We start from the raw sequence: 57671 nt of genomic DNA on the forward strand, positions 1-57671 counted from the left end.
ATCTGGAGCGCACTGCGAAGTACATTTGCAGTGGAGTTTACCGCTCCGGCAACCATACCGTCTGCCATCCCCGTCTTTACCAGCATACAGCCAAAATACAATGTATTCAAAATGGTTTCTGCCGCTTTTTCCGGAGTCATTCCTTTCGCTTTACGAAGTTCATAAAGCTTATTGGCAAAATCTTCAGTCAGCTCGCTTGTAGCAGGATCAATAATCCGGGCGCCGGAAATGTCCAGATCTTTGGAAATTTCTTTGATTTTTGCTTCATTTCCCAACAGGATAATATCAGCAAAACCCTGCTTTAACACAGCGTCGGCAGCCTGTACCGTCCTGCGCTCCTCTCCTTCCGCCAGGACAATGGTCTTCTTGTCAGCGGCAGCAAGCGCCTTGATTTTGTCCATAAATGTTGACATTTTAATTACCTCATTTCGTTATAGTAAATTTACAATTATTTTCATACGTCTGACTAAAATATTATACACCTTTGTTTTTTATAACACAAGGGAATTTTTGAATTTTTTCTTGAGAAAAAGAAATTTTGTGCTATACTAATAGAAGAAAAGAAGAATTTTGACTGGTTTCCGACAAAAGTGAGGGATTTTGTATGAAAATTGCAGCGGTAGTTTGTGAATATAACCCATTTCATATGGGACATCAGTATCAGCTGGATACCATCCACCAGCTTCTTGCGCCAGATGCCATTGTAGGTATCATGAGCGGGAATTTTGTACAGCGGGGCGAACCCGCTGTTTTTTCCAAACAATGCAGAGCTGCCGCGGCAATACAAAGCGGCATTGACCTGATACTGGAGCTTCCTGCTGTCCTTACACTCCAGTCAGCACAGCGCTATGCCCGCAACGCTGTGCTGACGCTACATGCACTTGGCTGTATAGATACTTTGTTTTTTGGTGCCGAATCACCAGATACAGAAGTACTAGTTCAACTCGCCCGTGTTTTGCAAAACGAAGATACCACCTTCTCCCACCGTTTGCAAGAGGAGCTAAGCCATGGTCTTTCCTTTGCTGCGGCACGAGCTGCAGCTGTAAAGGCAATACTTGGCCCTGCTTCAGCAGCCATTCTCAGTCAACCCAACAATATTCTAGCGGTGGAATATATTAAGGAACTGCTGCATCTCCAAAGCAGCATTCGCCCCTTTGCTATCTCCCGCCGCGGCGCAGGCCATGACGCCACAGCACCAGCGGACGGCTTCGCCTCCGCATCGGCATTACGTGAAATGCTTTTAAACGGTCAGAATATTGATTCTTATCTGCCGCCCAAAATCGCTGATATTTTTTCACAAGAACAGCCTTTTTCTATCCGCTGTATGGAAAAAGCAATCATCGCCAATCTCTGTCTCATACCTTTAGAATCTCTCCGGCATACCGCAGATGTCTCGGAAGGGCTGGAATACGCGCTGAAAAAAGCTGCTTTTTCCGCCGATACGCTTCCGGAACTCATTTCTCTTGTCAAGTCCAAACGGTATGCATACAGCCGCATCCGCCGGATTGCTTTCAATGCATATTTGGGTATTACCCAAAAAGATGCCCAGCTTCTGCCATCTTATATTCGTGTACTGGACTTTAATGAAACCGGCCGCAATGTACTAAACCTGGCCCGTAAAACCGCCTCTCTGCCGCTGGCCAAAAACGGCGGACAGATTAAAAATCACCCGGATGCGCAAAAGCTTTGGCAGAGAGAGCTTGCTCTTGACCGTATTTATAACCTTTTTCAAAATACAGACAAAAAAATATAAGAAGCCACTTCTCCGGCTTCTTATATCTTATGCAAGGCTTATTTTGACGGATAAGCCTTTTTATAATTGTCAATGCTTTCCTGTACGATTTTCAGCGCTTCCATCACATCACTTACTTCATCTACAGCCGTTTCTTTCCCTTCTAATGTTTTATATACAGAGAAAAAGTGACGCATTTCTTCAAAAATATGCTTTGGAAGCTGTGAAATATCCGAGTAACACTTATATGTAGGGTCGTCATACGGAATTGCTATAATCTTTTCATCCCTCTTGCCATTATCCATCATAGAAATAACACCGATGGGATAGCTCCGCACCAGCGTCATGGGCTGAATAGGCTCACTGCAAAGGAGCAGTACATCCAAGGGATCCCCGTCGTCCGCCAAGGTACGGGGGATAAAACCGTAATTGGCAGGATAGTGCGTGGAGGTGTATAGCACACGATCCAGAATCAGCAGTCCCGTTTCCTTATCCATTTCATATTTCATCTTACTGCCCTGTGAAATTTCAATCACCGTAATAAAATCTGTAGGGAAAATCCTTTCAGGGGCAATATCGTGCCAAATATTCATGATGGTTTTTCCTCCTTGTATTTAAGAAAAGATCAAGTTATTCATAGTATAGCATACATACTGAAAAAACGCAATGTATTTTTATTTCCAACCACTTTGTATCTTTGATAAGAACGAAAGAAAACACCTTTCTACTACTTTCTTGTCTTTGCCACTCAGATAAAAATGTCCTGAATCTGGAAGCACCGTCACCTGAAAATCCGGCCTTACCCGCCGCAAAAGACTTACCGTCTTCAGGCTGACAAATTCATCATCCGCAGACAACACAACACACATCCTGCAATTAAGCTTCGGAAGCATCTGCCGCATTCTGCGGCACAACCCCAAAAGCGCCGCATACTGCGGCCCCCATCCAACACACTGGTACAGGCGCACATGGGAAATACTGCAGGTTCTCAAAACTGCCCGGGCAGATTCATGCTCTGGGGCAAGCGTTCCGGTAAACGCCCGGCACACCTCCTCTACGCCCTTATACCGTACTCCCAGGCACAGCGGAAGTCCCAACGCGAAAATGCCATCTGGCGCCGCCAAAGGATTCTGGCAGGCTTGCATAGCCAAAAGCCCGCCCATAGAATGGCCTACAATAATGACATGGGGGTATTGCTTCTTAAAATGTATCACTGCCGCCTCGGTATATTCCTGCCACTGCCGCATTCTGCTTCCCGCAAAAGCGGCACCGTCGCTTCCATGTCCCGGCAGCAGCAGTGCCGCAGAAGAAATCCCCTGCGTCTCCAGCAATTTCATTAAAGGGCGAAATTGCTCTGGCCCTTCCAAAATCCCATGTACAAACAGCACCAGCAATTTGGCGCCGGGAATATGACTGCTGATATGGCACTGTCTGCTGCCTTCCATGTCAAAACACCTTCTTATTTGATTTTTAGATTATACCATGCGGAGGTGCCGGGATAACATGCCATACTTCCCAATTCCTCCTCAATACGCAAAAGCTGGTTATATTTTGCCGTCCGATCCGTCCGGCTGGGGGCACCAGTTTTAATCTGACCAGCGTTGACCGCAACCGCAAGATCTGCAATGGTAGTATCCTCTGTTTCTCCGCTTCGGTGGGAAATTACCGCGGTATAACCGGCACGGCAGGCCGTCTGCACCGCCTCTAAGGTTTCGGTCAAAGTCCCAATCTGATTTACCTTAATCAAAATGGAATTAGCGGCGCCCAGACGAATGCCTTTTCCCAAACGAGCCGGATTGGTCACAAACAAATCGTCTCCCACCAACTGAACCTTGTGTCCTATCTTTTTAGTGAGCATATCCCATCCTTCCCAATCCTCTTCTGCCATGCCGTCTTCAATGGAAACAATGGGATATTTCTCAACCCAGTCTGCCCAGAAATCCACCATTTCTTCCCGACTGAGCATTTTGTCCTGCTTCCAGAAACAGTATTTCCCCTCAAATCCCCGTTTCTTTGCTTCCTCATACATTTCCGTGGAAGCAGGATCCAGCGCAATCCGAAAATCCTCGCCAGGACGGTACCCTGCCTTTTCGATCGCCTTTATAATCACTTTTACCGCTTCCTCATCGCCATCCAGGTTGGGAGCGAAACCGCCTTCATCCCCCACCGCAGTGGAGCACCCCATTTCTTTCAAAACGCCTTTTAAGGCATAGAACACTTCTGCACACCACCGCAAAGCCTCCCGGAAACTTTTTGCTCCGGACGGCATAATCATAAATTCCTGACAGCTGATGGAATTATCCGCATGCCGGCCGCCGTTAATAATGTTCATCATAGGCACCGGTAAAGTATGTGCATGTACGCCGCCAATATACTGATACAGGCTCTGCCCTACTGCCACTGCCGCTGCCTTAGCGCAAGCCAGAGAAACACCCAAAATAGCATTGGCGCCCAGCTTAGATTTATCCTTTGTTCCATCAAGCTCAATCATGGTACGGTCAATGGCCGCCTGATCCAGTACATTCATGCCAAGTAAAGCCTCACAAATCGGGCCATTTACATTTTCCACTGCCTTTAAAACGCCCTTTCCTCCATACCGGCCTTTATCCTCATCCCGCAACTCACAGGCTTCAAACGCACCGGTGGAAGCTCCTGACGGCACCGCTGCCCGTCCAATGATGCCGTCCTCTGCCAAAATTTCTACCTCCAATGTGGGATTCCCGCGGGAATCCAAAATCTCTCTTGCCGCCGCGTCCACAATGCCAATATATGCCTTCATAAACAAAACCTCCTGTTTTTATCTTCCTTTTCAGTTTATCCGAAGAGGAAAAATTTATACAGAAGGTTTTGTTATTACACATATTTTATTCGCCGTGGGAAATCAAACTTTCACCCGTCATTTCTGCCGGTTTTTCCAGGCCCATCATGTCAAGCAGGGTGGGCGCAAGATCCGCCAGCCGTCCGGGCTTTAATTTGACATCATGATTGCCAATAAGAACCAGCGGTACCACATTGGTAGTATGCGCAGTAAATGCGCCGCCAGTTTCATAGTTAATCATCTGATCCGCGTTACCATGATCAGCTGTGATCAATGCCATACCATGCATTTTCTCAATAGCATCCACCACACGTCCCAGGCAAAAATCCACCGTTTCCACCGCTTTGACCGCTGCATCAAAAACACCGGTGTGCCCTACCATATCACAGTTAGCGAAATTCAAAATAATCACATCATATTCGCCGCTTTCGATCCGCTTTACCACCTCATCAGTCACCTCTGGTGCGCTCATCTCCGGCTGCAGGTCATAAGTTGCCACCTTGGGCGAGTTGATCAGTGCCCGGTCTTCGCCGTCATACACGTTTTCTACACCGCCGTTAAAGAAAAAGGTAACATGTGCATACTTTTCCGTCTCAGCAATACGCAGCTGCCGAAGCCCTTTTTTGCTGATATATTCACCAAAGGTATTCTTCAAAGATTCCGGTTTAAAAGCCACCTCTACATTCGGCATAGAGGCATCATACTGGGTCATACATACATAAAACGTCTTAAAATATTTTCTTTCAAATCCGGAAAAATCAGGATCCACAATCGTCCGGGTGATTTCTCTGGCACGATCAGGACGGAAATTGAAGAAGATTACCGAGTCGTTCTCCGAAATTCGTCCTGTCGGCTGGTCATCTTTGGTAATGACAGTGGGCACCACAAATTCATCGGTTACTCCATTGTTATAACTTTCCTTCACCGCTGTTACTGCCGACTGACAAATATTTCCTTCACCCAGAACCATAGCGTTATATGCTTTTTCTACCCGTTCCCACCGGTTATCACGATCCATAGCATAATAACGTCCCATCACCGTGGCAATATCGCCTACCCCGATTTCACGCAGTTTTGCCACCAATTCCTCTACATAGTCTGCACCGGAAGACGGCGGAACATCACGGCCGTCCAAAAAGCAGTGTACATGCACCTTTTCAAGTCCACTCTTTTTGGCCAGCTGCAAAAGGCCGTACAGATGACGGTTATGGCTGTGCACACCTCCATCTGAAAGTAATCCCGCAAGGTGCAGGGCGCTGTTATTCTTTTTACAGTTCTCCACCGCCGCAAGCAGAACTGGATTTTCAAAAAAGTCTCCGTCTTCTATGGATTTGGTGATCCGGGTTAGTTCCTGATACACAATCCGGCCAGCGCCGATGTTGGTATGTCCCACCTCGGAATTTCCCATCTGCCCTTCAGGAAGGCCCACATCCATACCGGATGCATGTACAATGGTATGGGGGCAGGACTGCATATACCGATCCATATTGGGCGTCTTGGCGGCATAAATGGCATTTCCCTCATGCCGTTCGTTGACACCATAACCATCCATAATAATCAGTGCATAAGGTTTTTTGCTCATAATCAAATCTGTCCTCTCAAAAAATTATTTTGCGGCTTCCACAATAACAGAAAAATCTTCTGCTTTCAGGCTGGCGCCGCCAATCAAGCCGCCGTCAATGTTGGGTTTTGCCAAAAGCTCAGCCGCATTTTTCGCATTCATGCTGCCGCCGTATTGAATCCGGATCGCTTCTGCGGTCTCTTTACCGTAAAGCCCAGCAATCGTCTCACGGATTATACCGCAGACCTCATCAGCCTGCTCTGCCGTAGCAGTCTTTCCGGTTCCGATTGCCCAAACCGGTTCATAAGCAATCACGATTTTCTTAGCATCCTCTGCGGAAATACCCAAAAAGGCAATCTTGGTCTGCCGGCGAACCGTATCATCCGTAATACCCTGCTCCCGCTCTGTCAGGCTCTCACCGACACAAACGATAGGCAGAAGTCCTGCTTCCAGCGCCGCTTTGGTACGCAGATTCACCGTCTCATCCGTTTCACCGAAATACTGGCGACGTTCCGAATGTCCAATAATCACATAGGTCACGCCCGCCTCTTTGAGCATATTACCTGCCAATTCCCCGGTATAAGCGCCGCTTTCTTTAAAATGCACATTCTGAGCGCCTACCGCCACGTTGCTGCCTTTGAGCTCTTCTACAACACCAGGAATGCAAATTGCCGTTGGGCAAACCACGACATCACAGGTAGCACCTGCAACCTTTTCCTTAATTTCTGCCACCAGAGCTTTTGCTTCAGACGGTGTTTTATTCATTTTCCAGTTCCCTGCAATAATCTTTTTTCTCATGACAAACATCCTTTCTTTTTCAGCCATACCGTTTTTATGACATGTGCAAAGGCCGAAACAACACCCTGCTCCGGCCTTTCTGCGCAGTTTTATTTATCGCTGAGCGCCGCAACGCCCGGCAGAACCTTGCCTTCCAAAAATTCCATAGACGCGCCGCCGCCAGTAGAGATGTGGGACATCTTATCACCAAAGCCCAGCTGGTTCACGGCCGCCGCACTGTCGCCACCGCCAATAATAGTGGTTGCGTCCGTATCCGCCAGTGCCTGTGCTACCGCAATAGTACCCTTTGCCAGAGTGGGATTTTCAAATACGCCCATGGGGCCGTTCCATACTACCGTCTTTGCGCTCTTTACCGTATCCGCAAACAGCTGACGGGTCTTTTCGCCAATATCAAGTCCCATTTTATCCGCGGGAATTGCATCAGATGGTACGGTTTCTACCGCAATTTCTGCATCAATTGGATTGGGGAATTCGGAGGCTACCACAGTATCGACTGGCAAAATCAGTTTTTTGCCCAGTTTTTCCGCCTTGTCCATCATCTCTTTGCAGTAGTCAATCTTCTCATCGTCTGCCAAAGAGGTACCGATTTCATAGCCTTTGGCCTTTAAGAAAGTATATGCCATACCACCACCGATAATCAGTGTATCGCATTTTTCCAAAAGGTTGGAGATCACGTTCAGCTTGTCCGCAACCTTGGCGCCGCCCAAAATAGCAACCAGCGGACGAACCGGATTGTCAATGGCATTTCCTAAGAAATCCAGTTCTTTTTTCATCAGATATCCAGCCACAGACGGGCTAAGATATTCAGTCACGCCCACAGTAGAGCAATGTGCCCGGTGTGCACTTCCAAAAGCGTCATTGACAAACACTTCGGCAAGGGAAGCCAGCTCTTTGCTGAAATTTTCACCATTTTTCGTCTCTTCTGCGCGATATCTGGTGTTTTGCAGTAATACCACATCGCCGTCTTTCATAGCGGCCACCGCTGCCTTGGCATTTTCGCCTACTACATTATCATCTGCCGCAAAAACAACTTCTTTTCCCAAATGCTCAGACAACCGTACTGCCACCGGCGCTAAAGACAGCTCTGGTTTCGGTTCACCCTTAGGCTTACCCATATGAGAGCACAGAATTACCTTGGCACCCTCTGCAATTAGCTTTTTAATAGTGGGCAATGCGCCTACGATTCTAGTTTCGTCCGTAATTTTTCCGTCTTTGATCGGAACGTTAAAGTCACAGCGCACCAATACTTTTTTGCCCTTAACCTCAATGTCATCAACTGTTTTCTTGTTCATGAAAAATACCTCCCAAAAATATATTGACTCCCCGCTTTGGGGCTGATTCTATTACACAAGAAACATATGGATATTTTTACCCAATTTCATTTTATCCTAAATAATAAAATTTATCAAGTGTTTTTCACAGATTTTTTGTTAAAAAAATCACGATTTCCCCTCCGCTTCGGCATAGAAATTTGTCAAAACCTTACATCTGTTCTTTTTTGAACAGCCAAGAAATGGTACAACAAAAAAATCCCCTCCATTTTTCCGCCGTTCCACGCATAAAAAGCACTTGTTGTTCCATATGTAAAACGGACAGCAAGCGCTCTTTTTTTCTTTCTTAAAGATGATCTGCCAAAAACGGCCGGCATTTTTTCATCAACAGCCATGCGACTGCACCACAGACTACGGTAACAATCCAAAACATGCCCTGTATCTGCCAAGTTAAATTTCTGCCATACAGCAATGCTTCCCGATAGCCTTGCACCAGTATCGCCGCCGGATTCCATACAATAATCCATCGAAAACTTTCTGGCAAGGCCGCCGGGTTCCAAAATACAGGCGTAATCCAGAACCCCAGCTGTATCAGTACCTTGACTGCGTAAGCAACATCCTTTAAATACACACACCAAAGCGCCAGAATCGTCCCCAGCCCCAAACTCATCGCCGCACCGGCCAAGAACCAATAAAGCATCCACAACTGGCCAAGGCAAGGACGAAAGCCCGAAAAACAAAGAATGAGATAAACCAAAAACAAAAATACACCATGGGAAAGCGCCGCCGAACACACTCGCACCGCAGGCAAAAACTCTGCATGAAACTTTGTTTTCCGAACCAAAAAACGGTAATCATGAAAACACACTGCAGCACCGTTTAAACCGCCAGAAAGAAAAAACCATGGCGCAATCCCCACCATCAGCCAAAGGGCATAAGGAATGTCATCGACTGCATCACCGCGCAATGCCACAGTATAAACAAACCAATAAATCCCCGCTGTAACTAACGGCTCCGCAAGTTCCCACAGCATTCCTAATGCTGACCCGGCATATTTTGCTTTTATATCATGCACTGCAAGGGCAAAGATTGTGCTCCAACTCATTTGTTCGTTATTTTCTGTAAATACCGGTAAAATTCATCTTTCAAATCCTCCCGGCGCAGAGCAAATTCCACCGTTGCTTCCAAATATCCCAGACGGTCTCCCACATCATAGCGGCGACCCTCAAAATCATAAGCATACATTCCCTGCTCCACAGCAAGAGCTTTAAGCGCATCGGTAAGCTGAATCTCACCACCTGCACCCGGTTTGGTCTTCTCAAGATACCCAAAAACTTCCGGCGTAATAATATAACGTCCCAAAATGGCCACATTGCTGGGCGCCTCTTCTTTTTTTGGTTTTTCTACCATACCCCGGACCTCATACAACCTATCCCCAACCTGTTTACCGTCTACACAGCCGTATTTATGGATATCATCCATAGATACCGTTTGTACGCCCAGAACCGAAGTGCCGCAGTTTTCATACACCTCCATCAGCTGTCCGATGCAAGGCCTTTCCTCGTTGTAAACCACATCGTCTCCCAACAGGACTGCAAAAGGCTCATCTCCCACAAAGCTTTTGGCGCAATATATGGCATGTCCCAGTCCCAGTGCCTCCTTCTGCCGGATAGAAACCAAGTTGGCCAGCTCACCGATCTTGCGGATCTCCTCGGCCATAGCTGATTTTCCGCTGGCCTCCAACGTAAACTCCAGCTCTCTGGACCGGTCAAAATGATCTTCCACCGCTTTTTTGTACGGACTGGTAATGACGCAAATATCCTCTATGCCCGCACGGACTGCTTCTTCTACAATATACTGAATGGTGGGAGTATCCACGATGGGAAGCATCTCTTTGGGCATCGCTTTGGTTGCCGGCAAAAATCTCGTCCCCCAGCCAGCAGCAGGAATAACCGCTTTCTTTATCTTTTTCATTGTTCTTCTCCTTCTCTGTTTTTCGCATTTTCCCGGATCCAGCTAGGCAGTCCGGTAGAAATGGCATGCATGATTTTTGTTTTAAAAAACTTGTCCTCTTTGGTTTTCTGAGAAATAAACTCCTTCATATCCTGGCGTCTGGAATGTCCATCCATAGGACAAGGGTTATGCACAATGGGCAAAGCCTGCCGCCGGGCATAGCCCTTGATTTCACCCTCCGGCACATAAACCATGGGCCTTATAACGTGAATGTCCCGCCGTGACAGATAGGTCACAGGAGAAAAGCAGTTGAGCCGCCCTTCATAAAAAAGGGAGAGAAAAAAGGTTTCCAGAACGTCCTCATTATGGTGTCCCAGCGCCACCTTGTTGCATCCCAATTCCACCGCCAGATCATTCACGCCGCCGCGGCGCATCTTGGCGCAAAGAGAACAGGGATTGGTTTCCTGCCGCACCTGAAACACTACCTCTGCAATATCCGTTTTGCGAACTACGTATTCAACATCCAAAGACTCGCACAACTGCTTCACCCCATCAAAGCTGACCCCGGGATATCCCATATCCAGAGATACCGCCGCAAGCTCAAATTTGTTCGGATAAAATCTGCGAAGCCCCGCCAGGGCGCAAAGCAATGTCAAGCTGTCTTTGCCGCCAGACACTCCGACAGCAATCCGGTCGCCATCTGCAATCATATGATAATCATCCACTGCCCGGCGAACCCGGCTTAAAATTTTCTTCATAGCATTCCTTTCATCGTCTGTCCGTTACCTGCACCGTTCCGTCTCCAAAAACATGAAGCGTCAAAATTTCCGCATCATCTCCACTTCCGCTTTGGATCATCAATTCATAGTATTTATTCCCATCGGCATCATACTTAGCAACCAGTCCATCACCCAGATCACCTTCTAATTGATACTGGCGGCGGACATATTCCGCTGCCTTTTCCGGTGTGAAATCCGTGTCTGATTTTTTATTTTCCTGTGTATCGTTTTTTTGCTGATCCGAAAGTTCAGACCGATACTGCTCCGCTTTCTGACGCTGACCGTCTGTCATATCCGAAGGAAGGCTGTTAAGCCGTTCCTTAGCCTGGTCAAGATACCCACTCTTTATCAATTCATGAATCTGCTGAAGTTCCAGATCCGTTTCTTCCCGCCGGGAAAACTCTTCTTCTTTTTCCACAGATAATTTCGATTCTTCCGTCATCTCCGGACGATCGGTTGCCGGCGGATCGGATTCTTTCGGCTCCTCCGGTACCTCTTCCATGTTTCCACTGTAGACCTTCTGGCGCAAAGCATCAATATCTTCGCCTATGGCATAGTATTTGTAATTTTCCGGGATTTCCTTCAAAAACGCCTTTGCACTTTCTAAATTCCCCAGCATATAGGCTTCCTGCGCATTCAAATAGCCTGATACGATCTCAGCGGCGGTCTCTGCCTGCTCATCCCCCTGCTTTGCCGCCGTTTCAAACGCTTCTAAAGCTTCTTCATACTTTCCGGCCTTTACCGCATCATAGCCTTGCATATAATAATCAGGTTCTTCTTTTTTTCCGCAGCCCGACAAGGCAGCGGCCGCTGCCAAAACAGCCAGCAAAATACAAACCAACCGTTTCATCACCGCTTACCCTCCATTATTCCTGCTCTGTCACGGATTCTGCTGCCTCCGGTTCAGCGGCATCCTCATCGTCCTGCTCTTTTTCCACACGGGCAACTGTCACCACGCTGACACCATCTGCCAGTCTCATAAGACGCACACCACGAGTTACACGCCCGTATGTACTGATTTCTTCCGTATCCATACGAATAATTATGCCCTCTGAGGTAATCAAAATAACATCATCCTCTGGCGAAACCACTTTGATTCCTGCCACAGCGCCGGTCACATCGTTAATCTTGTAAGTAGAACATCCTTTACCGCCGCGGGTTTGGCATTTATACTCTGAAAGCTCCGTTTTCTTGCCGTACCCCTTTTCGCTGACCACCAGCATTTTTCCGTCTTCCCGGAAAATACTCATGCCAACCACATAATCGCCGTCTTCCAGGTCAATGGCACGGACACCGCGGGATACACGGCCCATGCACCGGACATCACTTTCATGGAACCGGATCATTTTGCCCATATGACTGCCAATAAACAGATCCTTAGTACCGTCTGTCAACTTGACGCGAATCAGTTCGTCTCCCTCATCCAGATGAATGGCAATCTTGCCGCCCTTGGGCGCATTCTTATATTCCATCAAATCTGTCTTTTTGATGACGCCGCCCCTGGTACACATAACAAGATATTTGCCTTCTTCGTACTCCTTAACCGGAATCACAGCCGAAATGGTTTCCCCCGGCTCCAGCGCCAAAAGGTTGACCACCGCAGTGCCCTTCGCTGTACGGCTGCCCTCCGGAATCTCATATGCCTTAATCCGGTACATTCTTCCCGTATTGGTAAAGAACATAATATGGGCATGGGTGGAAGATACAAACATAGTGGAAACAAAATCCTCCTCCTTGGTCTGAAGTCCGATGATTCCTTTTCCTCCCCGCCGCTGGCTCTTATAAGTATCTGCGGCCAAACGTTTGATATATCCCTGATGGGTCAAAGTGATCACATTATCTTCTTCCTCAATCAGATCCTCAATATCAATATCATCTGCCACCGGCTCAATGGTAGTACGCCGCGCATCGCCAAACTTATCTCGGATTGCGCCGATTTCTTCCTTGATAATATCAAGCACCATCTGCTCGCTGCCCAAAATCTCGGTCAGGTGTGCGATCAACGCTTTTACCTCGTGGTATTCATTTTCGATCTTTTCTCTTTCCAAACCGGATAGGCGGGCAAGACGCATATCCAAAATCGCCTGAGCCTGCACATCGGTAAATCCAAAACGCTCAATCAATTTTTCCTTAGCATCATTATAGCTGGACCGGATAATGCTGATTACCTCATCAATATGGTCAAGAGCCAGATTCAATCCTTCCAGAATATGTGCCCGCGCCTCCGCTTTCTTCTTATCAAACCGGGTTCTGCGCACAATGACGTCTTTCTGGAAATCCAGATACTGCACCAAAACTTCCTTCAGGTTTAATACTTTTGGATCGGTCAGATTCACTAGCGCAAGCATGATCACACTAAAAGTATCTTCCATCTGGGTATATTTATACAATTGATTCAAAATAATGGTGGCATTGGCATCCCGTTTCAATTCAATTACAATTCGCATACCATCACGATCCGACTCATCCCGCAGATCAGATATTCCTTCCACCCGCTTATCATGCACCAATTCTGCAATCTTCTCAATCAACCGGGCTTTATTGACCGCATATGGAATTTCCGTCACAATAATACGCTGACGGTTATCCTTCCAGTCTTCTATGTTTGCCCGGGCACGAACCCGCAGTTTGCCGCGGCCGGTATGGTATGCGGCACGAATACCGCTGACACCCATAATCTGTCCGCCGGTTGGAAAGTCTGGTCCAGGGATATATTCCATCAATTCATCAATGGATATTTCCGGATTGTCGATCAATGCGATAATACCGTTCACCACCTCCGTCAAATTGTGAGGGGGAATATTCGTCGCCATACCCACCGCAATACCATTTGAACCATTGACCAGCAAATGCGGAAACCGAGAGGGAAGCACAACAGGTTCCTTCCGGCTTTCGTCAAAGTTCGGCATAAAGTCAACCGTATCTTTTTCAATATCCGTCAGCATATGCATAGCCAGCTTTGACATTCTGGCCTCTGTATAACGATAGGCAGCGGCGCCATCACCGTCTACGGAACCAAAGTTACCATGGCCATCTACCATGGGATAGCGCAGAGAAAAATCTTGCGCCATACGTACCAAAGCATCATAAACCGACGAATCACCATGCGGATGATACCGTCCCAACACGTTACCTACGGTTGCCGCACACTTTTTATAAGCCTTGTCCGGTGTGATACCGTCTTCATACATGGCATACAAAATCCGGCGGTGTACCGGTTTTAGGCCGTCACGTACATCCGGCAAGGCCCTGCCTACAATAACAGACATGGCATAGTCAATATACGATTTTTTCATCTCGCTGTTGATTTCTACAGGTATGATCTTCAGCTTGGATGCGTCAAATAATTCTTCTGCCATTTTGCACTCTCCTTCTTCCATTGCTTTCTTCTGCTATTTCACAAAAAGTCTTACCTTTAATAATTCGCCATCGAATATGGATTTCCTCTTTAAAAGCCAAAAAAACCTTTAATTTTTTATTTTCTCATCCTTTTTTCCTTTTTGGTAACAGAAAAATCCGTTCTGGCTATCTGCCAAAACGGATTATATCTTTTTAACAAACCATCTTATTGCTCCGTATTATACTTTTTATATCCCGGATGCTTTCCTGTCACGCCATATCCAGCCCGCATACTGATCAGCCGGTCAATATTCTCTTTGGAAATTTCCTTTGCGCCGCCCAGCAGATGTGCATACATGCTGATTTTTGCAAACAGCTCCAAAGTTTCCATACGGTAATAAGCCGTAATGGCGTCTGCTCCCACAGTCAGAGCGCCATGGTTCATCAGCAATACGGCATCATGCTCGCCCAGATACGGGGCAATGGCATCCGGAACCTCATAGGTAGAGGGTGTGCCGTAAGGCGTTACAGGAATGGAACCCAAAGCGATGACGGTCTCAATCATGGAATATTCATCCAGTGCCTTATGTGCCACCGCAAAGCCGGTGGCTACCGGCGGATGGGCGTGTACCACCGCACCCACGTCTTCCCGCTCCTGATAACAGCGCAGGTGCATTTTGATTTCCGAAGACGGACGAAACCCCTCCAAAGCCTCCAGTACATTTCCCTCACTATCAATGCGGACCAGTTTCTCGGGAGTGATAAAGCTTTTACTGATACCAGTTGGGGTAGCCATAAAACTGCCATCTTGCAGCTTGACTGAAACGTTCCCGTCATTGGCCGCCACCCAGCCAAGCTGCCACATCTTATGGCAGATATCGCAAATCTGCTCTCTGATTTCTGCGTAACTTAATTCCATCTTATATTTGTTCCTTTCTAAAAATATAGTTCGATCCAGAAAATACGCCGAGAAACAATCCCGGCGTATGGTTTTTATTTACCGTTTGAAAAATGGGCCATATGCGGCACAGGCACGGTAGTCCTGCCCCTCTTTATCCATCCCGAACGCATTCCATGCAGCCGGCCGGAAGATCTGATCCTCTGGCACGTTATGCATGCTAACTGGAATCCGCAGCATAGAGCACAAGGTGATCAAATCCGCACCAATGTGACCATAGCTGATGGCGCCATGATTGGCTCCCCAGTTATTCATCACATCATAGGCAGTCTTAAATGCGCCTTTTCCGGTGGTTCTGGGCGCAAACCAGGTACACGGCCAAGTGTAGTCCGTTCTCTTCCAAAGTTTATCGGAAACCTCCTCCGGGAGCTTCACCGTCCAGCCCTCTGCAATCTGCAGCATAGGGCCAAGACCCTTAACCAGATTCAATCTGATCATGGTACAAGGCATCTGGGCATCGGTCACAAACCGGGAAGAAAATCCACCGCCGCGGAAATAACCACAGTCTGCATAGTTCCAGGTAGTTGCGTCCATAATGGCTTTTTGATCCTTTTCCGTAACCTCAAACCAGGGCTTCATCACCGCATTGCCCTCTTCATCCTTTGCTTCACCGCAGGCATCCAGACAGGCCGCACCGGAATTAATCAAATGGATAAATCCACCAGCTTCTTTTGCAATTCCCTCGATTTCATAACCGGTGGCTTTCTTAACCGCCTCCGGGCTCCAATATGTACGCACATCCGCAAAAATCTGCGCGCGGTTGGTTAAAAGCTTCATAAACATCATTCCCAGGCCGTTGAGCACATCGTTCTCAGTAGCCAGCACATACGGCTCACGAGCGCCGTTCCAGTCAAAGGAAGTATTGAGCAGGGCCTCTGCAAAGTCGCAGTTTGGATAAAAATCGGTCCACTGCCGTTGTCCCTGGAAACCAGCTGCCAGCGCATTGTGTCCCACCATTTCTTCCTCACAGCCAGCGGGAAGATTGGGATTTCCGTTCATCAAATCTTTGATGATGCACATCATCTTGACCACGAACTCCCAGTCTTTTTCTTTCTGCTCCGGTGTTTTTCTCAAATTTTCCGGATTCTTGTCAAAGCCTTCTTTGCAGTTTGTCTTGGTCCAGGCCAAAGCCTTTTCATACTCAGCCTTGTCATAGATTCCCTCGGTCATTCTCCGGATAATTTCCACCTCATCCACCGATTCTACCCGCATGCCCAGGTAATCCTCAATAAAAGCAGGATCAATAATAGATCCACCGATTCCCATACAAATCGAACCGATCTGCAAATAGGATTTTCCACGCATGGTAGCCACAGCAACCGCCGCACGGCCAAAGCGCAGTAATTTTTCCTGTACATCTTCAGGAATTTCCGTGTCGTCTGCTTCTTTGACATCATGCCCATAAATACCAAATGCCGGAAGTCCTTTCTGGGCATGGGTTGCCAGTACAGACGCAAGGTATACCGCACCAGGACGCTCTGTTCCGTTAAAGCCCCAAACCGCTTTGATGGTATTGGGATCCATATCCATGGTCTCTGCACCATAACACCAGCAGGGCGTTACCGTCAGGGTGATCCCAACCCCTGCTTTTCTAAATTTTTCTTCACAGGCCGCAGCTTCTCCCACCCGTCCGATGGTAGTATCGGCAATAACCACCTTGACCGGTTCGCCGTTTGAATATCGCAGATTTTCCTCAAACAGCTTTGCCGCTGATTTTGCCATGTTCATGGTCTGATCCTCTAAGGATTCACGGATCTTCATAGCGCCCCGACGTCCGTCAATGGTAGGACGGATACCAATCACCGGATAGTCGCCAACGTATCTGTTTTTTGCCATATCTATTTCCTCCGTTTCTTTAAGCGCATCCTGCGCCAAATTACATGATATTTTTACACTTATATTATAACGGTTGACATTTTTGTTTTCTCATGCTATTATCATTAAAAATAGTAAAATATTCACCTTTTACGGAGGTGTATCTATGCGATACCTGGAATATAAAGAGACGCTGCAGCGAGGCAGCGTCGGTTTTCCTTTTGCATATTATCATATAACCCCATCACATCCCCGGTATACCATGCCGCCTCACTGGCACGATGAATGCGAACTCATCCGAATCCAGGAGGGCACATTTACATTAATGGTCAACCGTGACATCTTTTCTTTGCACGCCGGGGATACGGCTTTTATCAACAGCGGATTTTTACATAGCGGTATTCCGGAAGACTGCCGTTATGAATGTATCGTATTTGACCTTGATTATTATTTAAAAAACCACCAATATACACCCGAAAATCTCTCGACCCTGCTCAGCCAACAAAAGTTAATCCGCACTTTTTTTCCAGCGTCCATGACCGAATTTCAAGAGATCTTCCGCACTATGGTGCACGCACTCAGCCGACACCAAACCGGCTATACGCTAATAACCGAAGGCGCGCTGTATCACTTTTTGGGGCTTTTGCTGCGCCGGGATTATTTAGTAGAAAACCCGGGCAGAGGAGCTACCCATTCCAAAAAATTCAGAGAATGCAAAACCATACTGAACTATATTGCCCTGCATTATACCGAACCAATCACTTTAAAGGAAATGGCGGAATGCGTCCATATGAATCCTAATTATTTCTGCCGTTTTTTTCGAGAAATGACCCACCAATCCCCCATTGCCTACCTGAATTATTACCGAATTGAATGCGCTTGTGAAAAACTCTGTATGTCCAACGCCCGCGTTCTGGATATTGCACTGGACTGCGGCTTCAGCGATGTCAATTATTTTATTAAGGTCTTTAAAAAGTATAAAAATATGACACCCCTACAGTATCTGAAACAGCATGCCTGATCAGTACTGTCCCAATTCCATAGCACGGTCCATGCAATAACGGTACGTATCATAGGTAACATTTTCCAGAATGGAATGATCACTATGCAGGATATACCGGTATCCCTCTTTTAAGATGAGGATTTTTGCCTCCAGCTCCCGATCAATCACATCTTTGTCGCTACTATATAAAGTCTGCACATCAATTCCCCCATCAGCGAAAGCTTACCGCCATATTGTTTATAAATCCGGATGGGATCCATATCCGCCTTGCCTTCCATCACCTGCAAACAATCAATACCTGTCTCAACCATATACGGCAGCAAAGGCTCTACAAAGCCACAGAAATGCATAATAACTGCGCCCTAAACTATGATGCCGCCGAAAAACAACGCCATTCCCATCTTTTATGGTTATCATTTCTTCGGTTTCCGCCACAATTTTCGGCTCAAAGTCCTAACCTGCAGATAAATGAAAGGCCCAAAATTCATCCATATCAAACGAAAAAAAATACTGACAAACGGTTCATCTGCTTTTGCCAGGTCGCGTTCTGCCCACTTTTTTGTGTATCATTCCAGAAATCTTCATATGCAAAATATTCAACTAGCGGAACAGCTCTACTTAAGCAGAAGTCATTTTCAAAAGCTTTTCAGAGACTGTATCGGCATGACGCCAAGCAGATACCACGCCCAATACCGAAACAAATAAGAAACGATTTTGCACCACAAAAATGCTGCACCGCAAAAGCAGTACAGCATTTTCATTATTCATGTTTTTTTGCTTTACATATCAACTGGGTCATTGTTCCCATAGGACAATATACACACCATGAACGCGGCTTAAATAGTACCATAGTAATTAGTCCTAAAACTGTAGATGTTAACATCACGCTGTAAAAACCAAAGGAAAACTGCGCCGCCCATGCGGGAACAGCTGTTCCATGATAAGCCCAATGCCAAGGAAGTTTAAAAGTCCAAAGCAGAGTGACCACTTGTTTTAATTCCCTTGTTCCGGAAAAAACCAGATATGTATTCCAAAGCATAAGGAAAAACATAATAAAAAAGAAAACCAAAAAACCATACCGGAACCACTTACTTTTTAAAAAAGCAGGCACATCTTTTTTTCGGGATAAGCCCAGCCGGCCGCCAATCAAGGCAAACAGCTGTCCTCTTCCGCAGTATCGGTTACAATATACCTTATCCCAACCGGCTATAGCAAGGAACAATGGAATAAAAAAGCACAAAAGCCCTACCCATGCAAACAGGATATTAAAAAATCCCAGAATCAAATACAAAGCGGATGCGATCCACAAATAGTCGTACCATCTTTTTTTCATGCTTCGGCCTCCTTCATTGTGATGACGGAGGCCGGACATTCTTTTCCGCATTTTCCACAGCCCACACAAAGCGCTTCATCCACCACCGCATAGATTCCCTTAAAAACAGAAATGGCATTTTTGGGACATACCTTCACGCAGCACCCACAGGCCACGCAAAGAGAGACATCTACCGCTGCTTTTCTTCTAACCATCAACGCACCTCCAAATGAATACGAAATCAGAATAAAACAATAACACAAAAATAATGGTACGTCAAGTAGCAGACAAGCAGAATTTTGAATTATATACAGATTTTTTGATTTATTTTTGCACTTTGATAAAAAGCAAACAATGTTTCCATCACCGGAGCTGCATCTTCCAAGGCAAGGTAATCACCTGAGCCGGTTTCAAGATAACGGTAAAAATCTTCAATTACTGTGCGGTGCCCACCGCCCCAGCACACTTTTCCGGGACAGTCTGGCCGGTCATAGGCAAGTACACGGCAGTTTTCATCCGTAATTTGATAAAGCCGGTTATCCGCATACCGCAGCACCCCGCGTTCCAACTGCGCTTCTAAATACATAGGCCGGCTGTATCGGCAGCCATTGGTGGCATAAAAGCAAAGGCGAAGCCCGTCTTCTGTCTCCATTATCGCATCAGCCGTATCTTCCACTTCAATCACGCCCTGAAGTGTTTTATTGGAAATACTGCCCTGCACCGAAACGATTTTTCCGCCCAGATATCCAAGCAAATCCAGGGTGTGGATAGCCTGATTGATCAGCAATCCACCGCCTTCGGTAGCCCATTTGCCCCGCCATGTATCCTGGGCATAGTACTCCGCATCCCGGCACCAGGTCAAAAATCCTGTGATGCCCAGCAGTTTTCCCATGTCACAGCCATACTCTAACAATTCTTTCATTTTGACCACGGACGGATTGGTTCGATTTTGAAGCATAACACAAACCCGGCCCGCCGATTTTGAAGCATACCGCTGTAAATCTTCAAATTCTTCCGCATTCATCGCCGCCGGTTTCTCCAAAACTACATCCTTGCCCGCTGCCAAAGCCGCCCGGGTCATATCAGCATGCAAAAAATGTGGTGTGCAGATATGTACCACTTCTATTGCAGGATCTTTTAAAACTTCTTCAAAAACCATAAACCGATGCAGTGCGGTATCTTCCGTCTGAAAACGATCCAGCCTCTCCTGCTGATTATCGCATATACCGTACAAACTTCCCCTTGCCTGAAGCGCCGCCGCGTGAACCGGGCCTATGGCCCCCATTCCGATTACGCAACCGTTTTTCATGATTTAACAAAATCCCTTCGTCTTCAGATTGTTATAGCTGATCTTCAAACTATCAAAAGGATCACCCTTACAAATATCCTGTTCTACCATTGCCGCAAGACAACCGGCTTCCTCACAGGCAGCAATAATTTTATCCCAGTTAAGATTTCCTTCCATAACCTCTGCCATTTCCACCGTATTTTGCTGGGTAACAGCAAGATCTTTAAAATGGATTATCTTTGCACGGGGACCGGCTTTCAGAATAAAATCAACAGGATTGATGCCGGCAAAAGACAACCAGTATACATCCAAAATCAAATCAAAATCAGATTCTTCCAGCAGAATATCCATAAGGAATTTTCCATTGTCCTTAATAAACTCAAACGCATGATTATGATAGGCAAAAGAAAGTCCCGCCTCTTTCAGCGCTGCCGCTGCTGGAGTAAAATCTTTAATGAATTTGCGCATTCCCTCTGCTGTCCGTGGATATTCACCGGGCATAGCGCCAAGACCAGCAACATTACAGCCTATCGTCTTATGATATGCAATGGTTTCTTCCAAATTTTCCAAATAATCCTTTGCTCCCTTATGGGTACACACCGGTTCTAAACTATATTTTTCACAAAGCAGCTTAACCTGTTCTGCCGGAACCGGTCCTACCGCTGAAAGCTGTATGGTCTGATAACCAATATCCTTTAATTTTTGGAAAGTTTCTTCCATGGCTTCCGCTGTTTGGGTATATTCCCGCACCGTATAAAGCTGCGCGCCTATTCTTTTATCCATTTTTCTTCCCCCTTAATATGTGTTATCCGTATCCGCTGTCCGCTGAATTTCTTTTTTCACTACAGTAGAATTTGCAATTTTTTCATCAAGAATCCTCTTAAAATCATCGTGCGGGAAGTGTTCTAAGTCTGCCCAGCCGCCTGTCCAAGCCGAATAATGAATGGCGTTGGAAATGGTAAGGCCTTTGATTCCCTCATAGCCCGGCGCCAAAAGTTCGCTTCCGGTCAGCAGTGCCTTAGTAAAATCCTTCAAAATCCCAATATGCTGAGGTCCGCCGTCCGTCTCTGCCGGCACAATGCAATCCCAACATTCCGGGCGGCCAAAAATCTCGGTATTGTGTGCATTAAACTCCCGTTCTGACTCCACATTACGTTTAAAGGAGATTTTGTTGTTTTCTACCACCACACACCCCATATCACAGGAGATCTCCAGCCGATTGGTTCCCGGCGCTTCCCCCGTGGCTGTAATATACACACCAGTGGTACCATTTTCATATTCCATAAACGCAGTCACATCATCTTCTACTTCAATATCATAATATTTCCCAAAAGAAACATGGGACATAATCCGTTTCGGCATACCAAACAACCACTGCCACAAATCCAGCTGATGCGGATTCTGGTTGATCAGCGCACCGCCGCCTTCCGTTTTCCAGGTAGATCTCCAGGTACAGCTGTCATGATAAGCCTGCGGCCGATACCAATCGGTAATAATCCAATTGATTCGTTTGATACCTCCCAATTGGCCGCTTTGGATCATCTGCCGCAGTTTCCGATAAACCGGGTTAGTGCGCTGATTATACATAATACCAAACAATTTACCGGACTTCTCAGCTGCAGCGTTCATTTCAAGCACCTGTGCTGTATATACGCCTGCCGGTTTTTCCGTAATCACATTCAGCCCTGCTTCAAATGCCGCGATGGCAAGAGGAGGGTGATCATAATGGGGTGTTGCAATAATCACAGCATCCAACAGCCCGCTTGCAAACATTTCTTTTGCATCCTCAAACACCGGTACCTCGGGGAAATGCTCCTTCGCATACTTCCGGCGCCCCTCCGCAATGTCGCAGATTCCTGCCAATTCCATTTTCGGCACCTTACCGGCATATACATTTTTTGCATGGGTAGTTCCCATATTGCCAAGACCAACAATTCCAAATCTCACTTTTTCCATTAGGCATCCATCCTTTCTAAAATCTGCACCAGGCTCCTGTGTGCCAGCGTAAATTTATCCGGTGTAGATTTTTCCAAACCTTTCATTAAATCACCGTTTTCTAATGCGCTAAGTCCCTCAAACTCGCCAAGATGCGGTTCCAGGCTTAAAAATCCCTGATACCCGCTATCTTTTAACGCAGAAAGTAGCTCAGCAATACTTCCCTCTCCCATTCCGGCCGGCACTACTTTTCCGTCTTTCAAAGCATCCTTAATGTGCATATACACCACATAAGGGCGCAGCAGTGCATAGGCTTCCGGAAATACCTTTTGTCCGCACTGAATAAAATTTGCCGGATCAAAAACCGCTCGTAAATTGGGAGAATTTACCGTATCTAAAATATCCTTGCATCTGATCGCAACATCACCGTAAATCTCCTTTTCGTTTTCATGGAGTAAAATAATATTTTCCTTTTCTGCCGCCTCCGTCATCCGCCGCATCCGATGCATAACCTCTTCCCGGTATTTTTCTGGATTTTCACCTTTAGGAATAAAAAAGCTGAAAATCCGAATATAAGCAGTATCTAAAATCTTTGCCAATTTCATTACATGAAGTAAAAGCTGGAAATGGGGTTCAAAATCATCCGTAATTTGAATCTTTCCAATGGGAGATCCGATAGAAGACACCTTGATTCCCTCTGCGTCCATTTTCTTCTTTAACGCATACGCTTCTTCCTCCGTCAGTTCGGAAATATTTTTCCCGTCCACATTCCGCGGTTCAAAATATGAAATCCCCAATTTTTTCAAATGGGCAAACTGCCGGTCAATGGAAGGATCGATCTCATCAGAAAAACCCGATATAATAAACTGATTCACATTCTTTCACCCTTTCATTTTGTTATGTTCTGCCTTGATTATAATACAAATATAGTAAATTTTCTAAATCTATATTGACAAAAACATTGCAAATATTGATAATTTATGATAGAATACAAAAAACTTAGCAAAAGGGAGGATATCAATGAAACAGCCGTCAAGTGACCTGGGCTTCTTTTTCCGCCACACCCTGGAGCACAATATTAAAAACGAAACATTCCAGCTGCACAATCACCGGCAAAGCCATGAAATTTTTATATTTTTACAAGGCGATGCGGATTTTCTGGTAGAAGGGACCCGCTATCCTTTGCGGCCTTATGACATTATCCTGGCACAAAATTTTGAAATGCATTCTATGCACCACAAAAAACTGGATACTTATGAACGGATGGTACTCAATATCGAAAACAGTTTTTTTACCAAATACAACTGCGAAGCCTATAAAGAGGTTTTTACCAACCGTCCTTTAGGCGTCAATAACTGTATCCCCGCAGAAACAGCAAAAAAATACGGTATCCCACTGCTGCTTAACCGGATCGAAAACTATCTTGCAGACGAAAATGACGGAGGTATCGCCGCCTCCGGCGCGGTTTTGGAACTGCTTTATCTGCTGAACCGAATTGGGGTAAAAACCAGCAAGGCCACTTTTTATAACGAGCAAATCAAGGATGTGATTCTCTACATCAACGAGCATTTAACCGAACCCCTTCCCCTTGACCAGATTGCGGATGCCTTTTATATCACCAAATGCCATCTTTGCCGCAGCTTTAAAAAATATACCGGTTATACGGTAAATCAATATGTCACGCATAAACGCCTGCTGTTGGTTAGAGAACTGACCACGCGGGGGATGAACTGGACCCAGGCCAGCGAAGAAGCCGGTTTTGGAAATTATTCCAATTTCTATAAGCTTTTTTGCCGTGCCTATGGACACCCGCCTACCGGGAAATAATTCTTTTTATGTTGACACAGTATGCTTCCTGCGTTGTCTTTTCAAAAACGATGTTCGGTGTAAAACAAATTTTATATAAATTCACAACCCCGGATTGATTGACTTTCGATGATTTTATGATATAATATTTTCGATAAAAATACCCATACTAATCACAAAGGAGACGATTTTATGCGAATTGGAATTTTAGGCTATGGCAATCTGGGCCGGGGTGTAGAATGCGCTGTCAAACAGAACCCGGATATGGAACTGGTTGCGGTTTTTACCCGGCGTAACCCAGAAACGGTTCAAATCTTGACTCCGGGTGTGCCAGTACTTTCTATTAATGAAGCTGAAAAAATGCAGGATCAGATTGATGTACTCATTCTCTGCGGTGGCAGTGCAACCGATTTGCCGGTACAGACGCCTGCTTTTGCCAAATATTTTAATGTGGTTGACAGCTTTGATACCCATGCCAAAATTCCTGAGCATTTTGCAGCAGTTGATACAGCCGCCAAGGCCGCTGGAAAAATCGGTATTATTTCTGTTGGCTGGGATCCTGGAATGTTTTCTCTTAACCGTATGTACGCCAACGCCATCTTACCAGACGGCTGTGACTATACCTTCTGGGGCAAAGGCGTAAGCCAGGGACACTCTGACGCGGTGCGCCGAATTGCTGGCGTCAAGGATGCACGTCAATACACCATCCCGGTACCGGAAGCGCTGGAAGCAGTACGCAACGGCCAAAACCCTGTCCTTTCTACCCGTCAAAAACACACAAGAGAATGCTTTGTGGTGGCAGAGGAAGGTGCGGATCTTGCCCGTATTGAAAACGAAATCAAAACCATGCCCAATTATTTTTCTGACTATGACACCACTGTTCATTTTATCTCCGAAGAGGAAATGAAACAGAATCACAGCGGAATTCCTCACGGCGGTATGGTAATCCGCAGCGGAAAAACAGGAACTCAAGGAGAGAACCAGCACATTATCGAATACAGCTTAAAACTTGACTCTAATCCGGAATTTACCGCCTCGGTCATTGTGGCATACGCTAGAGCGGCTTTCCGTATGAACCAGGAAGGACAGACCGGCTGTAAAACCGTATTCGATGTTCCCCCTGCATATCTCAGTGCCGCTAGCGGAGAAGAATTGCGTAAAAATCTGCTTTAAAATTAATTATATTCTATCTGACCGCAACAGTTCGCAGAAGTTTTTCACCTTTTGCGGACTGTTTTCATAACGGAACTTAAAACGAAAGGAAGAATGTTATGCCGCAAACAGCGCAAACCGAACCAAAACATAAAAACGGGAGTTTTACCTCCTCTCTTGGATTTGTCCTTGCCTGCGTAGGCTCAGCCGTGGGCCTTGGAAACATCTGGATGTTTCCCTACCGCTTAGGACAATATGGAGGTGCGGCTTTCTTGATTCCATATCTTCTGTTTGTCTTTTTATTTGGATGGGTGGGTCTTTCGGCCGAATTTGCCATCGGTCGCCGTGCCCGTACCGGGACCCTGGGTTCTTATGAATATTGCTTCCGCACGAAAAATCACAGGCGTATTGGCGCCGCTTTGGGATGGATTCCCCTGCTTGGCTCCCTGGGTATTGCCACCGGCTATGCCATTATCATCGGTTGGGTGCTTCGCTCTCTGTGCGGCGCTGTCACAGGAACCCTTCTGACCTCGGAGGCCTCAGCTTATTTTTCTCAGGCAACAGGAACTCTAGGCAGTCTTCCATGGCATATTTTAACCATTTTAATTGTGGCTGTCATTCTTCTTACCGGCGTCATCAAAGGCATTGAAAAAACCAGTAAAATTTTAATGCCACTGTTTTTTCTGCTTTTTCTGATTCTTGCTTTTCGGGTGGCGCTGCTTCCCGGCGCCGATGAAGGTTACCGCTTTTTATTTGTTCCCCAGTGGGAAGCACTCCTCCGTACTGACACCTGGGTCATGGCTATGGGCCAGGCTTTTTTCTCCCTTTCAATCACTGGATCCGGTATGATCGTCTACGGTGCATATCTTGACCGCTCTGTAGATATCCCCAAAGCTTCCGTCCGAACTGCGGCATTTGACACCGCCGCCGCTCTTTTGTCCGCCCTTGCCATTATGCCCGCCGTATTTGCATTCGGGATTGACCCTACCTCAGGACCGTCTTTGATGTTTATTACCATTCCCAACATTTTTCGACAGCTTCCAGGCGGCCGATTCTTTGCAGCGCTATTCTTCCTGTCGGTAGCTTTTGCCGGATTGACCTCTCTGATCAACATGTTTGAAGCAGTCATTGAAAGCTGGCAGAAAAAATTCAAACTGTCCCGTACGGCTTCCATCTTGCTTTGCTCCGGCATCACTCTTGGTATTGGCCTCTTCTTGGAAGCAGAGCCTGCCGTCGGCAGCTGGATGGACTTCATTTCCATTGTTGTCGTTCCCATTGGCGCGGTACTCGGGGCATTTTCTATTTACTTCATTCTGGGATGGAAAGAAATTAAAAAAGAACTGGAGACAGGGCGAATGAAGCCTGTTTCTAATGTGTTTGGTATTTTGGCAAAATATGTTTACGTTCCACTGACCATTCTAGTCCTGATTTTGGGATTCCTTTACCATGGTATTGGCTGATCTTTAGGGCGGTTTTGTGCGATAAAAACCGCCCTAAAAAAATTTTTAAAATTTTCTTGACAAATTGATTTTTTTCCGCTATACTATCTGTAGCAGAGATGAGTTGAGATTAGATTAGATGAGATGAGGAAAAAGAAACAAAACTAAATATTGACTTTTTCTCTGCTTTTATATGAAAGCAGGGTTTTTTATTACCCAAAATTTGTCTCACGGGAATTGGGTAATGAGACCTTCTGCCTATGCTTGCAGAAGGTTTTGTTGTACCCTGACTCAGGAAAGGATGATGAAAAATGCAAAAAGAAATCCCGTACAAAATCTTTTTAACCGAGGAGGAACTTCCAAAAACTTGGCACAATGTCCGGGCAAGCATGAAAGAACTTCCCGAGCCGTTTATTAACCCAGTTACCCGCAAACCCTGCGGCGCCGAAGACCTGAAACCAGTTTTCTGCGACGAATTGATTGCACAGGAACTGAATACCACGGATAAATACATTCCCATTCCACAGGGGATCCAGGATTTTTACAAAATGTTCCGTCCTTCCCCGCTGGTTCGAGCTTATAATCTTGAAAAGAAGTTGGACACCCCAGCCAAAATCTATTATAAGTTTGAAGGGCAAAATACTTCCGGCTCTCATAAGCTCAATTCCGCCGCAGCCCAGGTGTATTACGCCAAACAACAAGGGCTAACCTCCTTGACTACCGAAACCGGTGCCGGCCAGTGGGGTACTGCCCTGGCCATGGCCTGTGCCTTTTATGGATTGGATCTTAAGGTATATATGGTCAAAGTCTCCGCGGAACAAAAACCCCACCGCAAAGCAGTAATTGAGACCTACGGTGGAAAAGTCATTCCCTCCCCCTCCAATACGACGGAGGCCGGCCGGAAAATTTTAGAGGAAAATCCCGGAACCGGAGGTTCCCTTGGTTGTGCCATTTCCGAAGCCATGGAAACTGCTGTAAAAACGCCAAATTGCCGCTATGTTCTGGGCAGTGTTTTAAATCACGTTCTGCTTCATCAAACCATTATTGGTCAGGAGACCAAAGCTGCACTTGAGAAATACGGTATTGAGCCGGATATGATCATTGGCTGTGCTGGCGGCGGTTCCAATCTGGGCGGTCTAATTTCACCCTTTATGAGCGATAGGCTGGAAGGAAAAAATAACATTCATTTTATTGCGGTAGAGCCAGCTTCCTGCCCCACACTGACCCGTGGCCGATATGCTTTGGACTATGGCGATACCGGACGCATGACCCCGCTGATGCGGATGTATACCTTAGGCTGTGGTTTTATGCCGTCTGCCAACCACGCAGGCGGTCTGCGGTATCATGGTATGTCACCCATTATTTCCAAGCTTTACCACGATGGTTATATCGAAGCCAGAAGCGTGGAGCAAACCAAAGTTTTTGAAGCCGCAATCTTGTTCGCAAGAACAGAGGGAACGCTTCCCGCTCCCGAGTCTTCTCACGCCATTCGTATTGCTATTGACGAAGCCTTAAAATGTAAAGAAACGGGAGAGGCAAAAACCATTGTTTTTGGTCTTTCTGGCACTGGCTATTTTGATATGACCGCATATCAGTCCTATCTTGACGGCACCATGACCGATTATATCCCCACGGATGAAGAATTAGAAAAAAGCTTTGCTTCTTTGATCGATCCTGAAGCCAGATAAAACTTGAGAGCGGCATTTGACAGGAAAATACCTGCCAAATGCCGCTCTCAGACTGTCGAAAAAGTCGTTATACCGCAATCTTCGTCGCGGCCAGCTTTTTGGTTTGCCGCATTTTTTTGAAAATACGGCTTCACGTTATCAGCTGCCGCTCCTCTTTCCCGCAAAACCAGCGGTTTTGCGGGAGCCCTGTACCCGAAGGCTCTCCGGGCATTTATGTTGACCGCAAAATTGCTTTTCCTTTCCGCAAAAATGACGCCGGATTCATCGAGAAACCGGCGTCATTGCTTGCTTTTTCCGCAATCGCTCTCTACCGTACCTTTGTACGCCGACGAAAGCGATTACGAAAAATCTAACTTCCTTTTTCAACATCTGTCAGCGTATCGATAAAGTATCGACACGCTGACAGCGGCATTTGACAGGTAAACACCTGCCAAATGCCGCTCTTTTTTATTTTAAATCTTTCCGCGGGGCAGCACCTGTCGCTTTAACATATGCTTTATAAAAATTGGAATAACTTCCGAATCCCGCTTCATAACAGGCATAACTGATCCTCATACCCTGCCCGCAAAGGGCACGCACTTTAAGCAACCGTTTATTCATAATATAATTTCCCACCGTAAATCCGGTACTTTCTTTAAAAATCCGGCAAAGATGATATTTCGATATAAAAAATTCTTTCGCTATTTGATCTAGGGTTATTGCCTGTCCAATATGGTCATTGATATACTGGATTACTTCCTGAATATTCTCATTTCTCTGGGGGAGGATGCTTCTCTGCCGCAATGTTTGATTCAACAAATGCAAAAGCTCTACAATCCCTGCCTGTACTGCGGCATCTTCCCTGCGTGAGGTCTGCCGGATATATCGTTCCATGCGTTCCAGCAGTTCCGGGATTCCAGCCTGTTTTACAGTATCGCCGCTAATCAAGTTCTGCTCGCCCGCCGTCCGGTCTTCAAACACCCGGCAGTAATAGCCACAATGATGCCGGGTAAAAAAATCCTCTGCAATATGCAGGACAATTCGCTCATATTCCTGCTCTGTCTCATAATACACCCGATGCAGTTCACTGCTTCGTATCACCAGAATATCAAAGGGCCTGAGCTGATAACTGTTTCCTTCTATCACAAACCTGGCGCTACCTTTCAAAAATACAAAAACCTCATATTCTCTATGGGTATGCATTTTATAATCACCGCCCCGGCCTGTACTGCTTTTTTTATGCATATAGGCATACGTTTTTTCACGGTCACTCCGGATACACTGCACTACATTCATTTTTATCACCCGCAAGATTATACCACATGACAGCAAGATTTGCAATGTTAAATGTCATTTTATACTTGTTTTTTTCCTGATATGCTGGTATACTATAATTGTGAAAGAGGATTTTCGCAACAAACGAAAATGTCCTCCTTATGGGGCTTTGGTAAGCCTTTTCACTGTGTGTATATATGTGTGTGATGAAAAACCCCTGCATAACGCAGGGGTTTTTCATTGTTCATAATGTTCCAGAGATAATACTCTTTTTTTTCGTTTTTCTCCCTTTTCCAAAAGCGCAGTTATAAACTCCGCCAGTACCTTAGTAGAGTCCGGTTTGCGCAGGCTTTGAATACTTCTTTCCAAAACCATACGTCTCTCATCGCTTACAAACAAGTAGTACAAGGCATCATCAATCGGGAATGTTTTACTGATTTTAATTGCTGCCCCGGTATTAAGCAAAAATTCCACATTGCGGTCCTCCTGACCGGGCACAGGATTGCTCATAATCATCGGAACACCTTTTGCAAGCGCCTCACTTGTTGTCAATCCTCCAGGTTTGGTCACCATACAGTCTGCGGCATCCATAAAGACATCCACATTATTCACATATCCATAGTTGTATATATTTTTACGTAATTTTAGCTTATCAATCTGGGATTTCAGCTTTTTATTGTTTCCACATATCATTGCAATTTGAAAATCCAAATCCAACCGGTCCAGTGCCAGAATTTCATCCATAATATTTCCATACCCCATACTTCCGCTCATAACCAAAACAGTATTTTTTTCGGGAATACCTAGCATCCGACAAGCTTCCGTCTTACTACGGCTTATGGCAAACTTAGGGTCAATGGGAATTCCAAATGGTTTAAATTTTTCTTCCGGGATTCCTTTTTTCTTTCCCTGATAAGTCAGCAGCTCACTGGCCGTAATATAATAATCAAGGCAGGTATCCTCCCAGTAAGGATGAATGGTAAAATCCGTCACAATACCAATGGTATAGGTATTGACATCAATATGTCCGGCAAGATAAGTCACCAGCAAGGCGGCAAACACATGGGTACAAATGATCACATCCGGCTTTTCCCGCCGCACCAGCTTTAACAATCTCCGTGCCAGTAATGTATTGGTCAGTTTCGGTAACACATGGGGCATATTACTATCCCGTTTTTCACACATACGGTAGCCCCCGCCATAAATTTTAGGAATATTCTTGGTAGACATCAAATAAATCTTGGATACAGATTCCGACAAAAGCGGATTAATATATTCAAACACATCCATATATTTACATTCCACACCGGTTTCATTTAAATAATCAGACACCACCTTTGCTGTCTGATTATGTCCTTGTCCAGCCGTTATCGAAAAAACCAAAGCCTTCATGCATATCCCCCCTCTTTTACATTGCAACTGCAAAGCCGCAATACAAAAAATACAAATACCGCTCCTTTACCGGAACCTTTAAAATCTGGCTTAAGCCGCGGGCATAGTACTCCATCTGAAGCTGATAATTCTGCGCCCTCTTCTTTGCTTCTTCCCGTGTAACACGATCCGTTTTGTAATCAATCAAAACAATCCCGTCTTTATCATAAAAGAAGCAATCCGCGATTCCCTGCAGAAGCACTTTTTCTTCTCCATCCTCTTCTGAAAGTCCGCTTTGTGCCTCTTTGGCCGGAATTTCCATATAAAAATCAAATTCCCTCTCCGTTCTTTCTGCGTTTGCAAGCCGTTTTCCCAGCGGATGCCGGAAAAAATCGAATATCCCTTCTTCCAGCACGGCCTGACGCTGGCGAAGACGAATCAAGCCGCTTTGTACCATCTCATCCAGCTGGCACCGGATCTGTTCTTCTGTCTCTGTCTTGTGAAAATCCAAATGCTGCATCACATAATGGGTAATGGTTCCACGTTCTGCGGCACCTATATCTGAGGCTTCCGTTAAAACCGCCCTGCTCAGACCTGCAATCTCGGGAACATGCTCTTCCGGCATTCTCCTTCGTTTGAGTTCACTGACCGACAGCTTCACCGGAGTGCATCCCAGCTCAGTATGAGGATATTGATATTCCAGCCTCTGTGCCAGCGAAAGATCTTCCTGCCAATCCGCTTTATCCTCTTGGACCGGCTTTTCCATCTCCGCCATTTCCTGAACCCGTAGCGGCATAGGATTGGTTTCATGATTGACAATCTGTATCTTCAACCCAAAATCCATACCCATATCCGGCAAAATATCTATCCGATCTGCTTTTTCCCGAAGCTGTGTAGCCGAAGGATGCCGCAGCAATGCCGCCAATACCCAATTATGCATGGTTCTGCGCCGGCAAATAAAGCCGGGCAGCACACCATTCTTACAATAAACAGCTTCTTTCCATGTTTGATCCCGTTCGGTAATAGCGGCAGACAAAATCAGCTTTTCTTTTGCACGGGTCATTGCAACATACAAAAGCCGCATTTCCTCTGCGCGCTGGTCTTGGATCATCTTGCCGCGAACCAAATCTTTCGCTAAGGTATGATACCGAATACGCTGCCGGGTGTCTACATAATCCATAGCCAATCCAGCCTGCTCATGCCAAATTACTGATCTTGACGCATCCCTTTCATTAAATTCCTTTTGCATCCCATAAAGGATTACAACGGGATATTCTAAACCTTTTGATTTATGTATGGTAGTAACAGAAACCGTATCCTTTTGATCCGCAAAATTCCGGGCAGCCTCCATATCTTTTTTATTCTCCCGCAGGCTTTCGATGTATGCCATAAAGTGAAACAACCCGTTTAACGTGCCCTGTTCAAATTCCGCTCCACGCTGATGCAGTAATTGTAAATTTGCTTGACGGATTTTCCCTCCTGGCATTGCTCCTGCCAAAGCCATATATTGAAGCTGATAACAAATTTTAAAGATCAGTTCATCCACACCGCTGCAAACTGCATCCTCCCGCAATTCATTCAAAACCGCCAAAAAAGCGGATGCTTTTTCATTTCCCAGATCTGCCGCAGTGCATAAAGCGGTATAATAGTTTCCCTTGGCGCACAACCGTATCTGAGCAAGTTCATCCGGGGAAAAATCAAACATCGAAGACCGCAGCACTGCCAAAAGCGGAATATCCTGCAGAGGATTGTCGATAATCTGCAAAAAGCTCAAAACCGTCATTACTTCAATGGAATCCAAATAGCTCCTTCCGGTCTCACTGACAGCATCAATACCGTATTCTTGAAGGACCTGCTCCAGCTCCGCCATATCCGTTTTGGTTCTTGCCAATATGGTGATATCTCCCAAACGCACCGGCCGCAACTTCCCGGTCTGTTTGTCAGTAACCTGTATTTCACAACCGGCTACCATGGCACGAATCCTCCGGGCTACAGTTACGGCTTCTTTTCGGCTGGCAGACCAGTTTGCATATTCCCCATCCTCTGCATAGTGATTCTTTCCAGCCTCCGTCAATAAAAGTTCCGTCTCAAAATTTCCGGCATTTTCAGGATATGCAGCACCCTGTGTCAAATATTCTTCCCGGGTATAATCCAGTCCACCCGTTTTTTTGGTCATAATAGTCCCAAAAATTCCGTTTACACTATCAATCACCGTGCTTCGGCTCCTAAAATTTTTAAACAGGCGAATACATATCCCGCCTTCACCGCGGGAATACTTTTCATATTTTTCTGCAAAAATAGAAGGATCTGCATTCCGAAACTTGTAAATACTCTGCTTAAGATCACCAACCATAAAGATATTCTTCCCATTCCGGGACAATGATTGAAAAATGGTATCCTGAATGTTGTTGGTATCCTGGTACTCATCCACCAAAATTTCTTCAAACTGATTTCGCAATTTTTCTGCCGTCCGGGTTGGGCAACCTTTCCGATCCGTAATCAAATGCAGCATTTCATGTTCTAAATCCGAAAAATCCAGCGCTGAGCGCTCCCGCTTCATTGTCTTATGTAATCGATCCGTCTGCCGTACCAGTTGTTTTAATGTCTGAATCCTGGGTGCACACAAGATCATTTTTTCCAGCCGTTCCGGTTCCGCATTATAAAGCATGGCCCGAAGTCCTTTCAAAGGTTCTGTCACCATACTCGTTTTAATGCGATTAATACACGTCACCAGTTCTTCTTCCAGACCAGTTTTAAAGGGTGTTTTCTTTATGATATAGCTTTCACAACAGCGGCGTACTTGAATGATATTTGCAGAGCCCCGCAAAACCGGGGCAAATATTTCTAAAAACTGTTCTCTCAATTCCTTATAATAGGAAAAATATTTATGATCCGAAGGCACTTCCGCTTCTACTAAACGCCAAATTTCTTCCAATCCCGTTGCTATATCCTCAGCCGTCTCCCGGCAATAATCCAGCAAAAGTTGTTCCCAAACCGTGCCTGCAAGGCTTTCTGTATTTTTTAAATTCCGATATTGCTGAACCGCATATCTCAGCCACTGCTCCGGCCGTGCCAGACTTTTGGCAAAGTTATAAAGCTTCAGTACGGTACTTCGCAAATTTTCATCGTTTTTGATACCGCCGTAACCCACCGCCAAATCACGAAAACCTTCTTTTTTCCCTATTCTTTTATAATACCGCTCCAGCACCTGATCCAGCGCCTGGTTGCGCAGTACTTCATTTTCTGTATCATCAATAATGGTAAATTCTGCCGGCAGAGAGGTTTCATGAACATGATTCTGCAAAATTGTTTTACAAAAAGCATGAATCGTGGAAATATGTGCCGAATGCACTAAAATACTCTGTTCCTGAAGCCATTGATTATTGCTCTCCTGCTTCAGCCGCTGTTCGATGGCTTGTGCAATTTTACGCTTCATTTCCGAAGCCGCGGCTTCCGTAAAAGTCAGCACCAAAAGCCGATCGATGCGAACCGGATTTTTTTCATCACAAATCCGCCGTATGATCCGCTCTACCAAAACAGCCGTTTTACCACTGCCCGCGGCAGCCGCAACCAAGATGCTGCTTCCCCGCGCTTCGATTGCCTGTAACTGCTCTTCTGTCCACTGCACAGCCATAATCACACCTCCTCCAAGCATTCTTTCATCAGTTTACCACAATGGCACAGCTTTTGCAACCACTTTTCAAGCCTTCTCTTGCAACCAAAAGTAATTTGTGCTATACTCCAACTATGTAAAATACACGCAGGGAGGAAATAAAATTGAGAAACATACTGATTACTGGCGGATCCCGCGGAATTGGAGCGGCGACAGCCCGCGCCTTTGCGGCCCAAGGTGACCGTGTATTTATCAACTACCGCCAAAATCGAAATAAAGCTTTGGCTCTAGCAGGCGAAATCGGCGGGACCGCCATTGCGGCTGATGTAGCCGATGCGTCTCAAGTGGCCGTCATGCTTCAGGAAATCACCCACCTTGCCGGCGGCGTGGACGTCCTGATCAACAATGCAGGTTTTGCACAGTTTTCCATGTTTGACGCCCTTTCCGACACGGAATGGGACCGTATGATGCAGGTCACGCTCAACGGTGCATTTTACTGTATCCGCGGGGTCCTTCCTTATATGATCCATCAAAAACAAGGAAACATTATCAATATTTCCTCTATGTGGGGAATCACTGGGGCTGCATGCGAAGTTGCCTATTCTACCGCCAAGGCTGGGCTGATCGGAATGACCAAAGCTCTGGCAAAAGAAGTAGGGCCTTCCGGAATCCGAGTCAACTGTGTAGCACCGGGTGTCATTGATACAGACATGAACGCTTCCCTCTCTCAGGATACAATCCGGTCTTTAAAAGAAGAGACACCACTTGGTCGCCTTGGCACACCAGAAGAAATTGCTGATACCATTTTGTTCCTGGCAAAGCCAGACAGTTTTATCACCGGTCAGGTCATCAGTCCAAACGGCGGTCTGGTAATTTAATACAAAAAAACGTATCACATTGCTGTGGTACGTTTTTTGTATTCTGTTTTATTTTTGATTTTCCTTATTATTCTTCGGATTTACAATGTCTCTCCAACCAAGATCCCCGCGCTCAATTCCCATAATCAACACCTCAGCCGTAGCCACATTCGTGGCCAGCGGAATGTTGTGTACATCACATAACCGAAACAGTGCGGATACATCTGGTTCATGCGGCTGAGCAGTCAACGGATCCCGGAAAAACAATACCGCATCGATCTCATTATATGCAATACGCGCTCCTATCTGTTGATCTCCGCCTTCCGGACCGGATAAAAATTTATTGATCGACAATCCAGTTGCTTCTGCCACCAAGCTTCCTGTCGTCCCAGTCGCACACAAATTGTGCTGCTTCAAGATTCCGCTATAGGCAATGCAAAAATCAACCATAAGTTCTTTTTTCTTATCATGTGCAATCAACGCAATATTCATTTCCATTCCCCTTTCTAACTAACACGAAAACCAACCAAGACTGCTATACCCGTGCTGTTTTAATCTATCTATTCTTTCTCAGTCTTATTTTGCAACAATCACACTATAAAGCCTTTCAGGCACACGCAGCAATATTTTTTTGCAACAGTAAACCTTATGACCGCATACTAACAATATCATAACATAAAAATAAACAAAAGTCAAAGAAAAATCTACAAAAATTTATATATATTGTTTTTATATTATTTTTTTTTGCTGTGATTGCAAGGTTTTCTTTGGGAATAAATTATAAGGTCCCTTCTCCTGCCGAGTTTTGTGATGCATTTGGGGCTTCTGTTTCTGTAGGGGCCTTTCCCCGCTCCGCAGACGCAGTGGGAGAGGCTGTCGCTTTTGTTCCTTCCGCATCCTCTTTCCGACTGGAAGATTTAGACGAAGATGCTGTTGCCTTTGGCTTTCCGGTAGATTCTGGTTTTTTCGTTTCTTCCGCCTTTTTCTTTTCTGCCGCCTCCGGATTTTCTCTTTCTTCTTTTAATTCCATATAAGCATCAAAGACATCCCGCGCCACCTTAGCCGCATAGGTACTGGAGGCTCCATGTTCAATTACCACTGCCACAACGATTTCTGGATTTTCATACGGTGCAAAACCAACAAATAATACATTATCGGCATCATCCGGCACCTCGGCAGTTCCCGTTTTGCCGGCTACTTTGTATTCACAGGTAGAAAATGCGGCTCGTGCTGTACCATTGGTCACCACCTGCCGCATACCATTGGTAACTTTTTCAAATGTGGTATCCGCAATGGGATGCTCCGACAAAATTTCTGGTTCTTTCTTATAGACCGCTTCTTTGGTGTCATAATCCACTACTTCACTAATCAAATGAAGTTTATACCGCGTCCCCTTATTCAGCAGGGTGGCAACATAATTTGCCAGCTGCGCAGGGGTAAATAAGTTATCCGACTGACCGATAGCCGCCTGAAGCACATCACCCGGATACCATTCTTCCCCAATTTCTTCCCGATGCTCCGGGCTTGCAAGTAACCCCTTACTCTCAGGAAGTTCAATCCCTGTTTCTTCCCCCAAACCAAAGTAAGAAGCGTATTCATCTAGGGTCTCAATTCCCATTAAACGCCCTATTTCAAAAAAGAAATAGTTACACGAAACACCCAGCGCCTCTGAAACCTCAATGGTTCCGTGGGTCGCACCGGTGGAAGAATAAATTAAACAAGTAGGCTGATAAGAAGGATAATAGGTATATTTTCCCTTATCCTGAATATACGTGTCGGGCTGGATGACCCCGCTTTCCAATCCGGCAATTGCCGTTAACGGTTTAAATGTAGAACCAGGCGAATAGGTTCCATTAAGCACCCGGTTAAACAATGGTTTGGACTTGGCTTGCACCAGTTTTTCATAATCTTCATCAAACGTAGAGGGATCATAGGTGGGATAGGAAGCCATCGCCAAAACTTCTCCCGTGCTGGGCACAATAGCAATCGCACCTCCCGCGCCATTTTTTCCTACCGCATCGGTTATATTCTTTTCAAGCGACTCCTCCATTGCCGCCTGTAGTTCCATATCTAAGGTTAATTTCGCGTAATTTCCGGGTTCCACTGGCTGACTCTGTAAAATTTCCGTTACACCGCCGCTTCTCGACATGGAAACACTCTTATACCCGTCTTTTCCTTTCAGGTACGGCTCTAAAACCTTTTCGAGTCCATCTTTTCCTACAATATCATTCATGCCGTAACCCTGATCTTTTAATTCCTGGTATTCTTCCGCATAAATTTTTCCGGTACGCCCTAAAATATGGGCAGCCATACTACCGTTTGCAAACACACGAATTGGTTCAATTTCCACCTCTACACCAGGGAAATCCATTCCTCGCTCCTTAAGCTGCTGTACCACTTCATCGCTGACATCCCGGGCAATAATGTACGGATTACTTGCACTGAAATTACTTTTTTCCATATCATACCGGACCGAAACTATATGCAAAAGTTCCTGCTCTGTATATTTCCCTGCCACCGCATACTTACTGCGGTAATACTCCATAATCTGACGTGCATCAGAATACTGCGTGAGTTTGTTTTCTTCCTTCCAGGTCTGGAGTTTCTTTTCTTGCTCTGCTTTCAAGGTAGCCGCGGCATCAGCATCAATTTCTTCTTCAGAGTCCGCCGCCTCCTTAATAGCCTGCTTGTCCGATTCCTCCGCCTTTTTTACCTCTTCAAGTTCTTCCTGCCCATCCGTATAAACAAAGCCCCATTTTTGATTCTTTTCATCATAAAAAACAGGGAACTCTGACTCCAAACTGCCTCCATCCTCTGTTACAAGACGGCTGACTGCCAGAATCTCTTCATTCAGTTCATCATCACTTAAATCTATTTTTTGAAACTGGATCGCATATCCCATTTCATTCTCTACAAATGGATTCCCATAACGATCCAGTATCTCACCCCGGGGCGCCTTTACGGGATACGCCCGCAACAGACGCTGTTCCGCCTGTTGACGATAACTTTCGCCCTTGACCACCTGTAGGTCAAACAGACGAATCACACAGGCTAAAACCAATACGCCTATCAGAGCCAATACAATAATATACCGATTGTTAAATCCTTTTCCGTCCAAGCCGTCACCCTCTTTCTGTCTTTTTATTTCTAAAATCAAGAAATTCGTTTCAAACGCAGCAGCTTCATCAGCCATAGCATAGGAAACGCAAGCAAAAATCCCACTACAGCATTATAAATCGCCTCAGGGAACGCGGTACGAAAAATTGCGGTTACAAATCCAATATCTCCCCGAACCATCAGCCGGGCCAGATAATAAATGAGTGCCGCCGCCAACGTTCCTGCTGCCACTGTAACGGTCCCTGCCAACCGTTTTCCACCGCTGAAAAACCGTTCGCTTAAAAAGCCTGCCGCAAATCCTATATATAAATAGCTCAGACTGCTGACACCAATCATACGTCCAATCATCAAGTCATATACCAATCCAAAAATCATGCCGCAGACAGCGCCTTCTGTTTTACCCCGGAAAAACCCGGTCATAACAATAAAACATAAAAACAGGTTCGGCGCAATTCCCCATATAGCCAATTCTCTTACCAAGGTAGGCTGAAAAACCGCTAGCAAGATCAGCCATATTCCATAAAATACAATCTGCACTGCAAAACACCTCCAGTGTCACGCCTAAACCTTTCTCATTCTCTTAGCTCAGATCCATCCCCAGCCATGCTGCCACCTGAAGAACTGTTACCCGACGAACTGCTGCCCGATGAACTGCTACTCGACGAATTGCTACTCGATGAATTGCCGCCTGATGAACTGCTATTCGACGAATTGCTACTCGATGAATTGCCACCTGATGAACTGCTGCCTGACGAACTGTTACCTGACGAGCTGCTGCTCGATGAATTGCCGCCTGACGAACTACCTCCAGATGTATTTTGTGACGGCTTTGCAGTAGTACGTGAATTAGAACTTCCACTTGTAGAAGACGGCTTTGAGGTCGCAGAAGCTCCGCTTTTTGAACTGCTGCTGGAACTGGAAGTCTTATCCTCGTCTTCCTCTTCACCGTTTTCTGTCTTTTTATCCGTATCCTCTTTTCCGTTATCCGTCGTCGTTTCTTCTTCGCCGCTCAGTCTGCCAATATCATCTACATGATTTTTTAAAACAAAAACCTGACTGAGCTTGCTCATATCCACAATTGGCTCCACCGATGCATATTTTGACATGGTAGTATTATCTTCTTTTACTTCCAACACCTTTCCTATCAGCAATCCCTTGGGATAAACTCCACCCAGGCCGGAAGTTTCCACATAATCTCCCGGCTCAATATCAGTATCCCTTGAAAGATATCCCAGCCTGCACTGCCCTTGATACCGGAGTGCAGAATCCCCTTCCAAAATACCAATATCTTTGGAGCGTTCCACCATACTTCCTACGCCGCTCTCCGGGTCAAGAATGGTAATGACTTCTGCCCAACTGCTGCCAACCCTGTAAACTTGTCCGATCAATTCCTTGTTCGCCGTAAGAACCGGTTGGTTTTTCTGTATACCATCATTGGTACCTTTGTTAATGGTAAAACTGCTGTACCAGTTAGAGGGATCCTTTGCAATCACAGAAGCCGCCGTCAATTCAAGCTTTTTTTCATTCTCTGCAAGATCCAGCATCTGCCGAAGTTCAGCATTTTCCTCTTCAAGCCCTTGTGCGTCACGCACACGTTTGTCCAATTCAACATTGGCAGCTTTTAATTGTTCATTTTCTTCCCGCAATGCCTTTACACTGCCGAAATATTCAAAAATATTACTGAACCAGCCACCCATTCCGGAAGAAGCCGACTGTCCGGCGGCCGCTGCCGCACCTACAGCATTCTCTGCGGCATTGACTTTTTCCCGTCCGGCAGAAGCACCAAAAATACCAATCATAACCGCAATGACCAGCGTAGCTGCAACCAGAAATACAAGCTGTTTATTTTCAAAAAAATTTCTCACAATGACCCCTCACAACCAAGGAGCAAACGCCCCCTATTCTCTTATAAAAAACTATTTTGCCGTCTTCCCATTTCTGCCATAAAATCCAAAGATTTTCCGGCGCCAGCCGCCACACATTCCATGGGTTCTTCGGCAATATAAACCGGTATTTCGGTATTGACATGAATCAGGCGTCCCAAACCTTTCAGTTTGGCACCTCCGCCAGCCAAAACAATGCCGCTGACCATAATATCTGATGCCAATTCCGGCGGCGTTTTTTCTAAAGCCACTTTTACCGCATCCACGATCTCCTCCGCATTTTCTTTCAATGCTTCCCGCACCTCATCTGAAGTAATCACAGCCGTCTTGGGAAGCCCGGTCATGAGATCTCTTCCTTTGATCTCTGTTTTATCCGTTTCCCGATAAAAATAGGCAGAACCTATACTGCATTTTACCTGCTGGGCCGTAACATCACCAATAGACATATTATACTTGCGTTTCACATACTGCACAATGGAATTATCAAATGCATCTCCGGCCACACGCACCGAATGAGACACCACAATCCCACCAAGAGAAATCACCGCAACCTCTGTTACCCCAGCGCCCACATTGACAATCATATTACCGCACGGTTCACTAATTTCAATCCCGCAGCCAATGGCAGCCGCCAAGGGCTGTTCGATCAGATAGACCTCTTTTGCGCCTGCATTCCTGGCCGCTTCGGTCACCGCTCTGCGCTCTACCTCCGTAATACCGCAAGGCACACAAATTACTACCCGAATACGAAAAAAACTATTTTTTGCAGTTTTTTTAATAAAGTGTTTTAGCAAGGCAACTGTCCCTTGGAAACTGGTAATGACGCCGTTCCGGATTGGACGAAGCGCCTGGACTCCGTCAGGGGTTCTTCCCATCATATCGCTGGCATCACTTCCAATTGCCAGAATCTGCTGATTTTTGGTGCTCCGCACCACCATAGACGGTTCGTTAAGTACAATTCCCCGTTTTTTTTCATATATCAGCGTATTCGCTGTGCCAAGATCAATTCCCAGATCCACCGCCATACTACCATCTCCTATCTTTTTAATTTCAAATTTTATTTTTGGCTCTCTTCCATCAAATCAATGCCAAAGCTTTCTTTCAAAATTATACCCAGTCTGCACAAAGGCAGACCTACCACATTAAAATAATCCCCATCGATACTTTCAATAAACAAAGCGCCTATCTTCTGAATTCCGTAGGCGCCAGCTTTATCCATAGGCTCACCGGACCGGATATAACTGTGGATTTCCGCTTCAGATAAAGATCGGAAACGTACCTTTGTTACCACAAAATCCGAAACTTTTTTTCCGGTTTTTGTATCCACAACAGCCAGCCCTGTATAAACCCGGTGCGTTTTCCCCGATAAGGAAAACAACATGGCAAATGCTTCATCCTCATCATCCGGCTTTCCCAAAATCTTCTCACCTAGTACAACCACCGTATCCGCCGCCAAAATCAGCGCATCTTTTTTTAAACGCTTGGCTGTATTTTCTGCTTTTTGCATTGCCAGACGCCGCACCGTTTCCTCTGGGTTTTCACCAGGAATCAGCTCCTCTTCTCCGTCATCTGCCATCACTTCAAACTCCGGCAAAACCCGTTTTAATAATTCTCTACGCCGGGGAGACCCGGACGCCAACACTACCGTTTTCATTCCTGTTCCTCCCCCTTTTATCTTCCTGTGGAACCAAAGCCGCCTGCACCACGCTCCGTTTGATCAAGTTCATCCGTTTCCTCCCACTGAGCACGAGCAACGGGCAGAAAAACCAACTGGGCAATTCTGTCCCCCGGATTAATGGTATAGCTTTCTTCGGATATATTATGCACGGCTACCTTAATTTCACCAGTATAATCGCTGTCAATCACACCTACGCTATTGCACATGGAAATACCCTTTTTAAATGCCAATCCGGAACGGGGAAAAATAAATCCGCCATATCCCTCCGGTATCTGAATGGCTATTCCGGTGGGTATCAAAGCCCTGCCGCCAGCAGGAACCGTAACCGGCCCGGACAACGCGGCTGCTAAATCCATACCGGCACTGCCTTGGGTGGCATATTCCGGTACAGGAACATTTTTCTGCAAATATTTAATTTTGACTACCATTATGACATGACCCCCTTGTAAAAATGTAGTCTGGTATATTCTCCAGCCGGAGCCTCTCCTTTAAGACAACTACTGCATATTTTTCTGCATTCCTCCGGCGATTCCATCGTAAACAACAATCTTCCATATGCCGCACCTGCATCTTTGATTTTCGAAATCTGATCACCCATATACAGCGGCACCGTATTCAACACCACGCTTCTGCAGGAATCCCCGTCACGCAGCAAAGAAAACACCTTGCCACGGCGATCCCAAAGCTTGCCGCCTTCCGGTGGGCACGGACACTGTCCCAAATTTTTACTAATACAGTTTTCGGTAAGCATCAACGGTAGGTATCCATAAACCAGCACCTCGGCTGGCAAATATTTCTTTAAATCCCGAATCTGCGCCAGATTCAGTTCAGGCGATAAACATACCGCCTGCAGTCCCAGATTTTTAAGCGCCTGCATCGCTCTGCTGTTGGCCGTATTGAGCCGGTGTCCTCCCCAAAGAGAAAATAAACCTTTGCCCTCCTGAATCCAACCCAGATTTTCTGCACGCAATGCCGAAAACCCCATTTTACACAGCTGTTTCAGCTGTTCTGCCAAAGCCATCCGCTGGCTGTCATGTAAAATTACAGGAGGGGATAGAATCATTCTTTCTTTTTCTTCCAAAAACAGTTCCGGCTGTTCCGATACCACATGAAGAGGTACATCAATTCGGTAAAAAGGAAATTCCTTTACAGCACAAAACTGTTCTGCAGTTTGCACCGAGGCGGTAAAACGAAACTCCATCGACACCTCCCGTTCTAAATCTTCCGAAAGCGGATACATCTTTTTCCGCGCTTGCTCCATTATCTTTTTTTCCAATGCCGCAACTGCCTCCCGGCGGAGTCCATTTAACACACGCACCGGTACGAACGGTTTGCCAAAACGCTGTATCTCTATTTTTTCAGCAAAAAAAGCCGTCCCTCCCATTTTACTCAGCTGCTTTTTCGTTTCATCCAGTCCAGCAGGTTCTTTTTCCGCCTTTTCCAGCGGTTTTTCACCCCTGCAAGTCACGGATTCTCCCAATCCTTCCAGAGTAAGTTCCGGAAGGCTGCCTTCACGCAAAATTGCACTTAACAACACCGGCACCGTCTTTTCGGGCAGTGCCGGCAAAACCATATTTCCCTTGACATACGGGTTGTCCGGCTTATGAAAAGCAAACATACTTTTCCCCGTTTTTCCTGTAAAATATCCGTCTGTAAGCCCGCCCCGATAAAAAACCCTGTTTAACATTTCATACTCTTCCCGAGAGGGCTGTCTTTTTTCATCAATACATTTTCGGTAAATCCGAGTCACGACAGAAACATAGTCCGGCCCTTTCATCCGTCCCTCAATTTTTAAAGAGGCAACGCCCATTTTCTCCAGCTGGGCAAGATGCCGGATCAGGGACATATCTTTTAAACTCAGATAAAACTGTTCCCTGCCATCACCGCTGTGATACGGCAACCTGCAGGGCTGTGCACAACTGCCTCGGTTTCCGCTCCGTCCACCTAGAACACTGCTCATCAAGCATTGACCAGAATAGCTCATGCACATGGCCCCGTGAACGAACACCTCGATTTCAGCATTACAATGAGACAAGATATGTTGCATATCCTCCCGCGAAAGTTCCCGCGACAATACAATGCGCTGTACGCCCATACTCTCCAGCAGCCGAACACCAGCTAGATTATGCACTGTCATCTGGGTGCTGGCATGAATACTCATTTCCGGACATAACTGCTGAAAGTACCGTACAACGCCCAAATCCTGTACGATGATCCCGTCAATCCCGGCGTCTGCCAAAATTCCCGCAAAGGATTCCAAGTCAGAAAATTCGCGGTCAAGCGTCATCGTATTCACTGTCACATACGTCTTCACCTTCCGCAAACGGCAATAAACAGCCGCTTCGTAAATTTCCTGCGGTCCAAAATTATCTGCAAAACTCCGGGCGCCAAATGCCTTTCCGCCAAAATACACGGCATCTGCACCGGCAGATACGGCCGCTTTCAGACATTCCATATTCCCGGCTGGCGCCAATAATTCTATTTTCCCTGTCTTTGTTTTTTCCATATGCCTTTATCCCTGACGCCGGCGGACGGAAGATAGTTCCGTTTCCTTTTTCGCCAGTTCAATTTGCAGCTTGTGCATATCCTCCTTCAGTTTTTCCACCTCAAGCTTTTTTGCCTCAAGCTCTTCGCCGCTCCGCTGTGCCTCTTCCATATACCGTTTCAGTTCCAACCGGATATTGTCAAGCACGCCTTCGTTTTTCAAAAGCTCGTCTGCAATATTAATGGAGGTAAGCACAGCCGTCATAGCGGTGCTAAGCTGTTTGTTGCCCTCCTGGATTTGTGCCATACGCTTGTTGACCAGCAGCGCTACCCGCTGCACATACTCCTCCGACTCATTAGTAAGCAGCGTGTACTCTACGTTATTGATCTTTACTTCCACTTTTTTGTTTTCCATGGCTTTCTCCTTTATTTCGCATTTCCTGCGACAATCCGCTCAGCTTTTTTTCAGTAGCCTCATGGTTTTTAACACCCCGGCCACGGTCTTTGCATCTGAGATTTCATTTGCCATAATCCGATCCACCGCTTCTTCAAACGGCATGCGTAAAATATCCAGATATTCATCTGGATCCGGATGAATGTTCCCTTCATAAAGGTCCGTTGCCAAATACAGATATGTCACCTCGTCTGTAAATCCCGGTGACGGATAAATAAATCCCAAGGGCTCAAATCGGCGCGCCTTCAATCCGGTCTCTTCCTCCAGTTCCCTGATGCCGCACGTCTGGGGATCTTCCCCCGGATCCAGCTTTCCAGCCGGAATCTCTAGAATCGCTTTTTCTATTGCCTTCCGAAACTGACGAACTAAAATAACCTCATCGCTTTCTGTTAAAGCCACTACGCCCACACCGCCCGGATGCGCAACCAGTTCCCTGGTTGCAATCTTACCTCCAGGCATTGCAACCTTGTCTACAGTAAGCTTTACAATTTTCCCTTCGTAAATCTTTTCAGACGAAATGGTTTTTTCTTCAAATATCACAACTTTCATCCTCTCTCACGATTCCGATTTTAAGTTAATTATATATTTTTTTCTGTTCTGCAGTCTAAAAAATACAGCGGGGAAATTACCGCCATAAACACAGACAGACGGCCAGTGAATGCCTCTCCTTTAAAAAGAGCCGTTCACCGGACGTCCGCACCGGAGGGGGCAAAAGCCCCCTCCAAGCATAGTCACATTTTAGATAATACCATGTGCCATCATTGCATCGGCAACCTTTTTAAAACCGGCAATATTCGCACCCGCAACATAGTTCCCAGCCATGCCATAAGCCGCAGCAGCTTCATCTGCTTTCTTGAAGATATCCTCCATAATATTCTTCAATTTTGCATCAACCTCTTCAAAGGTCCAGGAATAACGCATGCTGTTCTGGCTCATTTCCAAAGCAGAAGTAGCCACACCGCCTGCATTTGCCGCCTTAGCCGGGCCAAATAACAGGCCTGCTTTCTGCATTGCCGCCACAGCTTCTGGTGTAGAAGGCATATTCGCACCTTCTGCGACCGCAAAACAGCCGTTGGCAATCAACGCATTTGCGCTTTCTTCATCCAACTCGTTCTGCGTTGCACAAGGCAGGGCAATGTCACACGGAATCGTCCAAATTCCCTTGCAGCCTTCATGATATTCTGCCTCAGGATGAACATTCAAATATTCTTTGATCCGCTTTCTCTCTACCTCTTTAATCTGTTTTACAGCAGCCAGGTCAATACCGTTTTTATCATAAATATATCCATTGGAATCTGAAAGCGCTACTACCTTTGCGCCAAGTTCTGTTGCCTTTTCTGTAGCATAGATCGCAACATTACCCGATCCAGAAATAACCACAGTCTTACCTTCAAACGACTTGCCGTTTGCTTTCAGCATCGCATTGGTGAAATAGCACAGCCCATATCCAGTAGCTTCGGTTCTTGCAAGGCTTCCGCCCCAAGTAAGTCCTTTACCGGTAAGTACTCCAGTAAATTCATTTCTCAGCCGCTTATACTGTCCGAACATAAAACCGATTTCACGGCCGCCTACGCCAATATCCCCAGCGGGCACATCCGTATCCGCCCCAATATGCTTAGACAATTCAGTCATAAAGCTCTGGCAAAAACGCATAACTTCCTGGTCCGATTTACCTTTGGGGTCAAAATCAGAACCACCTTTACCTCCGCCGATAGGCAGACCGGTCAAAGAATTTTTGAAAATTTGTTCAAAGCCCAAAAACTTAATAATCCCCTGATATACAGACGGATGGAAACGAAGGCCGCCCTTATATGGACCGATCGCACTGTTAAACTGTACGCGATAGCCGCGGTTTACCTGTGTCTTACCATTGTCATCTACCCACGGAACACGGAAAGAAACCACCCGTTCTGGTTCAACCAAACGTTCCATCAATCCGGCCGCCTCGTATTCGGGGTGTTTGTCCATGACTGGTTCCAAAGACTCAAGCACCTCTTCCACTGCCTGCAAAAATTCGGGCTCATTACCGTCCCGTTTTTGAACCTGCTCAAAGACTTTCTGCAGATATGCATTTTTGATTGCCATGTGTTATCACTACTCCTTGCTATTTATGATAAATTTATTTTTTTCTAAAACTTTATGTTTATTTTTCTTTTAAGTACGCATCAATAGATTGCGCAGCCGTTTTCCCCGCGCCCATCGCCAAAATCACTGTTGCCGCACCTGTAACCGCATCGCCTCCAGCATAAACGCCTTTTTTGCTGGTAGCACCGGTTTCCTCACGCACCACAATACAACCACGTCGATTGGTTTCAAGATCTGGGGTTGTATCTTTAATCAGCGGATTTGGCGACTGGCCAATAGCAATAATCACTACCTCCGCATCCACGGTAAATTCGCTTCCTTCTATCGGAACCGGCCGACGGCGTCCTGATGCATCCGGTGCTCCCAGTTCCATGCGTACACATTCTACCTTTTGCGCCCAACCGTCTTCAGTGCCTAAAATACGAACAGGATTACAAAGAAGCTTAAAGTCAATGCCTTCTTCTTTGGCGTGATGTACTTCCTCACGCCGTGCCGGCATCTCCTCTTCACTCCGACGATAAACAATGCTGACGTTTTCAGCGCCCAAACGCTTGGCAGAACGTGCCGCGTCCATAGCCACGTTGCCGCCGCCGACTACGACCACATCTTTACCCATATAAATCGGTGTATCGTATTCCGGGAAACGGTAAGCTTTCATCAAATTAATCCGGGTCAAAAATTCATTAGCGGAATATACGCCATTTAAATTTTCCCCATCAATTCCCATAAAACTGGGAAGTCCTGCCCCGGTGCCTACAAATACAGCAGAAAAACCTTCTTCACCCAGCAATTCATCAATGGAAAGCACCTTTCCGATTACCATATCGGTCATAATGGTAACTCCCATGGCTTCTAACTTGCGGATTTCCTCTTTCACAATATCCTTTGGCAAACGGAATTCCGGAATACCATAAACCAGCACACCGCCCGGCGTGTGGAATGCTTCAAAGATGGTAACCTCATAACCCAGCTTAGCCAAATCGCCTGCACAGGTCAGTCCTGCAGGGCCAGCGCCCACCACGGCAACCTTTTTCCCATTGGACGCAGCCTTTTTTACTTCACTCTTGCCATATTTCATATACCAGTCTGCCACGAACCGTTCCAAACGACCAATTGCCACCGGTTCGCCTTTCACACCACGGACACAGTATTTTTCACACTGGTTTTCCTGAGGGCAAACCCTGCCGCAGATAGCCGGCAGAGAACTGGTCTCCTGAATCTTATGATAAGCTTCTTCAAACTTACGTTCTGCAACCAGTTTGATAAAATCCGGTATCTGCACATTGACCGGACAGCCGCCCATACATGGATGATGCTTACAGCCCAAACAGCGTGCAGCCTCTTCTATCGCCATTTCTTCCGTATATCCTTGCGAAACCTCTTTAAAATTCTTATTCCGGACATTAGGATCCTGTTCCGGCATTTTCACTTTTTCCAATGACATATTAGGCACGGTCCATTCCCTCCAATCTGCAATGATGCGCTTCTCGGGAACGACGCTCCCCTTTAGCAAACATTTTAGAACGGCGAATCGCTTGATCAAAATCCACTAGATGTCCATCAAAATCCGGACCGTCCACACATGCAAACTTGGTCTCGCCGCCCACGGTGACCCGGCAGCCTCCGCACATCCCGGTACCGTCAATCATAATTGGATTCATACTGACAATTGTTTTAATCCCATACGGCCGGGTCAGTTCACAAACTGCACGCATCATGACAAGCGGTCCAATCGCAATCACAATGTCATATTTACGTCCTGCAGAGATCAGTTCCTCCAGCTTGGCGGTAACAAAACCTTTATTCCCATTGGAGCCGTCGTCTGTCATAGTATACAAATTAGTGCAGGCATCCGCACACAAATCTTCAATAATAATCATATCTTTATTGCGAAAACCATTAATCATATCCACCTCTACGCCCATAGCATGGAGCTTTTTGGCCTGCGGATACGCAATGGCTGTTCCCAGTCCGCCGCCTATGACTGCAGCAGTTTTAACCCCTTCAAAATGCGACGCCTTGCCCAGAGGCCCCACAAAATCCTGCAGAGAATCTCCTGCATTCAATTCATTCAGACGTTCTGTACTTTGACCCACAATCTGAAAAATAATGGTTACCGTGCCTTTTTCACGGTCATAATCTGCAATGGTAAAAGGAATCCTTTCACCGTGTTCATCCACACGCAGAATAATAAACTGACCGGGCTCCGCCTTTCGGGCGATATACGGCGCGTCCACTTCGATCAGAGAAACAGAAGGATTGAGTATCTCTTTTCTGATGATTTTAAACAATGAAAGCACCTCCAATAAGCATTTAATTTCATATTCAAATTATTATAGCACAGAGCTTTTTTTGTTTCAATGTTTTTTTTAAAAAAATTTCCCCACAAAATAAAATTTCTATCATTATTCCCTATTTTTCTCCATTTAGGGAACAATATTACTGCAATTTTCCTAATAATTAGAAAACTACTTTCCATCATTTAATCCCGTCAGTTCTGCAAGGTATAATTCTGCGGCAGTCCAGCCATCCATTCTCCCATTTTTGATATCCGCATCATAATTCAGTCCTTTGTTCAACATGGAAATCAAATAAGACTCATCATACCGCCGGCTATCCTCTATTGTCTTATTCACCGCAAACAAGGGCCGTTTAAAATCAAAATATTCCCCTATTTCCCGCGCGGACATTCCGGTTTCCTTTAGCTGCCGGCATGTCAAAAGCTCTGAAATCTTTGCCATCATCAATCCCATCACTACAGTAGGCTGCTCCCGGCTGTCCTTTAAATATTTCATCTGTTCCCGGGCTAGACCACCTTTTTTAGTCAGAATATTATCCAACATATCATAAACCCTGTATTCCACTGTACGGTCTACCACCGCATCAATATCCTCTCGGGAGATCTTGTTTCTGTCTCCTATATAATTTAGAAGCTTTTCATATTCTGTCTGTATTTTTCCCAGTGCGGGACCGCACAGACGGATCATATAGGTCAAATCTCTCGGCGCAATTTGCTTTTCTTCTCTGCGGAACCGATCTTCAAGCCAAAGCTCCAGCTGATTAACCGGCAGATAATCAAAGGCCACCACACCGCCGTACTCCTCTATGAACTGTACATTTTTCTCCTTTTTTTTATCAAAATGCTCCTCAATCCATATCAAACAGGTGTATTCCGGCAGGTCCAGCACCATTTCCTTGATTCTCCGGTAAACGGCAGTATTGGTTTGATGAAAGAAACCGCTATTTTTAACAATCACCACTTTTTTAGGTGACATCTGCGGAAACTGTTCTGCCGCTTCTATCACTGCATCCAAATCCGTTTTTTTCCCTTCGAAATAAAAACGGTTAAAATCCTCCATTCCAGGCGTAATCAACCGTGCTACAATGGCTGCTGTCTTGCGCGAAAGCAGATACTGCTCGTCACCATAGAAAAAATATACCGGAAGCAGCTTCCCTGTTTTGATCTGGCTATTGAGTTTTTCCAGCTTCATCAATCATTCCTCCATTTATCCTCAGCGCGGCGTACATTTTTCACCGCATCACGCCCCAGCGTCATTTCCACTGTTCCATCCCTGTCTGTCCGCCAAATTCCCGTTTTCTTTTCCAGCAAACTCCGAAGCATGCTATCTGATGGATCTCCGTACTGATTTCCCGTCCCTGCGCTAATCACTGCCCATAACGGGCGGCAAGCCTCCATCAAAGCAGGACTTACCGAAGAACTGCTGCCGTGATGCGGTACTTTAAGTACGTCAGAATACAATTTTTCTCCGTATCGCTCGGCTAACATATCAGCCGTTGTTTTCTCTATATCGCCGGTAAACAACAGTGTAGTTCCATCATACACCGTCCGTAATACCATGGACATATTATTCAAATCCAAAACTTCACTGTCCTTGTCCGGCCATAAAACATGATATTCTATCCCGCTCAGCTGTATCTGATCCCCGGCACTCACTCTCCGAACATCCGCACCTGCGCGCTCAGCCGCATTCAGCACTCTCTTTTCTGCCTCTGTACCACTTTCCAAATATGGTGTATAAATACATGCAACTGGAAAACCTGCCTCTAAAATTTCCGCAATTCCACTGCTATGATCTTCATGAAAATGGGACACAAATACTGCATCCAACGCATCAATATTTTTCACGGCAAAATATCCCATCAAAGTTTCTCCTTCTCCGGAATCTCCACCGTCAATAAGCACCGCTTCGCCAGTCTCTGCCCGGAGCAGACAAGCATCTCCCTGACCTACATCCAAGAAACTGACTATGACGGGAGAACAGGAAGCAAAAATCCAAAGGGCAGCGGCCAGCCCAATCACCGCGGTTATCCACAGACAAAGCAAAACTCTTTTTTCACAGGCAGATAACCCTTTCTTCACTTCCGTCTTCCCTCCTATCTGTTTTTTCAAAGTATATCACATCCTCCGCCGGAACGCAACCATAAGAAAAGAGCCCCGGCTTCCGCCGCGGCTCTTTTATATTCGCTTCTTAGTAAATGATTCTGCGTCCGCCAGCAAAACGGCTGCTATAGTATGCACTGTCGATGCTGGTGTATTTCACCACATCACCGGTATGAGGTGCATGAATCATCATGCCATCGCCTACATACATTCCGATATGACCCACATAACCACCGCCGGGACTGCTGTAAAATCCAACCAGATCTCCAGGCATCAGCTGTTCTCTCGAAACGGCGATCCCATTTTTCATCTGATCTGCGGCAACACGATTAATGCTATAACCCAGCTGCGCATATACATACTGCATCAATCCGCTGCAGTCAAAACCTCTCGGAGAAGTTCCTCCATAAACATAAGGAACACCCAAGAACTGTTTTGCAACTTCTACAGCCGCCTGTCCTCCGGTAGTTGTAACCTCCGGAATGGTTCCTTCATAAACCGTAAAATAATCCGAGGGCACATATCCCATCAAGCCATCCCCGTTATATGCAACATTAACCCAGCCAGGTTCAATCCAATTCACCTTAACATATGTACCCATGGAAAGGGTGGTCAGAATTTCCGCATCCATCGACGCGGATGCCCTAACGTTTAGTGTACTGGCATTTACAACACCATAGTATTGACCAAAATCACTTGGTTCATCAATTGCATACACCGGAGCTATTATAAAAGCAGATATTGTCATCAATACACAAAGTGTTGCAACAATTCTTCTAATACCTTTCTTTTGAAAACTCAAAACAAAAAACCTCCAAATTAGATAATGATATGCTTAATTCCTCCTCTTCACTTCCTTCCAGCATATAGTTTGTTGATCAAAAAAATTTGTGTTTCTCAAACAACACGTTTGCTATTATATACCTTTTTGCTAAAAAAGTCAACCAAGCACCCCTAAAACAAGCTCAAATCACCTATTTTATCCAAAAATAATAAAGCGCAAACTCCTGTAATTATGGGGCTTGCGCAAATTGTGAACTTTTTGTTAACATTTTTAAATTTTTTATAAAAACTATGTAAATTGCCAATTTATCTTTATCTATCATAGCATCATTTTCCCATCTTCGCAACTACAAAACGGTTAAAAAAATGTTTCAATTTTGTTAAAATCATTGTCATTTCCTGCAAAATAAATTCCAATGAAAAAAAGCTTTGCAAATTTTATTTTTTATGGTATAATAATTTAGATTACAGTAATTATGATGACGAACCCAATGCCTATAATCTAGGAAAGGATGCTTATCTCATGCTCAGGAGTATGACCGGCTTTGGCCGCTGTGAAGAAGTAATTGAAGGTTTTTCCATTCAGGTACAAATCAAGTCCGTAAATCACCGGTACAGTGATTTTACCATTAAAACGCCGAGATTCTATACATTCCTGGAAGACAAACTGCGGACGCTTGCCATGAACAGCATTGCCCGTGGTAAGGTAGAAATTCTATTAAATCTGGAAAAACAAGCATCCGATGACAAGGTGATTACACTAGACCGCTCGGCGGCAGAAGGATATATGAATGCGCTTCGCCTGCTTACGGAATACGGTCTTAAAGACGATCTTACCCTTTCTTCGATGACGGATTTTCATGATATTTTCCGCATCGAATACAAAGAAACCGATGAGGCACACCTCTCTGAACTGGTGGCCGGGGTTTTCCAAAAAGCGTTGGAGGAATTTAGCCAGATGCGCTGCACAGAAGGCGCCCGTCTGGAACAAAGCCTGCGCCAGCATCTTAGCGCTTTGCTTCATGAAGTAGAGGCCGTTGAAATACGTTCTCCCCAATGCGTTGAAGCATACCGCCAGCGCCTTCGGACCAAACTACAGGAAGTGCTGAGCGAAACATCAGTTGATGAAAACCGAATTTTAACCGAAGCAGCCCTATTTGCGGACAAAACTGCCGTAGACGAAGAAACTGTGCGACTGCGCAGCCATATTGCTGCTTTTGAAACTGCAATGCAAACACAACAGCCCATTGGCAAAAAACTGGACTTTATTGTTCAGGAAATGAACCGCGAGGCAAACACCATTGGTTCAAAAGGCAATGACATGGAAATCGCTGCTCATGTGGTTGAAATGAAATCGATTATTGAAAAAATTCGGGAGCAGATTCAAAACATAGAATAAAGCTTTGACTGTTCCTATTTAATTAAGATTAATAAGCGGCTTTTACCGCGCATACGCCATCTGCCCACAGATGAAACCAAGCGTATTTTTGATTTTTGTGGGCAGAAAGGCTATGGAACGATTATGAAGCTGATTAATGTAGGCTTTGGAAACATTGTTTCCGGTGACCGGGTAATTGCAATTGTAAGTCCTGATTCCGCACCGATTAAACGAATTGTTCAAGAATCCAAGGACAAAGGGCTTTTGATTGATGCCACCTGCGGCAGACGAACCCGCGCGGTAATTATTACGGACAGTGATCACGTAATTCTCTCCGCCATTCAGACGGAAACCATTGCAGGCCGCGCCGAGCCCAAGGATGATGAACCCAGGGAGGATACAGCAGAAGATGAAGACTAAGGGAAAACTGATTGTCATTTCCGGGCCATCCGGTGTTGGAAAAGGCACCATATGCGAAATATTGCTTCGTCAATGTCCCAATCTGATATTGTCGGTTTCCGCTACCACCCGAAAGCCCCGCACGGTCGACAAAGAAGGCGTTACCTATTATTTTAAAACCAACCAGGAATTTCAAGCCATGATTGATAACCATCAATTTCTGGAATGGGCAGTGTATAACGGCAATTATTACGGTACACCCCTGCTGCCGGTACAGGAGAAATTAAATGCCGGTAAAAATGTTCTGCTTGAAATTGATGTACAGGGGGCTTTGCATGTGAAAGATAATTTTCCGGAAGGAATCTATATCTTTATTGCCCCGCCTGATAAAGAAACGTTGCATGAAAGGCTGACCGGCCGCGGCACTGAAAGCCCGGAAGAAATCAGCCGGCGCATTGCCGCCGCTGACCAGGAGCTGGCCCAACAGAGCAAATATGATTATGTTGTGATTAACGACGTACTTGAAAACGCCGTTCAAACTGTGAAAGATATTATTGAAACAAGGAGTGTTGCTGTATGATGATTTATCCCCCCATTGCTGAATTGGTAAAAAAAACCGGAAGCCGGTATATTTTGGTAATTGAAGCTGCCCGTCGTGCACGCCAGCTTTCCGCTGGAGCAGAACCGCTATGTGACTGCGACTCCAACAAAGAGGTTTCTATTGCCACCAATGAAATCTATCAAGATAAGCTTCGCATTTACATGAAAAGCCCCTCCGCCACAGTTTCCGCCTCTTCGGCTTCTGTCCCAGAGGAAGGCACTGTAATGCCGGGCAATACAGAACCGGAAACGGCGTCTGCAGATACCGCCGAAAGCATTTCTCAGCCGGCGGAACCTACAGAAAACCTTTAAGCTCAGGCTTCTGTCATTACTGAAAACGCCGGCACTCTTCGAGACCGGCGTTTCATTGTTTTCGCTGTTTTACGGCACAAATATACTGATCGGGGAGGAATTTCTATGCTTCCACTTGAAAACCGCTGTATTGTTCTTGGTATTACCGGTGGCATTGCCGCATATAAAGCCGCGGATTTGACTTCACGCTTAAAAAAACTGGGAGCAGATATCCGGGTGATTATGACCCGCTCTGCTGCAAAATTCATCTGCCCGCTGACTTTACAGACTCTGTCACAAAATCCGGTGGCGATAGATATGTTTGAGGAACCCAAAAGCTGGGAAGTCCGCCATATCGCCCTGGCCCAGGCCGCCGATGTCTTTGTCATTGCCCCCTGCACCGCCAATGTCATCGGCAAAATCGCCGGTGGGATAGCAGATGATATGCTCACTACTACTGTCATGGCCACCCGTGCGCCCGTCCTGCTGGCGCCAGCCATGAACACACAAATGTATGAAAATCCAATTGTTCAGGAAAATCTGTCAAAGCTTTCCCGTCTGGGCTACCAGATTATTGCGCCGGAAAACGGCCGCCTTGCCTGCGGTGACATGGGAACCGGCAAGTTGGCAAATCCGGAGCGGATTGCCGATGCGGTACTTTCTGCTGCACTGCGTCCGGTAGGAGATCTGTCCGGCCATAGTGTCCTGGTCACAGCTGGCGCCACCCAGGAAGCCCTGGATCCGGTACGTTTTCTGACCAATCATTCCAGCGGAAAAATGGGATATGCGATTGCCAATGCCGCCTATCTCCGTGGCGCAGATGTCACCCTGATTGCTGCGCCAAACACGCAAAAAGCCTTTGAAGGCATAAAAATTGTCAACGTAATTTCTGCACAAGATATGTTTGACGCAGTGATGGAAAACGCAGAAAACGCAGATATGATTATCAAAGCCGCCGCAGTGGCAGATTTCCGTCCTGCTGAATATCAAGACCAAAAAATAAAAAAAGCAGGCAAAGATTCTATCTGCCTGCCCCTTGCCTCCAATCCTGATATTTTGCAGGCGCTGGGGGATCGGTTTGGCGGGAAAAAAATGATTGCAGGTTTCTGCATGGAAACAGAAAACCTTTTAGAAAATGCTCAGAAAAAACTGAAAAAGAAAAACGCTGATTTTATTGTCGCCAATAACCTGACCAATGCCGGCGCGGGCTTTGGAACGGATACCAACGTAGTAACCATTCTCAGCAAGGACGGTAAAACAGAAGCTCTGCCGTGCATGAGCAAGGACGCGGTTGCCAATGCACTATTAGACAGGCTGATCAGAGCGCTATGATCGCAAATATTGCTCTTACGGATGCACGGCACGCCGTAGACAAACTGTTTGACTATCTGATCCCTCCAGAGCTTGAACGCGTCGCCAAGCCGGGGATGCGGGTATTGGTACCCTTTGGCGTCCGAAATACCGCCGTAGAAGGACTCATTCTTTCAGTGAGCCAAACCAGCGAATTTCCTTCCCTGAAACCACTAATCCGTTGTCTGGATCCTCTTCCCGTTCTGACAGAGGAACTGATTAGTCTGTGTGTTTGGATGCGCCATCAATATTTATGTTCTTTTCAGCAAAGCTACAGACAAGTCAAGCCCCCCTACCTTGGCACCCGTCTGCGGCAATGGTTGTTTTTCCTAAAAGATACCGAGGAAAAACTCAGTGCACCCCAACGCCGGCTTCTGGATACTTTGAAAGAATATGACGGCTTTGCGGAAATGGCCGAACTTGAAGCCGCACTGCACCGGACAAGCATCCGCTCCAGCGCCTATGCACTGCAAGACAAAGGCCTTCTTGAAATCCGAGAAAAAATTGACAATACCATTTCCTTAAAATATATTCGAAAGGCAAGGCTGAATTTTTCTCCGGAAGAAGGTTATGCCACCGCAGATGAACTTCGAAGCCGCAGGGCAACGGTCCAGGCGGATATGGTGCTAACCCTCTGCGACTGCGGTGACCTTCCCACTTCCGATTTGGTTTTAATCTCCGATGGAAATTACAATGCACTGAATGCACTCAAGGACAAAGGAATTATTTCTATTTACCGGGAACCGTTTCTGCGCACGGCCTATGCCCCAGATCAATACACTCCTTCCGTCCCGTATATCCCGACCGAAGAACAAAAACCGGTGATTGACTATCTCAACCGTCTGATCACCCATAATCTCCATGAGAAGATTCTGCTCCGCGGGGTAACGGGGAGCGGCAAAACAGAAGTTTTTCTCCAAGCGATTGAAACATGCATCAAACAGGGGAAACAGGCCATTATGCTGGTTCCGGAAATTTCTCTGACTCCTCAAATGGTAGAAAGGTTTGTCAGCCGGTTCGGTACC

General features: G+C 45.9%; 55 protein-coding genes (2 of these 55 cut by a window edge). 14 read left to right on the forward strand and 41 right to left on the reverse strand.

Translation table 11 applies throughout. The features are described 5' to 3' along the window. Positions 1–413: the start of a phosphate acetyltransferase gene (pta, locus tag INF28_RS04570; RefSeq protein ID WP_226392297.1), read on the reverse strand. The gene continues 586 nt to the left of window position 1, outside the view; the window shows 413 of its 999 coding nt (coding positions 1–413); its start codon is at positions 411–413; its stop codon lies off the left edge, out of view. Between the two features lie 191 nt (positions 414–604). Here pta and INF28_RS04575 point away from each other — a divergent pair, with 191 nt between their 5' ends. Continuing rightward, positions 605–1753: a tRNA(Met) cytidine acetate ligase gene (locus INF28_RS04575; protein WP_226392298.1), complete on the forward strand. Its 1149-nt coding sequence runs from the start codon at positions 605–607 to the stop codon at positions 1751–1753. A gap of 38 nt (positions 1754–1791) precedes the next feature. Here the strand turns inward: INF28_RS04575 and INF28_RS04580 are convergent, their stop codons facing one another. The 13 genes from INF28_RS04580 to INF28_RS04640 form a co-directional block, all read right to left on the reverse strand. Beyond that, positions 1792–2325, reverse strand: coding sequence for an inorganic diphosphatase (locus tag INF28_RS04580; protein WP_226392299.1), 534 nt, complete (start codon positions 2323–2325; stop codon positions 1792–1794). An 81-nt stretch (positions 2326–2406) separates the two neighbouring features. Further along, on the reverse strand, positions 2407–3177 hold the full coding sequence (locus tag INF28_RS04585) for an alpha/beta hydrolase (RefSeq protein ID WP_226392300.1): 771 nt from the start codon (positions 3175–3177) through the stop codon (positions 2407–2409). A 14-nt stretch (positions 3178–3191) separates the two neighbouring features. Continuing rightward, positions 3192–4511, reverse strand: coding sequence for a phosphopyruvate hydratase (gene eno, locus INF28_RS04590; RefSeq protein WP_226392301.1), 1320 nt, complete (start codon positions 4509–4511; stop codon positions 3192–3194). Positions 4512–4596: 85 nt separating this feature from the next. Further along, positions 4597–6132 carry a 2,3-bisphosphoglycerate-independent phosphoglycerate mutase gene (gpmI, locus tag INF28_RS04595; RefSeq protein ID WP_226392302.1) on the reverse strand — a complete coding sequence of 512 codons (1536 nt, stop codon included), beginning with the start codon at positions 6130–6132 and terminating at the stop codon, positions 4597–4599. Positions 6133–6156: 24 nt separating this feature from the next. Next, on the reverse strand, positions 6157–6909 hold the full coding sequence (gene tpiA / locus INF28_RS04600) for a triose-phosphate isomerase (RefSeq protein ID WP_226392303.1): 753 nt from the start codon (positions 6907–6909) through the stop codon (positions 6157–6159). A gap of 89 nt (positions 6910–6998) precedes the next feature. After that, positions 6999–8201: a phosphoglycerate kinase gene (locus tag INF28_RS04605; RefSeq protein ID WP_226392304.1), complete on the reverse strand. Its 1203-nt coding sequence runs from the start codon at positions 8199–8201 to the stop codon at positions 6999–7001. Between the two features lie 325 nt (positions 8202–8526). Continuing rightward, complete coding sequence (locus INF28_RS04610) at positions 8527–9285, reverse strand: ABC transporter permease (protein ID WP_226392305.1); 759 nt, start codon at positions 9283–9285, stop codon at positions 8527–8529. After that, the gene (gene galU, locus INF28_RS04615) at positions 9282–10154 is read right to left on the reverse strand and encodes a UTP--glucose-1-phosphate uridylyltransferase GalU (RefSeq protein ID WP_226392306.1); all 873 of its coding nucleotides are present in this window, start codon (positions 10152–10154) and stop codon (positions 9282–9284) included. The genes INF28_RS04610 and galU overlap by 4 nt, the downstream gene beginning before the upstream one ends. Continuing rightward, the gene (locus tag INF28_RS04620; protein ID WP_226392307.1) at positions 10151–10891 is read right to left on the reverse strand and encodes an ATP-binding protein; all 741 of its coding nucleotides are present in this window, start codon (positions 10889–10891) and stop codon (positions 10151–10153) included. Before INF28_RS04620 ends, galU begins: the two co-directional genes overlap by 4 nt. 10 nt (positions 10892–10901) lie before the next feature. After that, positions 10902–11762, reverse strand: coding sequence for a tetratricopeptide repeat protein (locus INF28_RS04625; RefSeq protein WP_226392308.1), 861 nt, complete (start codon positions 11760–11762; stop codon positions 10902–10904). Positions 11763–11778: 16 nt separating this feature from the next. Beyond that, complete coding sequence (gene gyrA / locus INF28_RS04630) at positions 11779–14271, reverse strand: DNA gyrase subunit A (protein ID WP_226392309.1); 2493 nt, start codon at positions 14269–14271, stop codon at positions 11779–11781. A 206-nt stretch (positions 14272–14477) separates the two neighbouring features. Next, entirely contained in the window at positions 14478–15170 is a 693-nt protein-coding gene (locus INF28_RS04635; protein WP_226392310.1) for a class II aldolase/adducin family protein, read from the reverse strand. 78 nt (positions 15171–15248) lie between these two features. Next, positions 15249–17045 carry an L-fucose isomerase gene (locus INF28_RS04640; protein ID WP_226392311.1) on the reverse strand — a complete coding sequence of 599 codons (1797 nt, stop codon included), beginning with the start codon at positions 17043–17045 and terminating at the stop codon, positions 15249–15251. A 145-nt stretch (positions 17046–17190) separates the two neighbouring features. Between INF28_RS04640 and INF28_RS04645 the strand changes: the two genes are divergently transcribed. Then, positions 17191–18045, forward strand: a complete 855-nt coding sequence (locus tag INF28_RS04645) for a helix-turn-helix transcriptional regulator (protein ID WP_226392312.1) — start codon at positions 17191–17193, stop codon at positions 18043–18045. Here the strand turns inward: INF28_RS04645 and INF28_RS04650 are convergent, their stop codons facing one another. Both INF28_RS04650 and INF28_RS04655 read right to left on the reverse strand, forming a co-directional pair. After that, positions 18046–18195 carry a hypothetical protein gene (locus tag INF28_RS04650; protein ID WP_226392313.1) on the reverse strand — a complete coding sequence of 50 codons (150 nt, stop codon included), beginning with the start codon at positions 18193–18195 and terminating at the stop codon, positions 18046–18048. After that, positions 18192–18377, reverse strand: coding sequence for a hypothetical protein (locus INF28_RS04655; RefSeq protein ID WP_226392314.1), 186 nt, complete (start codon positions 18375–18377; stop codon positions 18192–18194). Before INF28_RS04655 ends, INF28_RS04650 begins: the two co-directional genes overlap by 4 nt. Before the next feature lie 235 nt (positions 18378–18612). On the opposite strand from INF28_RS04655, the gene INF28_RS13065 reads away from it, so the two are divergent. Then, a complete protein-coding gene (locus INF28_RS13065) occupies positions 18613–18732 on the forward strand; it encodes an AraC family transcriptional regulator (protein ID WP_226392315.1) in 120 nt (39 codons plus the stop codon). 55 nt (positions 18733–18787) lie between these two features. Here the strand turns inward: INF28_RS13065 and INF28_RS04665 are convergent, their stop codons facing one another. From INF28_RS04665 to INF28_RS04690, 6 genes are all read right to left on the reverse strand, one after another. After that, entirely contained in the window at positions 18788–19360 is a 573-nt protein-coding gene (locus tag INF28_RS04665) for a 4Fe-4S binding protein (protein WP_226392316.1), read from the reverse strand. Beyond that, positions 19357–19554 carry a 4Fe-4S binding protein gene (locus tag INF28_RS04670; RefSeq protein WP_226392317.1) on the reverse strand — a complete coding sequence of 66 codons (198 nt, stop codon included), beginning with the start codon at positions 19552–19554 and terminating at the stop codon, positions 19357–19359. The genes INF28_RS04665 and INF28_RS04670 overlap by 4 nt, the downstream gene beginning before the upstream one ends. Before the next feature lie 89 nt (positions 19555–19643). After that, entirely contained in the window at positions 19644–20648 is a 1005-nt protein-coding gene (locus tag INF28_RS04675) for a Gfo/Idh/MocA family protein (RefSeq protein WP_226392318.1), read from the reverse strand. 3 nt (positions 20649–20651) lie between these two features. After that, on the reverse strand, positions 20652–21410 hold the full coding sequence (locus tag INF28_RS04680) for a sugar phosphate isomerase/epimerase family protein (protein ID WP_226392319.1): 759 nt from the start codon (positions 21408–21410) through the stop codon (positions 20652–20654). 12 nt (positions 21411–21422) lie between these two features. Further along, complete coding sequence (locus INF28_RS04685; protein WP_226392320.1) at positions 21423–22583, reverse strand: Gfo/Idh/MocA family protein; 1161 nt, start codon at positions 22581–22583, stop codon at positions 21423–21425. Further along, the gene (locus INF28_RS04690) at positions 22583–23437 is read right to left on the reverse strand and encodes a sugar phosphate isomerase/epimerase family protein (RefSeq protein WP_226392321.1); all 855 of its coding nucleotides are present in this window, start codon (positions 23435–23437) and stop codon (positions 22583–22585) included. Before INF28_RS04690 ends, INF28_RS04685 begins: the two co-directional genes overlap by 1 nt. A 145-nt stretch (positions 23438–23582) precedes the next feature. Between INF28_RS04690 and INF28_RS04695 the strand changes: the two genes are divergently transcribed. The 4 genes from INF28_RS04695 to INF28_RS04710 all read left to right on the forward strand — a co-directional run bounded on the left by INF28_RS04695 (position 23583) and on the right by INF28_RS04710 (position 28647). Then, positions 23583–24389, forward strand: coding sequence for a helix-turn-helix domain-containing protein (locus INF28_RS04695; protein WP_226392322.1), 807 nt, complete (start codon positions 23583–23585; stop codon positions 24387–24389). 171 nt (positions 24390–24560) lie between these two features. Then, a complete protein-coding gene (locus tag INF28_RS04700; protein WP_226392323.1) occupies positions 24561–25541 on the forward strand; it encodes a diaminopimelate dehydrogenase in 981 nt (326 codons plus the stop codon). A 98-nt stretch (positions 25542–25639) separates the two neighbouring features. After that, on the forward strand, positions 25640–26980 hold the full coding sequence (locus INF28_RS04705) for a sodium-dependent transporter (RefSeq protein WP_226392324.1): 1341 nt from the start codon (positions 25640–25642) through the stop codon (positions 26978–26980). Between the two features lie 290 nt (positions 26981–27270). Then, entirely contained in the window at positions 27271–28647 is a 1377-nt protein-coding gene (locus INF28_RS04710; RefSeq protein ID WP_226392325.1) for a TrpB-like pyridoxal phosphate-dependent enzyme, read from the forward strand. Positions 28648–29094: 447 nt separating this feature from the next. Here INF28_RS04710 and INF28_RS04715 read toward each other — a convergent pair whose 3' ends face one another. From INF28_RS04715 to addA, 3 genes are all read right to left on the reverse strand, one after another. Continuing rightward, complete coding sequence (locus INF28_RS04715; RefSeq protein WP_226392326.1) at positions 29095–29922, reverse strand: AraC family transcriptional regulator; 828 nt, start codon at positions 29920–29922, stop codon at positions 29095–29097. 216 nt (positions 29923–30138) lie between these two features. Next, positions 30139–31293, reverse strand: a complete 1155-nt coding sequence (locus tag INF28_RS04720) for an MGDG synthase family glycosyltransferase (RefSeq protein WP_226392327.1) — start codon at positions 31291–31293, stop codon at positions 30139–30141. 16 nt (positions 31294–31309) lie between these two features. Continuing rightward, positions 31310–34906, reverse strand: a complete 3597-nt coding sequence (gene addA / locus INF28_RS04725; protein ID WP_226392328.1) for a helicase-exonuclease AddAB subunit AddA — start codon at positions 34904–34906, stop codon at positions 31310–31312. A 143-nt stretch (positions 34907–35049) separates the two neighbouring features. On the opposite strand from addA, the gene ymfI reads away from it, so the two are divergent. Further along, a complete protein-coding gene (gene ymfI / locus INF28_RS04730; RefSeq protein WP_264175690.1) occupies positions 35050–35763 on the forward strand; it encodes an elongation factor P 5-aminopentanone reductase in 714 nt (237 codons plus the stop codon). Positions 35764–35811: 48 nt separating this feature from the next. Here the strand turns inward: ymfI and mgsA are convergent, their stop codons facing one another. The 16 genes from mgsA to INF28_RS04810 all read right to left on the reverse strand — a co-directional run bounded on the left by mgsA (position 35812) and on the right by INF28_RS04810 (position 52647). Next, complete coding sequence (gene mgsA / locus INF28_RS04735) at positions 35812–36234, reverse strand: methylglyoxal synthase (RefSeq protein ID WP_226392329.1); 423 nt, start codon at positions 36232–36234, stop codon at positions 35812–35814. Positions 36235–36520: 286 nt separating this feature from the next. Then, a complete protein-coding gene (locus tag INF28_RS04740; protein ID WP_226392330.1) occupies positions 36521–38935 on the reverse strand; it encodes a penicillin-binding transpeptidase domain-containing protein in 2415 nt (804 codons plus the stop codon). Continuing rightward, positions 38896–39396 carry a rod shape-determining protein MreD gene (gene mreD / locus INF28_RS04745; protein WP_226392331.1) on the reverse strand — a complete coding sequence of 167 codons (501 nt, stop codon included), beginning with the start codon at positions 39394–39396 and terminating at the stop codon, positions 38896–38898. The genes INF28_RS04740 and mreD overlap by 40 nt, the downstream gene beginning before the upstream one ends. 35 nt (positions 39397–39431) lie before the next feature. Further along, on the reverse strand, positions 39432–40724 hold the full coding sequence (mreC, locus tag INF28_RS04750; RefSeq protein WP_226392332.1) for a rod shape-determining protein MreC: 1293 nt from the start codon (positions 40722–40724) through the stop codon (positions 39432–39434). Between the two features lie 41 nt (positions 40725–40765). Continuing rightward, complete coding sequence (locus tag INF28_RS04755) at positions 40766–41767, reverse strand: rod shape-determining protein (protein WP_226392333.1); 1002 nt, start codon at positions 41765–41767, stop codon at positions 40766–40768. A gap of 32 nt (positions 41768–41799) precedes the next feature. Beyond that, positions 41800–42396, reverse strand: a complete 597-nt coding sequence (locus tag INF28_RS04760) for a Maf family protein (RefSeq protein WP_226392334.1) — start codon at positions 42394–42396, stop codon at positions 41800–41802. Between the two features lie 17 nt (positions 42397–42413). Continuing rightward, positions 42414–42848, reverse strand: coding sequence for a dUTP diphosphatase (gene dut, locus INF28_RS04765; protein ID WP_226392335.1), 435 nt, complete (start codon positions 42846–42848; stop codon positions 42414–42416). Continuing rightward, positions 42848–44926 carry a U32 family peptidase gene (locus tag INF28_RS04770; protein WP_226392336.1) on the reverse strand — a complete coding sequence of 693 codons (2079 nt, stop codon included), beginning with the start codon at positions 44924–44926 and terminating at the stop codon, positions 42848–42850. Before INF28_RS04770 ends, dut begins: the two co-directional genes overlap by 1 nt. Positions 44927–44932: 6 nt before the next feature. Further along, a complete protein-coding gene (locus INF28_RS04775) occupies positions 44933–45319 on the reverse strand; it encodes a cell division protein ZapA (RefSeq protein ID WP_226392337.1) in 387 nt (128 codons plus the stop codon). Positions 45320–45358: 39 nt separating this feature from the next. Continuing rightward, complete coding sequence (locus tag INF28_RS04780; RefSeq protein WP_226392338.1) at positions 45359–45907, reverse strand: NUDIX hydrolase; 549 nt, start codon at positions 45905–45907, stop codon at positions 45359–45361. 189 nt (positions 45908–46096) lie between these two features. After that, a complete protein-coding gene (gdhA, locus tag INF28_RS04785; RefSeq protein ID WP_226392339.1) occupies positions 46097–47443 on the reverse strand; it encodes an NADP-specific glutamate dehydrogenase in 1347 nt (448 codons plus the stop codon). Between the two features lie 58 nt (positions 47444–47501). Continuing rightward, positions 47502–48896 (reverse strand): NADPH-dependent glutamate synthase, encoded by a 1395-nt coding sequence (gene gltA / locus INF28_RS04790; protein WP_226392340.1) that lies wholly within the window; start codon positions 48894–48896, stop codon positions 47502–47504. Continuing rightward, entirely contained in the window at positions 48889–49734 is an 846-nt protein-coding gene (locus INF28_RS04795; RefSeq protein WP_226392341.1) for a sulfide/dihydroorotate dehydrogenase-like FAD/NAD-binding protein, read from the reverse strand. Before INF28_RS04795 ends, gltA begins: the two co-directional genes overlap by 8 nt. A gap of 177 nt (positions 49735–49911) precedes the next feature. Continuing rightward, positions 49912–50934, reverse strand: coding sequence for a DNA polymerase III subunit delta (holA, locus tag INF28_RS04800; protein WP_226392342.1), 1023 nt, complete (start codon positions 50932–50934; stop codon positions 49912–49914). Next, positions 50934–51824 carry a ComEC/Rec2 family competence protein gene (locus tag INF28_RS04805; protein WP_226392343.1) on the reverse strand — a complete coding sequence of 297 codons (891 nt, stop codon included), beginning with the start codon at positions 51822–51824 and terminating at the stop codon, positions 50934–50936. Before INF28_RS04805 ends, holA begins: the two co-directional genes overlap by 1 nt. Before the next feature lie 109 nt (positions 51825–51933). Continuing rightward, entirely contained in the window at positions 51934–52647 is a 714-nt protein-coding gene (locus tag INF28_RS04810) for a C40 family peptidase (protein WP_226392344.1), read from the reverse strand. Positions 52648–53151: 504 nt separating this feature from the next. Between INF28_RS04810 and INF28_RS04815 the strand changes: the two genes are divergently transcribed. The 6 genes from INF28_RS04815 to priA all read left to right on the forward strand — a co-directional run. Continuing rightward, the gene (locus INF28_RS04815; protein ID WP_226392345.1) at positions 53152–54027 is read left to right on the forward strand and encodes a YicC/YloC family endoribonuclease; all 876 of its coding nucleotides are present in this window, start codon (positions 53152–53154) and stop codon (positions 54025–54027) included. Positions 54028–54150: 123 nt separating this feature from the next. Beyond that, the gene (locus tag INF28_RS04820; protein ID WP_226392346.1) at positions 54151–54426 is read left to right on the forward strand and encodes a DUF370 domain-containing protein; all 276 of its coding nucleotides are present in this window, start codon (positions 54151–54153) and stop codon (positions 54424–54426) included. After that, positions 54416–54985: a guanylate kinase gene (gene gmk / locus INF28_RS04825; RefSeq protein WP_226392347.1), complete on the forward strand. Its 570-nt coding sequence runs from the start codon at positions 54416–54418 to the stop codon at positions 54983–54985. The genes INF28_RS04820 and gmk overlap by 11 nt, the downstream gene beginning before the upstream one ends. After that, positions 54982–55317, forward strand: coding sequence for a DNA-directed RNA polymerase subunit omega (gene rpoZ, locus INF28_RS13070; RefSeq protein WP_404815143.1), 336 nt, complete (start codon positions 54982–54984; stop codon positions 55315–55317). The genes gmk and rpoZ overlap by 4 nt, the downstream gene beginning before the upstream one ends. 105 nt (positions 55318–55422) lie before the next feature. Continuing rightward, positions 55423–56628 carry a bifunctional phosphopantothenoylcysteine decarboxylase/phosphopantothenate--cysteine ligase CoaBC gene (gene coaBC, locus INF28_RS04835; RefSeq protein WP_226392348.1) on the forward strand — a complete coding sequence of 402 codons (1206 nt, stop codon included), beginning with the start codon at positions 55423–55425 and terminating at the stop codon, positions 56626–56628. After that, positions 56568–57671, forward strand: partial view of a primosomal protein N' gene (gene priA / locus INF28_RS04840; protein ID WP_226392349.1) — the 5' portion only. It continues 1398 nt past the right edge of the window; the window shows 1104 of its 2502 coding nt (coding positions 1–1104); it begins with the start codon at positions 56568–56570; its stop codon lies beyond the right edge, outside the window. Before coaBC ends, priA begins: the two co-directional genes overlap by 61 nt.

Source organism: Ructibacterium gallinarum (assembly GCF_014982785.1).
GTDB lineage: Bacteria > Bacillota > Clostridia > Monoglobales > Monoglobaceae > Ructibacterium > Ructibacterium gallinarum.

What these genes read in the sequence shown, in the direction of transcription:
- INF28_RS04575 (WP_226392298.1), top strand. Translation starts at nt 605, where the DNA reads ATGAAAATTGCAGCGGTAGTTTGTGAATATAACCCATTTCATATGGGA.
- INF28_RS04580 (WP_226392299.1), bottom strand. Translation starts at nt 2,325, where the DNA reads ATGAATATTTGGCACGATATTGCCCCTGAAAGGATTTTCCCTACAGAT.
- INF28_RS04585 (WP_226392300.1), bottom strand. Translation starts at nt 3,177, where the DNA reads ATGGAAGGCAGCAGACAGTGCCATATCAGCAGTCATATTCCCGGCGCC.
- eno (WP_226392301.1), bottom strand. Translation starts at nt 4,511, where the DNA reads ATGAAGGCATATATTGGCATTGTGGACGCGGCGGCAAGAGAGATTTTG.
- gpmI (WP_226392302.1), bottom strand. Translation starts at nt 6,132, where the DNA reads ATGAGCAAAAAACCTTATGCACTGATTATTATGGATGGTTATGGTGTC.
- tpiA (WP_226392303.1), bottom strand. Translation starts at nt 6,909, where the DNA reads ATGAGAAAAAAGATTATTGCAGGGAACTGGAAAATGAATAAAACACCG.
- INF28_RS04605 (WP_226392304.1), bottom strand. Translation starts at nt 8,201, where the DNA reads ATGAACAAGAAAACAGTTGATGACATTGAGGTTAAGGGCAAAAAAGTA.
- INF28_RS04610 (WP_226392305.1), bottom strand. Translation starts at nt 9,285, where the DNA reads ATGAGTTGGAGCACAATCTTTGCCCTTGCAGTGCATGATATAAAAGCA.
- galU (WP_226392306.1), bottom strand. Translation starts at nt 10,154, where the DNA reads ATGAAAAAGATAAAGAAAGCGGTTATTCCTGCTGCTGGCTGGGGGACG.
- INF28_RS04620 (WP_226392307.1), bottom strand. Translation starts at nt 10,891, where the DNA reads ATGAAGAAAATTTTAAGCCGGGTTCGCCGGGCAGTGGATGATTATCAT.
- INF28_RS04625 (WP_226392308.1), bottom strand. Translation starts at nt 11,762, where the DNA reads ATGAAACGGTTGGTTTGTATTTTGCTGGCTGTTTTGGCAGCGGCCGCT.
- gyrA (WP_226392309.1), bottom strand. Translation starts at nt 14,271, where the DNA reads ATGGCAGAAGAATTATTTGACGCATCCAAGCTGAAGATCATACCTGTA.
- INF28_RS04635 (WP_226392310.1), bottom strand. Translation starts at nt 15,170, where the DNA reads ATGGAATTAAGTTACGCAGAAATCAGAGAGCAGATTTGCGATATCTGC.
- INF28_RS04640 (WP_226392311.1), bottom strand. Translation starts at nt 17,045, where the DNA reads ATGGCAAAAAACAGATACGTTGGCGACTATCCGGTGATTGGTATCCGT.
- INF28_RS04645 (WP_226392312.1), top strand. Translation starts at nt 17,191, where the DNA reads ATGCGATACCTGGAATATAAAGAGACGCTGCAGCGAGGCAGCGTCGGT.
- INF28_RS04655 (WP_226392314.1), bottom strand. Translation starts at nt 18,377, where the DNA reads ATGCATTTCTGTGGCTTTGTAGAGCCTTTGCTGCCGTATATGGTTGAG.
- INF28_RS13065 (WP_226392315.1), top strand. Translation starts at nt 18,613, where the DNA reads ATGCAAAATATTCAACTAGCGGAACAGCTCTACTTAAGCAGAAGTCAT.
- INF28_RS04665 (WP_226392316.1), bottom strand. Translation starts at nt 19,360, where the DNA reads ATGAAAAAAAGATGGTACGACTATTTGTGGATCGCATCCGCTTTGTAT.
- INF28_RS04670 (WP_226392317.1), bottom strand. Translation starts at nt 19,554, where the DNA reads ATGGTTAGAAGAAAAGCAGCGGTAGATGTCTCTCTTTGCGTGGCCTGT.
- INF28_RS04675 (WP_226392318.1), bottom strand. Translation starts at nt 20,648, where the DNA reads ATGAAAAACGGTTGCGTAATCGGAATGGGGGCCATAGGCCCGGTTCAC.
- INF28_RS04680 (WP_226392319.1), bottom strand. Translation starts at nt 21,410, where the DNA reads ATGGATAAAAGAATAGGCGCGCAGCTTTATACGGTGCGGGAATATACC.
- INF28_RS04685 (WP_226392320.1), bottom strand. Translation starts at nt 22,583, where the DNA reads ATGGAAAAAGTGAGATTTGGAATTGTTGGTCTTGGCAATATGGGAACT.
- INF28_RS04695 (WP_226392322.1), top strand. Translation starts at nt 23,583, where the DNA reads ATGAAACAGCCGTCAAGTGACCTGGGCTTCTTTTTCCGCCACACCCTG.
- INF28_RS04700 (WP_226392323.1), top strand. Translation starts at nt 24,561, where the DNA reads ATGCGAATTGGAATTTTAGGCTATGGCAATCTGGGCCGGGGTGTAGAA.
- INF28_RS04705 (WP_226392324.1), top strand. Translation starts at nt 25,640, where the DNA reads ATGCCGCAAACAGCGCAAACCGAACCAAAACATAAAAACGGGAGTTTT.
- INF28_RS04710 (WP_226392325.1), top strand. Translation starts at nt 27,271, where the DNA reads ATGCAAAAAGAAATCCCGTACAAAATCTTTTTAACCGAGGAGGAACTT.
- INF28_RS04715 (WP_226392326.1), bottom strand. Translation starts at nt 29,922, where the DNA reads ATGAATGTAGTGCAGTGTATCCGGAGTGACCGTGAAAAAACGTATGCC.
- INF28_RS04720 (WP_226392327.1), bottom strand. Translation starts at nt 31,293, where the DNA reads ATGAAGGCTTTGGTTTTTTCGATAACGGCTGGACAAGGACATAATCAG.
- addA (WP_226392328.1), bottom strand. Translation starts at nt 34,906, where the DNA reads ATGGCTGTGCAGTGGACAGAAGAGCAGTTACAGGCAATCGAAGCGCGG.
- mgsA (WP_226392329.1), bottom strand. Translation starts at nt 36,234, where the DNA reads ATGAATATTGCGTTGATTGCACATGATAAGAAAAAAGAACTTATGGTT.
- INF28_RS04740 (WP_226392330.1), bottom strand. Translation starts at nt 38,935, where the DNA reads ATGGCTGATGAAGCTGCTGCGTTTGAAACGAATTTCTTGATTTTAGAA.
- INF28_RS04755 (WP_226392333.1), bottom strand. Translation starts at nt 41,767, where the DNA reads ATGGCGGTGGATCTGGGAATTGATCTTGGCACAGCGAATACGCTGATA.
- INF28_RS04760 (WP_226392334.1), bottom strand. Translation starts at nt 42,396, where the DNA reads ATGAAAACGGTAGTGTTGGCGTCCGGGTCTCCCCGGCGTAGAGAATTA.
- dut (WP_226392335.1), bottom strand. Translation starts at nt 42,848, where the DNA reads ATGGTAGTCAAAATTAAATATTTGCAGAAAAATGTTCCTGTACCGGAA.
- INF28_RS04770 (WP_226392336.1), bottom strand. Translation starts at nt 44,926, where the DNA reads ATGGAAAAAACAAAGACAGGGAAAATAGAATTATTGGCGCCAGCCGGG.
- INF28_RS04775 (WP_226392337.1), bottom strand. Translation starts at nt 45,319, where the DNA reads ATGGAAAACAAAAAAGTGGAAGTAAAGATCAATAACGTAGAGTACACG.
- INF28_RS04780 (WP_226392338.1), bottom strand. Translation starts at nt 45,907, where the DNA reads ATGAAAGTTGTGATATTTGAAGAAAAAACCATTTCGTCTGAAAAGATT.
- gdhA (WP_226392339.1), bottom strand. Translation starts at nt 47,443, where the DNA reads ATGGCAATCAAAAATGCATATCTGCAGAAAGTCTTTGAGCAGGTTCAA.
- holA (WP_226392342.1), bottom strand. Translation starts at nt 50,934, where the DNA reads ATGAAGCTGGAAAAACTCAATAGCCAGATCAAAACAGGGAAGCTGCTT.
- INF28_RS04815 (WP_226392345.1), top strand. Translation starts at nt 53,152, where the DNA reads ATGCTCAGGAGTATGACCGGCTTTGGCCGCTGTGAAGAAGTAATTGAA.
- INF28_RS04820 (WP_226392346.1), top strand. Translation starts at nt 54,151, where the DNA reads ATGAAGCTGATTAATGTAGGCTTTGGAAACATTGTTTCCGGTGACCGG.
- gmk (WP_226392347.1), top strand. Translation starts at nt 54,416, where the DNA reads ATGAAGACTAAGGGAAAACTGATTGTCATTTCCGGGCCATCCGGTGTT.
- rpoZ (WP_404815143.1), top strand. Translation starts at nt 54,982, where the DNA reads ATGATGATTTATCCCCCCATTGCTGAATTGGTAAAAAAAACCGGAAGC.
- coaBC (WP_226392348.1), top strand. Translation starts at nt 55,423, where the DNA reads ATGCTTCCACTTGAAAACCGCTGTATTGTTCTTGGTATTACCGGTGGC.